Here is a 56196-nt window from a genome sequence, read left to right on the forward strand (position 1 = left end):
AGATGGAAGAGAACTGTGGGCACGATGATGGAGCACAGGACTGCGGTCGCAAAGCCGGTATAGACCACGCGCCGCGCTATCTTCGGCCCATAGAGCCGATTGGTCAGGTCCGTCACCAGAAAGGCGAACGGATAGACGAAAGCGCCGTATGTCAGGAGGTCCGCGAGATTGAGCGAGCCGACCTGGATAAACATCGGATACTGAACCGCGACATTTGCGGCGAGCACGATGAGGGTCATCGCCAGAACGGCGAGCCAATGGGTCTTCAGGAACTGCATTTTTTTAACCTGGGTGATGGAACCAGAGGATGGACGCCCAGTGGATCGAGACCACAAGGCGAAATGAAACGCCGCGTCGGATCACTCCGCCACGGCGCATGCATTCATGAAGGAAGCGAGATCGGCTTTAGGCCGCGGCTTCCGACGTCTCGGAGAGCTTCTTCGAGATCTGGCGCTTCAGAAGCTTGGCGCGCTGGGACAGCTCGTTTTCGCTCGACTTCATGAGAAAAGCGTCGAGGCCGCCGCGGTGCTCGACCGAGCGCAGCGCATGGGCCGAAACCCTGAGGCGGTAACGCTGGCCGAGAGCATCGGAAATCAGCGTGACGCTGCACAGGTTCGGCAAAAAGCGGCGGCGCGTCTTGTTGTTCGCGTGGGACACGTTGTTCCCGGACATGACGCCCTTGCCGGTGAGTTCGCAGACGCGAGACATGGGTTCACCTTCTCTATAGGTCTGAACGCCCGTCACACCCGCGCCGTCGAATTCGACGCGAACCATGCTGACGGGCATGATCGGAAAATTGGGTTTGGCTATAGTCGCCAAGGCTTGACGCGTCAAGCCGAGCGAGACGTCTTGCGAGCAAAGGCGCGAAACCATGGCCGGACCACCAGAATACGCGTCTGGATTTTCTTCGGCCAGCGATTAACATACCCGCAAGGCGAACAACCGATAAACACACGATCGCGTCATTATCCTTCGCGCGCCACCGCCACAAATTTTGGTCGCCAGAGATCGGGAGCCGTTCCAATCACCGTGACCAACAGGACATATCCGGCGCGGCAAGCGGAGAGGACCAACCGCCTGACCGTGCAAAGCGTCCGGTTCGCCTTCGTGGCACTGGGTATGGCGACGGTCACCGCTTCGACGATCCCTGCCCTCGCACAGTCCGGCCCTCAAACCGCGTCGGAAGCGCTCGCCCCCTACGATCCTCCGCCGACCGAAACCTCGACCCGATATCTCGATGCCGTCGAAAACCGGGGGCTGCAGGCTCGCATCCAATATCTTCACCCCGACAGCGAATTGGACGCGGACCTTTCGCGCTTTGACAGCGAAGACGACACCTCCGGCAATTCGTCCGAAGCGGCGCGGTACACAGCCATCGCCGTTCTGATCGCCATCCTGCTGTTCCTCGGCTTCTTCGTCTGGACCCGGCGTGGCTCATTTCTCGACCGGGCCGGTCCAAGACCGCAGACTCGCGTGAGCCCGGACCGGCAAGACGCCCCCTCCCACGACGACCCCGACATCGATCGGGACTTCATCGCCCGGCTTCGATCGGAGACCGATCCGAGGGTGGGTCTGCGCAAGGTCCTCCAGCGTTTTCTGGCGCTCGCGGCGAGCGACAACGAAATCGTCCTGAAGCGTAGTCTGACAACACGCGAGCTCCTGGAACGCCTTCCCGGCAGCTGGCACCATCGCAGCGCCCTGCAGACCCTTGCGCAACGGGTCGAGCTGGTCGTCTTCGGCGGTCGTGCGATCAGCCGGGAAGATTACGAGGAATGCCTCGATCTCGCAGCGCCATTCCTGAAAAGGACGGAACGATGAGCGCCGCGAGCGGGCCCAGCGGACACCAGGCCGATTCCTCTGGCGCAAGGTCGGGAGCAGGCGAGTCGAAGCAGCCACTCCTGATCCTCGGCGCCGTCATTCTGGTCATCGTCCTCCTCGCCTATTTCGGCAACAGCCGTCCGATCGAGCGAACGGCAATCGGCTTCGGCGGTCTCGAAATCTGGCTGAAGAGCAACGGCTTCGAAGTCGAGGACGTGCTGCAACAGGGCGAGGATGGCTCGCCGACCGTCTTCCGCATCCTCCCGCTCTACGATCCGCAGCCCGGCAATGAAGGGTATGACCTGACAGACGGCCGCGAGGGCGTGGCGGGCGAACTCGTTCCGCGTGCGATGTCCGAAACGGACCTGATCGACAAGCTCGAGGTCGGCCCTGTCCTCGCCATCATGCCCAAATGGCGCGGCGGCATCGTCGGCCGCGGGCGCGCGCACCCGGATCTGCTGGTTCCGGCCCACCTGATCGACATCTTCGATATCGGCGTGAAGCGGCTGTCCGATCTCGGTCTTGCCGATTACGCCGTAAACGGCACGAACTCAGGCCTGACCGTGAATGCGCCGGTGAGCCTTTACGCCGCTCAGGTCTTCACGCCGGGCCCGGACTTCCGCCGATTGTGCGAACCATTGCTGACGCTCGAAGATGCCGGAACGCTTCTCGCCCAGTGCTGGGGCGGCGAGGACAGCATCTACGACCATCCGATCTATGTTTTGTCCGATCCCGATCTTCTGGACAATCACGGGCTCAGGCTCGGCGAGAATGCGGCGGTGGCGCTCACTCTGATCGGGAATCTTGCGGGCGATCAACCGATCTTCATCGACAGGGACGCGGAAGAGTCCCGGGCTGAGGACGCAAGTGGCACGGACCCCCATGTGCGCTCACTTGCCGATCTCAAACGCTTCTTCGTCTATCCGTTCTCCTTCTTCTGGATCGGCGTCGTCGCTCTGACCGGCCTTGCCCTGTGGCGCGGCAGTCGCGGCTTCGGCCGTCCCGTCGACGACGATCCGGCCGAGGCGAGCGATGCGTCCAAGGTCCGAACGATCGAGGCCTCGCAGCGCATCCTGCTTCTTGCCGGGGAAAACCACGCCCTGGTGAGAACCTATGTGGAGGACCGGCTCGAAGCGCTCGCGGGCGCCCTTCTGGGGCCGCACGCGCCGCGCGATGATCAGGGCGGCGTCAAGCCTGCCCTCGACCGGTTCCTGTCGCGCCGGGCGCCAAATCTTGGCGAACGCCTGAACAGCACCTATCAGGCGCTTCGTCACACCACCGAAAACACCATTTCGACGGACCAGATGCGGCAATTGTCCGCCTTCGAAGCCGTCATCGAGGAGATCTGGAATGAATTTGGACGAGCTGCGAGCCCTTCGCGACCGAATCGCCGGTGAAGTCTGCAAGGCGGTGCAAGGGCAGGATGCGATCGTCGAACTGCTCCTCGTTTCCCTGTTTGCACGGGGCCATTGCCTTCTGGAAGGCCCTCCGGGCACGGCGAAGACCCTCTTGGCCCAGAGCCTGTCGGCGGCCGTCTCGCTCGATTTCAAACGTATCCAGTTCACGCCGGACCTGATGCCGGGCGACGTCATCGGCTCGAATATCTACGATTTCGAGGCCCGGCGCTTCGAACTCGTGCGCGGTCCGATCTTTACCGACATCCTGCTCACCGACGAACTCAACCGCGCACCGCCCAAGACGCAGGCAGCGCTCCTGCAGGTCATGACCGAGCACAAGGCGACCATCGACGGAACGGATCATGGCGTCGGCAAAATCTTCTTCGTGGTCGCGACGCAGAACCCGCTGGAACAGCAGGGAACCTATCCGCTCCCCGAAGCCCAGCTCGACCGCTTCCTCTTCAAGCTGCCGCTGGACTTCCCGAGCGAGGAAGACGAGTTCTCGATCCTTCGCCTTCATGCCGGCCAGCCCCTCGATCACGATGCCCGCAAGGCCGCGATCGAGCCTGTCGCATCGCTCGACGAAATCAGGGCTGGCCAGACGCTGATCGACGGCATCCGTCTCGATGACGAAATCCTGCGTTACGTCCTCTCCCTGTCGCGAGCGACCCGCACCGACGTCGATATCGCCTTTGGCGTCTCGACCCGCGCGGCCGACGCCTTGTGTGGCGCGGTGCGGGCGAAAGCTGCGCTCGATGGCCGGGACTATGCGATCCCTGACGATGTGAAGGAGCTTTTCCTGCCCGTCATGCGCCATCGTATCGTCCTCAGCCCCACCGCCGAGATCGAGGGCCGCAGCCCGGATGCTGTGCTTGAAGCCATTCTCGACCAGGTGGCAGTGCCGCGCTGATGCGACCCTCGCGCCGCCTGCTTCTGATCGCCAGCCTTATCGCGCTCTTCTCGCTCGGCGTGATCGCACTGCCGGCGCTGCCTGCCGACGTGATCCTTGTCACCTGGGCCGTTCTCGTCGCTGTGGTTCTGGTCGATGTCGCGATGACACCGTCTGCGAAGTGCTATCGGCTGGAAGCACCGGACAGCCGGGAGCTTTTCGTCGGCGAGACGGCGGAGCTTGGTTTCGCCCTCGCGCCGCTCACCGCAAAAGCAGAAGGGGAAACGCCGTCGGCCATGCTGCGCATCGCTTGGCCCGCAGGCCTTGCGGGGCCGCAGGATATTGTCCTGTCGCGCAGCGAGGCAGGCCTCTACTCGGGCAAGGTGACCGTCAGGGCCGCGATGCGGGGGCAGCTCGACCTCGTCGAGGTCTCCGCCCTGCGCCTCAGCCGGCTTGGCCTTCTGGAGCTTGTCGCCTTTTACCCCTGCCACACGCGAATGACCGTCGTTCCGAATGTCCGTTCGATCACATCCGGCGCGATCGACGCCGAGATCGCCGCGCAGAGCTTCGGGGAACGCGCGGCGCTCATTCGCGGCCAAGGATCGGAATTTCACCAGCTCCGCGATTTCGTCGCAGGCATGGATACGCGCACGATCGACTACAAGCGCTCCGCCCGCCACGGCGCGCTGGTTGCGCGGGAAATGCGAGCCGAGCGCAACAACAATATCGTGCTGTCGCTCGATAACGGCCATCTGATGCGCGAGGAGATCGACGGGCAGGCGAAGATCGATCACATGATCCACTCCGCGCTTGCGCTCGGCTGGGCCGGTGTTCAGGGCGGCGATCTGGTGGGGCTCTTTGCCTTCGACGCGCGCCCTCGTCTTTTTCTGCCGCCGGGTGGCGGCCGCCGGGCTTTCGCCCAGCTTCGCTCGCGCACCGCCGAGCTTCGCTATCGCAGCGTCGAGACCAACCACACCCTCGCGATGACCCATCTTGGCCAGCGCCTCAACCGGCGCAGCCTCGTCGTTGTCTTTTCCGATTTCGTGGATACCACCACGGCCGAACTTCTCGTCGAAAACGTGCAGGTTCTCGTCAAGCGCCATGTGGTCGTCTTCGTTTCGATCCGCGACCCCCTGCTTGACGCCTATGCCAGACAACTGGCCCGCGGGATCGAGGATGTCGCATCGGCGGTCGCGGCCGCCGGCATCCAGCGCGACCGGCGCATGGTTCTGGAGCGCCTCGGCCGTCTCGGTGTCTTCGTCATCGATACCGACCCGGGCAGGATCACCGCGCAGCTGATCTCCACCTATCTGTCGATCAAGGCAAGGGAACTCATATGACCGCCCGCGCCGACATCATCCGTTCGAGCCGCTTCCGGGAGGAGCGCGAGCACGACTGGCAGCGCCTCGCGGCCATCGTCGAGAAAGGCGAGAAACGCGGCCTGTCTCAGCTCGGCTATGAGGACGCACGCGATCTTGTCCTTCTTTATCGACAGGCGGCGAACTCACTTTCCGTCGCGCGCGAAATCTCGCTCGACAAGGGTGTCATCACCTATCTCGAGAGCCTGTGCGGGCGTGCCTATCTCCTGGTCTACGCACCGGGAGAGAGCCTTCGCGGCCTCGTCACACGGTTCTTCACCCGTTCAGCGCCAAACGCCATTCGCCGATCCTGGCCGATGATCGCGGTGGCCTATGCGCTGATGCTCGGCGGCGCGCTGATCGGCTATCTGCTGACGGCTGAAGACCCGAACTGGTATTACGCGCTCGTTCCGGAAGGTCTCGCGGGCGGACGCGGCCCGCGTGCCAGCGCGGAAACCCTCAAATCCATGCTCTACAGCGATCCAGGTGGCCTCAGCGATCTCGGGGCGTTCGCCACATCCCTGTTCTCGCACAATACGCAGGTCGCCCTCTTTGCCTTCGCGCTCGGCCTTCTTGCCTGCCTGCCGAGCGTTCTCCTTGTTCTCTATAACGGCGCGCTCCTCGGGGCCTTCGTTCAGGTCCATGCGGAAAAGGGGCTCGGGCTCGATGTCTTCGCCTGGCTGTCAATCCACGGCGTGACCGAGATATCCGCCATCTCCATCGCAGCGGCGGGCGGCCTTCTTCTTGGATATGCGGTCCTCTTCCCGGGCGGACGCAGCCGCTCGGCCGCCCTGCGCCAAGCCAGCCGCGATGCGGTGAAACTGGCGATCGTCGCCGCGATCATGCTGATTGCCGCCGGTCTCCTCGAAGGGTTCGGCCGCCAGCTGGTGACCGATCTGTGGGCGCGCGTCGTCATCGGCTGGGCTGTCGGGCTCTGCTGGCTCGTCTGGTTTCTGCGCGCCGGGCGCGGCGTGGACAAAAACGAGCGGTCCGACAAAGAGCGCGAGACGCGCCGATGAGCAAGAACGCCCAGTCTCGCCGCTCGTCCCCGATTCCCTCGATCAAGGCCACCCGCCCAGTTCCGAAGACGAACTCGCCGCGCAAGGTTTCGAGGCCTTCGAAGCAGAATAGGCTTTTCTTCACACCGCCAGAGGGTGTGCGGCTCAGCTTCGACATTGCAAGCATCGGCTCGCGCGCCGGCGCGCAGTTCATCGATCTCGCGATCACCACCGTCGCGACGATCATCATTCTGATCGTTGTCACCTTCGCGTTTCAAGGGAGTGGCAATGCCATCGAGGCGATCGTCGCACTGCTCTTCTTCTTCATCGGCACGCCCTATTACATCGTTTCGGAATTGACGATGAACGGGCGCACCATCGGCAAGAAGATGCTGGGACTGCGAGTGATTTCCCGCGACGGCCTGGGCCTTTCGACCCATCAGATCGTGGTGCGGAACTTGACGAAGGAGGTGGAGGTCTTCCTGCCCGTCGGCTTCCTGCTCGGCGGCGCGGCCGACAGCGTCTGGATCGTCGTTCCGATGCTCGTCTGGATCATCTTCGTTTTCGTGGTGCCCGCGCGAAACCGCTACAATCAGCGCATCGGCGACATCGCCGCCTGCACGGCCGTCATCCTCGATCCGCGCCCACTGCTTCTGCCGGATATCGCCCGCGAGGTGGGTGCGACGGCCCGCGAGCGCTTCGTTTTCACATCCGCCCAGCTCGACGCTTACGGTGCCTACGAACTTCAGGTTCTGGAGCGCCTTTTGCGCGGCGAAGAGGTTGCGAAGCATCGCAAGGAAAGCGATGCAATGGCAAAGGTCGGCGCACGGATCAGGGCCAAGATCGGCTATGACGAGGCCGTCACGCCGGACAAGGAAAGAGAATTTCTTCAAAGTTTTTACGTTGCGCAACGGAACTATCTTGAGCAGAAGAAGCTCATGGGCGATTCCCGCACCGACAAATTCCATAACGCCACCAGGAGCGATAGCGGCAAAGTCGCAAACTCCTGACACTTCCCAAGCGGCAATGAAGCCCGGCCGCGCGGCTTGAGCGGGCCGGAGACGACCGCGAAAAGGAGATTTCAATGACCATCGACTCGCCCGAACCCGCCAAGCCGAGTTTTGGTGTCGGCAACTGTATCGGAGAAACATTTTCGATCTTCAGCAGCCGCTTCGGCATTTTCGCAGGTATCGGCATCGTCTGCGGCCTGATCACGCAGATCCCGAGCCTTGTTGCCCTCGGCACCGTCTCGACCATCGAACAATCCTTCGATCCGGCGACGAGCGCGGCGGTCGGCAACATCATGATCGACTCTCCGTTGATTTACGGTCTCGTCTTCATCCTTCTTCCGATCATTCTGTATGCGCTCATGACCGGCATGCTCACCCTTGCGGCCTATGACGCGAAGACCGGCCGAGCACCCAGCATGGCGCGATACATCGCGGCAGCTATCAAACAGGCGATCTGGCTGGTCATTCTGACGATCTTCGTCACGCTCATGTTCGGCGTCGGTTTTGCCCTGTTTATCGTACCGGGCGTCTGGCTTCTCGGCGTTCTCGGCCCCTATGTCCCCGTTCTCATGATCGAGAAGCTCGGCTTTCGGACGCTCGGCCGCACGGCGCAACTGACGAAAGACTATCGCTGGCCGATCGTCGGCTTTCTCGCCCTCATCTATATCGTCGTCATCGTCGGCAGTTTTCTCGTCGGCTTCGTCGGCCTGATCCTGCCGGTTTTTGCACTCTTCCTGCTTCAGGGTGCCATCTCTGGCCTGACGACAGCGATTTTCTCGATCTCGACGGCCGTTGCCTATGCGCGCCTTCGCGAGATCAAGGAAGGCGTCGGCTTCGACGATCTGGCGGACGTGTTCGCCTAGAGCATGATGCCGAAAAGTTGCATGACTTTTCGGATTACATCATGCGGAAAAACAAAGGCTTAGAGCGGAATGCCGACCCAGACTTATCGCATTTCGATCTAAAGTTAACTGGTCAGCAGTTCGACAAGGTCGCCGCGCTCGTCGCAGAGCACGTCGATCACATCGAGATGGTGCCGGCCGGGGATTTCGAGGCCTCGCGTCCTCAATCCGAAGCCGCACCACACATTGGGAAGCAACGCATTCTGCCGGCGCAGTTCAGGCAATTCGTCCGCTCCTGCGACGCAGATCAGTTCGGCGCCAAGCCGGGGTTCGAGCAACGCCGGGCTCTCCGCCCGTGCCGTCTGAATATCAAGACCCAGCACGTCGTTCATCGCGGTGCGCATGATGGGGCGAAGATCGTGCAGCCCGCTGATCGACACCACCCGGTCGATCCGCTCCGCCGTCGATGCCGCGACCGGCGCATCCTCGCAGATCATCCGCGCCGCCAGATGCCCGCCAGCCGAATGACCGGACAGGCGGATCGGCCCGGCAACGCGCCCCGCCACGTGGTCGAGGCAGGCCCCGATTTCCCGCGTGATCTCGGGGATCGTCGCATCAGGGCAAAGCGTATATTCCGGCAGCGCCACGGCATAATCGCGCGCCAGAGATCCGCTCGCGAAATGGGAAAAGCTCTCCACATCCTGTGACTTCCAGTAGCCACCATGGATGAAGACCACGAGGCCCTTTGCTTCGCCTTCCGGGTGAAACAGGTCGTAGCGCTGGCGAGGCCGCGAGCCGCAGGATATTCCGATATCCGCCCTTTTCGCTTCAACCAGGCGATCGCGGAAGGCCGCAGCATCCGCCTGCCAGCGCGAGACGATGGCCCCGGCATCGGCAACCGCCGCACGGTTGTCGTAGGCGGCGTCGAAATCTACGACGACCTCGCCTCTCGCGATCCAGGTTTCCTCGCTCAGTCGGGCCATGTCGTTTCACTCCTCATACATGCAGGAATCGGTCCTTGATCTCCGGCGTCGCCTTCAGTTCCTCCGTCGTCCCGGTCCAGGCGATCCGGCCCTTCTCGATCACCACATGCCGGTCGGCGAAACGGGCCAGCGCATCGACATTCTTGTCGATGACGAGGATCGCATCGCCGGCATGTTTGATGGCTTCGAGGCATTGCCAGATCTCGGCCCGCACCAGAGGGGCAAGCCCCTCCGTCGCCTCGTCAAGGACGACGAGACGCGGATTGGTCATCAGCGCCCGGCCAATGGCGAGCATCTGCTGCTCTCCTCCCGAAAGCTGGCTACCCAGATTGCGGCGACGGGCCTTCAGGGATGGAAACAGGCTGTAGACGGAGGCGAGTGTCCATTTCGCGGCGCCCTTCACCCCGCGCCTCTCGGTCGCGACGAGATTCTCTTCCACGGTCAGCGTAGGAAAGATCCGGCGCCCCTCCGGCACGAGACCCAGCCCCTTCTGCGCGATGGCATGGGGCGGCTTGCCGGCGACATCCTCCCCGTCGATCAAGATGCGGCCACTGACCGGCTTCAACAGGCCGAAGATCGACTTGACGGTCGTCGTCTTGCCCATGCCGTTGCGGCCAAGAAGCGTGACCACCTCGCCCGCGCCGACAAAGAGGTCGACGCCGAACAGAATGCGGCTATCGCCATAGGAGGCGTTCAGATTCTCCACCGTGAGCATCAGGCGGCCTCTTCTTCACCGAGATAGGCGGCGCGAACGGCAAGATCGTCGCGAACCTCGGCTGGCGTCCCGCTGGCGATGATCTTGCCATAGACAAGAACGCTCACCCGGTCGGCCAGAGCGAAGACGGCTTCCATATCGTGCTCGACGAGAATGATGGTATGCGTGGTCTTCAGCTCCCGCATCAGCGTCACAAGCGAGGCCGATTCTTCATGGCTCGTACCCGCCAGCGGCTCATCGAGCAGAAGAAGCCCTGCGCCTGTCGCCAGCGCAATGGCAATCTCAAGCTGGCGCTTCTCGCCATGGGAAAGGTTCGCCGCGATCCGGTCGGCGCGATCGGTGAGGTTTACCCGCGCCAGCGCCTCCATCGCCTCGGCGTTCAATTCGGCTTCCGAAGCTGCGCGGGCAAAGAACCGAAAGCTCGATCCAGAGCGCGCCTGGACGGCGAGAGCGACATTTTCCAGAACCGAAAAGCCTTCCAGGATGGAGGTGATCTGGAAGGACCGCGCAAGACCGAGCCGCACGCGGTCAGCCATCGAGCGCGTGGTGATATCCGCGCCGTCGAGAAAAATCCGGCCGCTATCGCTTTTCAATTGGCCAGAAAGCTGATGGATCAGCGTCGTCTTGCCGGCCCCGTTCGGACCGATAACGGCGTGAAGCTCGCCCTTCGGCACAGACATCGAGACATCGTCCGTCACGCATAGCGCGCCGAACGACTTGCGGAGGCTTTCAATCCTGAGAAGCGGCTGATCGGTCATGTCTACGCGCCTTTGAACAGGCGTTTCGCCGCGCCCGCGATGCCACCACGGGTAAAGAGCGCGAGACAGACGATCAGCACGCCGAGGATGAGCTTCCAGTGCTGCCAGAGGTTTGCCAGCCATTCCTCGGCAAGTAACAAGGCAATGGCTCCCGCGATCGGCCCGACGAGCGTTCCCATGCCACCGATCACCACCATGACGATGAGTTCGCCCGAGCGCTGCCAGTTCATATAGGCGGGCGAGACGAACTCCGTCTGATTGGCAAGGAAGACGCCAGCCAGCGCGGCGATGGCGCCGGAGACGACATAGGCGGTCAGCTGGTAGGGATAGGGCGAAAAGCCGATGGCCTCAATGCGCGTGGCGTTGTCGCGCGTGCCCCGCAGCACCCGGCCAAAACGCGATGCGACCATGGCGCGGAGCACGAAAAAGACGATCACCAGCAAGGCGAGCACCACGTAGAACAGCGCAAGGTCGCTTTCCAGAAGATCGCTGCCGAAGACCATCGAGCGGTTCCACAGCGTCATGCCGTCATCGCCGCCATAGGCGGACAGCGAGATCATGAAGAAATAGGCCATCTGCCCGAAGGCAAGCGTGATCATGATGAAGTAGACGCCGCTCGTCCGCAGCGAGATGGCACCCGTCACGAAAGCGAAGAGCGATGCTGCGAGGAGAGCGACGGGTATCTGGATCAGAAGATCCTCGACACCGTGGCTCGCCAGGATCGCGACCGAATAGGCTCCGATGCCGAGAAAGGCCGCATGGCCGAAGGAGACCATCGCGCCGAAGCCAAGCACCAGATCGAGCGCGAGGGCGGCCAGCGCGAAGACCATGATCCGCGTCGCCGTCACGATGAGGAACGGGTCGTCAAGGGCGCTCGCCAGCAGCGGCAGAAGCGCCAGCACCAAGAAAATGATCGCTCCCGCGATCGCGGCTCCTTGCCGTGAGATGATACCGAAGCGGCGGCGTGTCGCGACCACCGGCCCGGCCATATCCTCGTCCTTTCGCGGTGCGCTTACAGTCATCGTGCGGAAGCCCGCGCCGGAAAGAGGCCGGACGGCCGCACGAAAAGCACCACGGCCATCAGAATGTAGATCAGCATCGGCGCGAGCGTCCGGCCCGCCTGCCCCGCGGCCGAAGCGTCCATCACCGAGCGCAGCAGGATCGGCCCAAAGGTCCGCCCGAGCGTATCGACGAGCCCGACGAGGATGGCGGCAACGAAAGCCCCACGGACCGAGCCGACGCCGCCGATTACGATGACGACGAAGGTAAGAATGAGAATGGAGTCTCCCATGCCGGGTTCGACGGAGAGGATCGGCGCGACCATGGCACCGGCAAAGCCCGCGAGCATCGCGCCAAGACCGAAGACGAGCATGAAGAGGCGCTTGATATCGACGCCGAGCGCGGACACCATCGGCCCATCGCTGGCCCCGGCTCGCAGCAGCATCCCCGTACGTGTGTGATTGACGAGAAGATAGAGGCCGAGCGCCGTCGCGAGCCCCGCGACAATGATGGCGATGCGAAAGACCGGATATTGCACGAAGCCGATCAGCGGCACCGAACCCGACAGGATCTCCGGGATCGGCACGCTCGTCGGCGCCGCGCCCCAGATCATCTTCACCCCCTCGTTGAGGATCAGGATCAGGCCGAAGGTCGCAAGGACCTGATCGAGATGATCGCGCTCGTAGAGTCTTCGGAAGATGAGGAATTCGAGCATTATGCCGAAGGCCAGCGCCGCCGGGAGCGCGATCGCAAGCCCCAGAAAGAAATCCCCGGTCATCGCGGTGAACATCGCCACGAAATAGGCGCCGACCATGTAGAGGACGCCGTGGGCGAGATTGATCAGGTCCATGATCCCGAAGATCAGCGTCAGCCCGGCGGCAACGAGAAAGAGGAGCACGCCGAACTGGATGCCGTTCAAGGCTTGCAGGAGGAAGAGGTTGAACATCAGTTGTTATACTGTTTCCGGCTGATCAGGCCGGGGACGGTATCCAAGCCCGCGCGGCGTATGTGCGTTCTTTAAATCCGTCATCGCGAAGCGATCAAACGGATTTCGTATTGTCGCGTTCTCGTCGTCATCCTGCAGTCGTAAGGGGCCGGCGGCCTGCGGTTCAGGAGGTTTTCAGGACCCCGCGGAGCGATGGCAACGCGTATTCCTTCGGTATCCTCAGAGATCGACGCTCTTTCGCCGCCTCTCTCGTCATTCCCGGCCTTTGAGGCGAGGATCCAGAAAAGCCGACGGCAAGAGCGCAGTCTTCAGGTCAAATCCTTGATAGCAACACCGCCTGGATCCTCGGGACGGATCCCGAGGATGACGGATGCGGGGATTTCAGCGTCGACAGGCGAGCCCCGGCACCGATGGTCCCATACTACCCTTAGGAAAGAGCCTCACCCCATCTTGCATTGATCGACATAGGCGTCGGAATAGTCCTCGAAGATCGTTTCCTGAATCTCGGTCTGGTACTTTCCGTCATCCCGCTTGGCGACCTTCACGAGGTAGAAGTCCTGAACCGGAAAGTGGTTCGGGCCCATCTTGAAGTCGCCGCGCAGGGAATCGAAGTCTGCCGCTTCGAGGCCGGCGCGGATCGCGTCGGTATCGCTCAAATTGCCATCGGCGGCCTTCACGGCACTGTCGATCATCTGCGCCGCGTCATAGCCCTGCATGGCATAGAGGCCGGGAACGCTGCCGTATTTCTCCTCATAAGCCTTGACGAAGGCCCTGGACTGCTCGTTGTCCATGTTCGGCGCCCAGGTCGCACCGCCGAAGAAGCCGACGGCTGCATCCTGCTGGGCCGGAAGCGTGGTCTCGTCCACCGTAAAGGCGGAAAGGAACGGGATCGTTTCGAGGCCTGCCTGCCGGTACTGCTTGACGAGATTGACGCCCATGCCACCCGGCATGAAGGTAAACACGGCATCGGGCTGCATCGCAGCGATCTGCGCGAGCTCGGCGGAGAAGTCGAGCTGCCCGAGCTGGGTGTAGATCTCGTTCGTCACCTCGCCCTTGTAGGAGCGCTTGAAGCCCGCGAGCGAATCCTTGCCGGCCTGATAGTTCGGCGCCATCAGGAAGACCCGTTCGAAACCCTGATCCTGGGCGTATTTGCCGAGGACTTCGTGCACCTGATCGTTCTGATAGGAAACGACGAAGAGGTTCTTGTTGCAGCCCTCGCCGGCAAACACCGACGGCCCGGCATTGGGACTGATCAGGAAGGCGCCGGCATCGGTCACCGGCTTGGCGATCGCCGCCATGATATTGGAGAAGATCGGACCGACCACGAACTCGGCGCCATCGCGCTCGACGAGCTCACGCGCACGGTTCGCCGCGACATCCGGCTTCAGCTCGTCGTCGACCGTGGTGATCTTCGTCTCGACGCCGCCGAGCTTTCCGCCCATTTCCTCGACAGCCAGCATGAAACCATCACGGCCCTGTTCGCCAAGAACGGCGCCGGGGCCCGAGAGCGTCAGCATGAGGCCGATGTCGAGGGTTTTGTCGGCAGCGTCCTCTGCAAGCGCGCAGGTGCTCAGCGCCGTCGCCGCCATCAGGCCGAGCGCTGCGATCTTGAACGATTTCATTGTCCCTCCCCCGGCGGCTTCCCGCTGGCGCACTGATGGCGCCATGCTTCGGTCCCGCCCTGTCATGATTGCTTTGCAGCCGGAATCGACCGCCTGAGCCGAGTTTATACAGAAAACATTCCGCCGCAACACAACCGGGCCGCCAGCGCTCAGGCCCCGAAATCGAGGCCCATCTCGCGGTAGCGCTCCGGATCGTCACTCCAGTTCTCGCGAACCTTCACGAACAGGAAGAGATGCACCTTGCAATCGGCAGCTTCCGTAATGTCGCGCCGCGCCGCCTGCCCGATCGCCTTGATCGTCTCGCCCTTGTGGCCGAGAACGATCGCCTTCTGGCTGTCGCGCTCGACATAGATCGTCTGCTCGATCCGCACCGAGCCGTCCTTGCGGGTCTCCCAGAGCTCGGTTTCGACGGTCGATGAGTAGGGCAGCTCCTGATGAAGCCGCAGGAACACCTTCTCGCGCGTGATCTCGGCGGCCAGCTGGCGCAGCGGCAGATCGGAGATCTGATCTTCCGGATAGTACCACGGGCCCTCGGGCAGCGCGCCGGCGAGCCATGTCATCAGGTCCTCGCAGCCCGATCCGTCGAGGGCGGAAATCATGAAGACCTGATCGAACGCGACCTTGTCCACGATCTGTTGGGTGAGGCCAAGCAGCTTGTCGCGCTTGATCCGGTCGATCTTGTTGAGAAGAAGAACCTTTCTCTGGCGCACGTCCTTCAGGCGCTCCAGGATCGTCTCGACCTCGGGGCTCACGCCGCGCTCGGCATCGACGATCGCAAGCAGGATGTCGGCGTCCTTCGCACCAGACCATGCGGTCTTCACCATGGCGCGGTCGAGCCGGCGGCGCGGGGTAAACACGCCGGGCGTATCAACGAAGACGATCTGGGTGCGATCCTTGATCGCAATCCCGCGCACCAATGCCCGGGTCGTCTGCACCTTGTGCGTGACGATCGAGACCTTGGTGCCGACCAGCTGATTGACGAGCGTCGACTTGCCGGCGTTCGGCGCGCCGATCAGCGCGACAAAACCCGAGTGCGTTGCCCCTTCTGGAGCGGCCGCTTCACCGCCGGTGTCACCGTTCTCGCTCACGCTTCATCCTTCCAGACTTTCTCGCGGATCAACATGGCCGTGGCCGCCGATTGCTCGGCAAGGCGTTTGGACGCCCCCTCGCCTTCCGAGGATTCGACGCCGGCAATGCTGACCTTTATCCTGAATTTCGGGTTATGGTCTGGACCGGATCGATCGACGACCTCGTATCGCGGCGGCTCCGGCCCGCGCTGATGCGCCCATTCCTGAAGGGCCGTCTTCGGGTCCCGACGGGCGGCGACGCTCTTGTTCAGGCGCTCGCCCCAATGGGTTTCGATGAAGACCCGCGCATCGTCCAATCCCGAATTGAGATAGATCGCGGCGATCAGGGACTCCATCAGGTCGGCACGGATCGACTTGGTACGCGAGGCCGCAAGCTTCTTCAGATCGCCGCCCTGGCGCACGAACTCGTAAAGCCCGATCTCGTCAGCCACCGCCGCGCAGGTTTCAGCATTGACGAGCGAATTCAGCCGCAGGCTGAGCTCGCCCTCGTCGGCGTTGGGAAACATTTCGAAGAGCTTGTCCGCGACCACGAGGCCAAGCACCCGGTCGCCAAGAAACTCCAGCCGTTCATAGGAACGGCCATCGCCCTTGGACGATCGAAAGCTCGAATGGGTCAGGGCGCGCTGCAGGCGATCATGGTCGGAAAAGCGGACACCGATCCGCTTTTCGAGCTCGGTGAGCGGCTTGGGGCGTGCGCTCATGCCCTTATCATCCGAGCCAGTCGAATATGCGCGAGACGCGAATTTCGCTTGGCCATTCCCAAATCTCCAGGGGCGAAGCACCGCCGCCGATCGAGAAGAAAATGACCTGCGCCTTGCCGACGAAGTTCTCGAACGGCACGTAACCGACATCGAAGCGACTATCGAGCGAATTGTCCCGGTTATCGCCCATCATGAAATAATGGCCTTCGGGAACGAGGAACTCGCGCGTATTGTCACCCGGCAGATCGTCGCCGAGATTGAGCGTCATATAGCTCTTGCCGTTGGGAAGCGTCTCGCGGAACTGCGCGATCTCCTCGCCATCCTCGCCGACGAAGGTGCCAGCTGGCACTCTCGGCACCGCCGTACCATTCAGATAAAGAACACCTTCGCGCATCTGCACGCGGTCGCCGGGAAGGCCGACCAGTCGCTTGATGTAGTCGGTGTCCTCTTCGCCCGGCTTGCGGAACACGACGATATCGCCGCGGGTCGGATCGCTGGCCAGGATGCGCCCTTCGAAGAGCGGCAGCGAGAGCGGCACCGAATAGCGCGAATAACCGTAGCTCCACTTGGAGACGAAGAGATAGTCGCCGATCAGGAGTGTCGGCATCATCGAGCCGGACGGAATGGAGAACGGCTGAAAGAGCAGCGTGCGAATGACGAGAGCCAGAAGCAGCGCCTGAAAGACAACCTTGATCGTCTCGCCAAAACCGCCCTTCTCGGCATCTTTCGAAGGTTTCGATGTCTTGCGCGTTGTCTTCATGGCCCCACCCTTGGCGTCACCTGCCGGATTGGCTTCACGGTTTTTCACCGCGCCATGCTCGCCTATCGTCTGACCAAGACCATCGTCGGTCGGCTTTCGGGTCGGATCGACCATCCTTGTTCAAACCTTTCGGAACGACCGAAACATGCCACGGCCACAAACGTTAAGGCGCTTTTAGCCACCATGCCTCTCAGGGGCAATGCGCGAAAACACCGAGAAAGCAAGCGCTGCGGAAAGGTGACAGGTGCTCATCCGGTGAGGGCGGATTTGGCCCGTTCGAGTTTCAGCTGGGCAAGCCGTGCCGTACGCCGGGTCTGAAACCGGCAAACACCGGAATGTATGATCCAGTAAGCCAAGCCCGCAGCGACGAGCCCAATCGGAATTCCGCCGACCAGCATGGGCTTCAACATCGGCTCCCAGATCGCCGACACGTTCATCTCGCGCAGGGCATGACCGATATGATGCGTGGAGCCCACCTCGCCCCGGCCATAAAGGATCTTCGATCCGCACTCGAAGGTCAGCGCCCAGATGAAGGGAAAGGTCAGCGGGTTGCCGACGACGGTACCGAGCGCAGCGGAGGCCATATTGCCCCCGATGACATAGGCGATGGCGAAAGCCAGCAGGAAATGAAAGCCGATGAAGGGCGTGAACGAAGCGAGCACGCCGGCGGCAAATCCCGCTGCGATCGCGTGCGGCGTCGCGTGCAGCCGCAAGACCCGCTTCTTGAAATAGAGAAAGGAGCGCTGAAACGAAACACGCGGCCAGAGCCAGAGCCTGGCTCTTTCCCAGAAGATTTCCGGCTGACGTCTTCGAAACAGCATTGTCTTCGGTTTTCATCTCCCGCCGGTCGAGGCAGGCGGCTTTCGTTCAAGGCAGGATCTAGAGCGAGCGGCTACCGGGTTTGATCGGCGTTATGGCGGCAAGTTCTGGCGGAATTTGGTCGGCCGGATAGGCCGGCACCTCATATTCGGCGAGCGCGATCAGCGGCACGCCGACATCGGCCTTGCCGGCCGAGCGATCGATGATGCAGGAGGCAGCCCGCACATCGGCTCCGATCTCCGTCAGGCAGGCGACGGTCTCGCGGATCGACAGGCCGGTCGTCACGATATCCTCGACGACGACGACACGGGCGCCTTTCGGCAGTTCGAAGCGGCGCAGCTTGAACACGCCGTTCTCCCGCTCCACCCAGACGGCGGGCACCTTCAGATGGCGGGACGTCTCATAGGCCGGGATGATCCCGCCGACAGCGGGGCCGACGACGTAATCGACGGGACCGTCGACACGCTCTGCGATCGCATCGGCCATTGCCTTGCAGAGCCGCTCGGTCAGCCCGGCATGCATGAAGACGCGTGCCTTCTGCAGAAAAACGGGACTGCGCAGACCGGATGTCAGGATGAAATGGCCTTCGAGATAGGCGCCCGCCTCGCGGAAGATAGCCAGAACCTCGTCGGTCGTCATGAAAACACCTTTCTGCAAACACGCGCGGCTGCCAGGGACAGCTGCGCACCTTTTGGCCCGGACAGACGAACAGGACTGCACAACCGCCCGTTCGACCCGTCCGAGGGAACCACGGATCCATTTCCCTTCGGTTTAAAAGCTCACGGCCCGGCTATCAACCAAAACGGCATAACATCGCCAACACGACCCCGGCAGCGTTACCGAAACGCGAAAGCGGCGCTCCGTGAAGCGAAATCGACCGTTCGCCCTGAGCCGTCAGATTCCCGAACGGTACACCCGAAACGCCGTGCTCGTTTTCGGAATCGCGCATTATCCGTTGACCCGTTCGACGGTCGACACGCATTCCTTGCTGCGGATCTGGGACAGCGTCCTGTTCAGATGGTTCACGTCCCAGACTTCGAGGTCGAACACCATCAGGGTGAAATCAGACGCCGCCGACTTCATCTCCAGCTTGTGGATATTCGCGTCGTTCTGGGCGATCGTCGCGGCGATCTCGGCAAGCGAACCCGGTTCGTTGATCGCCGAAACGGAAATGCGCGCAGGGAACCGGTGGTCGAAATTCTCGTCGATGTCCCAGCGTACATCGACCCAGCGCTCCGGATGATCTTCGAAAGCCATCAACGCCGGCGACTGGATGGGATAGATCGTGATCCCCTTGCCCTGCTCCAGAATCCCGACGATGCGGTCACCGGGGACGGCGCCGTCTTCGGAAAAGGTAACCGGCAGGTCGCCCCCGCCGACGCGGATCGGCAGGGCGGACGAACTGATCTTCGGCTGCGGCTTCGGCTTGCCCGGCACGCGAAAGATCATACCCGCCGCGCTACGCAGGTTGAACCAGCCATCCTGGGGATCCCGCTCCGTCCGGCGCGTGACGCGGGTATCCTGATAATCCGGATAGATCGCCCTCAGGACATCGAGAGAAGGCAGCTCACCCCGGCCGACGGCGGCGAACGCGTCCTCGATGTTCTGATGACCGAGCTTTCCGAGAACGGATTTCAGCATCTCGACGGAAAAGGGCTTGCTCGAACGGGTAAAGGTGCGCTCGATGATCTGCCGTCCGAGGCCGGAATACTGCTTGCGGATATTGGCGCGGGACGCCCGACGGATCGCCGACCGCGCCTTGCCGGTGACGGCGATGTTCTCCCAGGCAGCTGGCGGAACTTCGCCATCGCCGCGAATGATCTCCACCTCGTCGCCATTTTGAAGTTCGGTCACCACCGGCATGATCCGGCCGTTGATCTTCGAGCCGACGCAGGAATTGCCGATCTTGGTGTGGACCGCATAAGCGAAATCAATCGAGGTCGCGCCGCGCGGCAGCGCGATCAGCCGTCCCTTTGGCGTGAAGCAGAACACCTGATCCTGGAAGAGCTCCAGCTTGGTGTGCTCGAGAAATTCCTCGGAGTTGTCGCCATTCGCCAGAAGCTCGATGGTATGGCGCAGCCAGGCATAGGCATTCGAATCCTTCGACAGCTCGACCGAGCGGACGACCTCGCCATCTTCCGCCGTCTCGTCCTTGTAGATGGCATGGGCCGCGATGCCGTATTCGGCGATGCGATGCATTTCCTGGGTGCGGATCTGAAGCTCGACGCGCTGCCCAGCCATGCCGATCACGGTCGTGTGCAGCGAGCGATAATCGTTTTGCTTGGGCGTCGAGATGTAATCCTTGAACCGCCCCGGCACCATGCGCCAGGACCGGTGCACGATCCCGAGCGTCCGGTAGCAGTCCTCTTCACTGGCGACGACGACGCGGAAGCCGAAAATGTCCGAAAGCTGTTCGAAGGAGAGCTTCTTGCGCTGCATCTTCGAAAAGACCGAATAGGGTCGTTTCTGCCGGCCGGAGACCTTCGCGTCGATCCCCTTCGCCTTGAGACGCTCGGTGAGTTCCTCCTCGATCTTGCTGATCGTTCCGGCATAGCGCCGCTTCAGTTCGGCAAGGCGCTCCGTCAGCGTCTCGTAGGCTTCGAGATTGACATGGCGAAAGGCGAGATCTTCCAATTCCTCGCGCATGTCCTGCATGCCCATGCGGCCGGCGAGCGGCGCATAGATATCGAGCGTTTCCTGGGCGATGCGGCTTCGCTTTTCTGCGCGCATTGGCCCGAGCGTGCGCATGTTGTGGAGACGGTCCGCGAGCTTGACGAGGAGAACGCGAATATCGTCCGCGATCGCGAGCAGGAGCTTGCGCAGGTTCTCGGCCTGGGCCGCGCGCTTGGAAACCAGATCGAGGCGCTTGAGCTTGGTCAGGCCTTCAACGAGCTGCCCGATACGCGGACCGAAGAGCTGGTCGATCTCCTTTCGGGTCGCGTCCGTATCCTCGATCGTGTCATGAAGAAGCGCCGTCGCGATCGTCGCCTCGTCGAGGCGCAGGTCGGTGAGAATCGCGGCAACTTCAAGCGGATGGGAGAAATAGGGATCGCCGGTGGCGCGCTTCTGGGCGCCGTGCTTCTGCATGGCGTAGACATAGGCGCGGTTCAGCAGAGCCTCGTCCACCTCCGGGCGATAGGCCGCGACCTTCTCCACCAGTTCGTATTGGCGCATCATCGCCGCGTCGCGCTTTCATCCATGCAGTCGAGGGCGCTATCAAGAGCCCCGAAACGAAAAAAGGAGCATGCCCCGTCAGGGCACACTCCTTAACAATAGTCAGCTTTCAAGCACCGCGGTAGGCCCAGGCGGCATAAGAAACCGCTGAAAAGGCGAATTGCGGCGCGCGCTTAGTAGTCGTCGGTCTTTTCCGGGGCAACGAGGCCCTCGATGCCGGCGAGAAGCTCGTCCTCGGACATGCGATCGAAGGTGACCGCATCGTCGGACTTGTCCTGAATCGCAGCTTGCGGGGCCGCAGACTCGGAGCGTTCGGTCGGACGTGTGTCTTCCGGCTCGTCGACCTCCACATGCTTCTGCAGCGTGTGGATCAGGTCTTCCTTCAGATCTTCCGGCGACAGCGTCTCGTCGGCGATCTCGCGCAGCGCGACGACGGGATTCTTATCGTTGTCGCGATCGACGGTGATCGGGTTGCCCTGGCTGATCTGACGGGCGCGATGGCTGGCCAGGAGCACGAGCTCGAAACGGTTGTCGACCTTATCGACGCAATCTTCTACGGTGACGCGGGCCATGCCTGTCTCCTCATGCCGAATAGCGGTATGGTTGGAATCGTCGTCTCATTACCGGATAGGCGGACCCGCCACAAGGCCGTCGCCGGAAAAACAGGCCAGCGGCTTCAATAAAATCGCAAACCACCTTGATATAGACCTATTTGTCACTGTACCGGAGCCCACTCAATACCCTCCCGATTTGGCGGCCAGATGTTTATGGGAAACGACCCATCCGCCCAATAGACTAGCGAAAGTTGAATATATGTTCGATCAACGCGAGAAAATTGCACTTTTTATTGACGGCGCAAATCTCTACGCAGCCTCACGCAATCTCGGTTTCGATATCGATTACAAGAAAATGCTGACCTTCTTCGAGAAGAAAGCTTATCTTCTGCGAGCCTACTACTACACCGCGCTGATCGAAGATCAGGAGTATTCCTCCATCCGCCCGCTGATCGACTGGCTCGACTACAACGGCTACCGTGTCGTGACAAAGCCGGCAAAAGAGTTCACCGATCAGACCGGCCGCCGCAAAGTCAAAGGCAACATGGATATCGAACTTGCCATCGATGCCATGGAACTGTCGGACACGGTGGATCACTTCGTCTTGTTTTCCGGGGACGGTGACTTCCGCTCGCTGGTCGATGCCCTGCAGCGCAAGGGTCGCAAGGTCTCCGTCGTCTCGACACTGTCGACCCAGCCGCCGATGATCTCCGACGATTTGCGCCGCCAGGCCGATCATTTCATCGATCTGACGAGCCTCAAGAACGATATCGGCCGCAGCCAGGCCGAGCGAGATGCCCGCCTTGCCCGCCGCGCGAACACGGACAGCGTCGATGAGGACGAGGACGACGACTACTGATCGTCGGCCTGATCGAAGACGATGAGCGAGATCGGCCCGACCGAACCGCCCCGCGACTGTCCGCTCTGCCCGCGACTGGTGGAGTTCCGCGACGAATGGCGGGCCAAAGAGCCCGATTGGCACAATGCGCCGGTGGCGACATTTTATCCCGAAGGCGGCGCGGACGCCGTTCGCCTTCTGATCGTTGGCCTTGCACCGGGCGTTCGCGGCGCGAACCGGACAGGACGCCCGTTCACAGGCGACTATGCCGGCACGCTGCTTTACGGCACGCTGAACAAACACGGGTTTGCGAACGCCAAGTTCGATGCCGACCCGGATGACGGCCTGAAGCTTTTCGGCACGGCCGTCACCAATTCGGTTCGGTGCGTGCCGCCCCAGAACAAGCCCGTCGGAGCCGAGATCAACACCTGCCGGCAATTCCTGACGGCAACGATCGCATCGCTGAAGAACCTTCGGGCGATCGTCACGCTCGGTCGGATCGCGCACGACTCGACCGTGAGGACCCTCGGTCTCAAGCTGAAGGACCATCCCTTCAGCCATGGCGGGCAGCTGCCTGCCGGTTCTTTCACGCTGTTTCCGACCTATCACTGCTCCCGCTACAACACGAATACGGGTCGGCTGACGGACGAGATGTTCGATCAGGTCTTTGAAAACGTCGCGCGTTTTCTCGAAAAAGCTTGATTCGACCAAAGAAAAAACCGGCCCGCTTTGGACGGACCGGCTTTTCTCAAGTCTCGCGAAGACTTTATTTTACCGCATGGCGGATTAGCGGACGGTCTGGCGCACCTGCTCGTTCGCGATGGTACGGTCATAGTCCGAACCCGGAACGGTCTGCGATGCGTTCACGCTCGGAGCGCTGGTTCCAGCGCTCATTCCGCTGACCGCATTGCGGGTCTGCTGTTCTGCGATTTCGCGATCGTAGTCCGAGCCCGGAACCGTTTGGCTGTAGCCATAGACGCGGGTGGCGTCGATCGCCGTCGAACGCGAGACGTCCGAAACGCTGTTACGGGCAGCTTCCGCATCCTGGGTCTGGAAATAGTCCGAGGCGCCGAAGCCCTGCGCGCTGGCAGGTGCTGCAATTGCGGTTGCGACGAGGGTGGCGGCAATCAAAGTGGTCTTGAACATCGTGTAGTCCCTTTATCGATCAGGCCCCGTTCGGTCTTGTTTTGACCTTGTGCTCGGGGCCTCGTTGGCGGCGCTGTTTGCGTCGTCTTGTGAACCCAAGATGGTTCACACGTGATCGATCTTGAAGGTGGGTTTCGGTGAACAATCCGTCGCTTAACGCCCCAATCACAACCGCATGATCAGTGAAGCCAAATGGTTTTTTGAACAATCCCTGTTTTGGGAAGCCGAGCGAAGCAGCTCTCCCAAACGTGAACGGGTGCTCAAAGTAGGAGCGCCCGTTCAAACTTGACGTCAGATGCTGATGGGCCGGTCAGCGCATCACGGGCATGGAGAACTCCGCCCCGTCCTTGATGCCGGAGGGCCAACGACTGGTGACTGTCTTGGTCCGCGTCCAGAACTTGATCGAGTCCGGACCATGCTGGTTGAGGTCACCGAAGACCGAACGCTTCCAGCCGCCGAAGGAGTGATAGGCCATGGGCGTCGGGATCGGCACGTTGACGCCGATCATGCCCACCGGCACCTTCGAGGCGAAATCCCGGGCCGCATCGCCGTCACGGGTATAGATCGCAACGCCGTTGCCGTATTCGTGGTCCGTCGGCAGGGCGAGCGCCTCGTCGTAATCCTTGGCGCGCACCACCGAAAGAACCGGACCGAAGATCTCTTCCTTGTAGATGTCCATGTCCTTTGTGACATGGTCGAACAGGCAGGCACCGACGAAATAGCCGTCTTCATAGCCCTGCATCTTGAATTCCCGACCATCGACCGCGAGCGTGGCGCCTTCCGAAACACCCTTTTCCACCAGTGCGAGGATCTTCTCTTTCGATGCCTTGGTGACCACCGGGCCGAAATCGGCTTCGCTGTCGGTATAGGGACCGATATTCAGGGCTTCGATGCGCGGGATCAGCTTCTCGACGAGTGCGTTCGCCGTCTCCTCGCCCACTGGCACCGCCACCGAGATCGCCATGCAGCGCTCGCCGGCCGAACCATAGCCCGCCCCGATCAGCGCGTCGGCGGCCTGATCGAGATCGGCGTCCGGCATGACGATCATATGGTTCTTGGCACCACCGAAGGTCTGGGCACGCTTGCCGTATTTCGCGGCCTCCGCATAGACATAGGCGGCGATGGGCGTCGAGCCGACGAAGGAGACGGCACCGATATCCGGATGCTTCAGAATTCCGTCGACCGCACCCTTGTCTCCGTTGACGACCTGGAGAATGCCCTTCGGAAGGCCGGCCTCCATCATCAGCTCCGCAAGCCGCATTGGAACCGATGGATCGCGTTCGGAAGGCTTCAGAATGAAGGCATTGCCGCAGGCGATCGCCGGCGCGAACATCCACATGGGGATCATGGCCGGGAAGTTGAACGGCGTGATCCCGGCGCCAATGCCGACGGGCTGGCGGATCGAATACATGTCGATGCCAGGGCCCGCGCCTTCGGTGTATTCGCTCTTCTGGAGATGCGGAATGCCGATGACGAATTCTGCGACCTCCAGCCCGCGCTGGATATCGCCCTTGGAGTCCTCCACCGTCTTGCCGTGCTCGGAGGAAAGAAGCTCCGCAAGCTCCTGCATATTGTCGTTCAGAAGCTGAACGTATTTCATGAAGACGCGCGCCCGGCGCTGCGGATTGGTGGCGGCCCAGGCCGGTTGTGCCGCCTTTGCCGCATCGACCGCGCGCTGCAGGTCGTCGGCGCCCGCCAGAGCGAGGGTCTTCGTCACCTGACCCGTCGCCGGGTTGTAGACGTCCGCCGTCTGTCCGCTCGTGCCAGCGACGCGTTCGCCGTCGATGAAATGGCCGATCGTTTCCATGAAATCCTCCTCAGGTGATTGGGTCGCCCCAACCTGACGCACAATTTCGCTCAAACCAATCCCTTGAAACGCCAATCCGTTGTGCAAAAAGTGTAGTCCTCGAGGGTGGACAGGACTTACCGATGAACTGGGATGATGTGCGGATCTTTCTCGCCGTGGCTCGTGCGGGCCAAATCCTCGGCGCGGCGCGGCGCCTCGACCTCAATCACGCAACGGTCGGGCGGCGGCTGTCGGCGCTCGAAGCCGATCTCGGCGCGCAACTTCTTCATCGCCGGCCAAACGGCTGCGAGCTGACCCAGCAGGGCCGCAGCTTTCTCACCCAGGCCGAGCGGATGGAGGCGGCGAGCATCTCCGCGCGTTCGCAGATCGCCAATGCCGATGTCAGTCTCTCGGGAACCGTGCGGATCGGCACGCCGGATGGCTTCGGCACCAGCTTTCTCGCCCCGCGCCTCTGGCGTCTCGCCGAACTCCATCCGAACCTGACGATCCAGCTCGTCCCCGTCCCACGCGCCTTTTCGATCTCGCGCCGCGAGGCCGATATCGCCATCACGGTAGAACGGCCCGAACATGGACGTCTCGTCGCCGGAAAGCTCACCGATTACGCCCTCGGCTTCTATGCGGCGCGCACCTATCTCGATCGGCACGGCAGGCCGGAAAGACTGGCCGATCTTCAATCCCACCGCCTTGTCGGCGCCGTGGAAGACCTCCTCTATTCACCTCGCCTTTCCTACTTCGCCGATCTCCTTGCCGAATGGCCGTCCCGCTTCGAGGTGTCGTCCGCCATGGGCCAGCTGGAGGCGGTCGCGGCGGGCGCCGGGATCGGCATCCTCCACGGCTTTTCCGCCCACCGGCGCGGCGAACTTGTCCGCATCCTGCCCGATGAGCGGATCACGCGCAGCTATTGGCTGGTTTTTCACGAGAGCGTGCGCGATGTCGCCCGCATCGCGGCCGTCGCGGACTTCATCCGGGAGGCCGTGGAGGCGGAAAAGGCGCTCTTCGGATCCTCTGGAACGACGGCATGAACCGCCTGGTCGCCCTAGCATCGTCGGCATCTTCGCGGCAGGTGGCGTTTGGTCCGCATGGCTGGGCCTGTCCGATCTCATCGCCTGGCACCACGATATCGCAAACTGCGCGCCGGTGCTTGCGCTCGACAATTCGAGCTTTTGGCTCACCGGGTTCTGCGCGCCCGCCCTCTTTGTCTTTCTCGGAGTCTCCTCCGAGAAAGTTCATGCGGCAGTTCTGGCGTCTGCGGTCATAGTCTTTCTCGCCCTGCCGGCTCTTGGATATTTGATCCTCTCGTCGGACGCGGCCGAGCAAGGTTATGAATGACGGGACGCGCCGACGCTCTTTTCGCTGCAAGCCTACGAAGTCCCACGACTGGGATCATGCGAGCGGACCCTGTCCGACCCGCCCGCATGAAATGAAGGTCAGGCCTGCGTGGCGAACGCCTTGTCCATCGCCTTGCGCTTCAGGTCAGGCGGCATCGCCTCGGCGGCAAGCGTCTGAACCGCTTCCTCTAGCCCCATGGCCGTCTGGTCCTTCGAACCGAGACGGCGGATGTTGACCGCACGCTCCTCGGCCTCGCGTTTGCCGCAGACGATGATGACCGGCACCTTTGCCAAGGAATGCTCGCGGACCTTGTAGTTGATCTTCTCGTTGCGAAGATCGGTCTCCACCTTGAGGCCGGCGGCCCGCAGGATTTCGGTCACCTCACGGGCATAATCGTCGGCGTCCGAGGTAATCGTCGCAACGACAGCCTGCTGGGGTGCGAACCAGAGCGGCATGTGACCGGCATAGTTTTCGAGGAGAATGCCGAGGAAGCGCTCCATGGAGCCGCAGATGGCGCGGTGGATCATCACAGGCCGCTTCTTCTCGGAGTTCTCGTCGATATAGAAGGCGCCGAAGCGCTCCGGCAGGTTGAAGTCCACCTGCGTCGTGCCGCACTGCCATTCGCGGCCGATCGCATCGCGCAGGGTGTATTCGAACTTCGGTCCGTAAAACGCGCCCTCGCCTTCGAGAATTCCCGTCTTGATCTTGCCGCCGGACTTCGCTTCGATCTCCTTCAGGACATCGCCCATGATCTTTTCGGCGTGATCCCAGTTCTCGTCCGAGCCGACGCGCTTTTCAGGTCGGGTCGACAGCTTCACCACGATCTCCTCGAAGCCGAAATCGGCATAGATCGAGAGGATGAGATCGTTGATCCGCATGCATTCGGCGGCCAGCTGCTCTTCGGTACAGAAGACATGCGCGTCGTCCTGCGTGAAACCGCGCACGCGCATCAGCCCATGCAGCGCGCCGGACGGCTCGTAACGATGGACATTGCCGAACTCCGCATACCGGATCGGAAGCTCGCGATAGCTTTTCAGGCCATGCTTGAAGATCTGCACATGGCCCGGACAGTTCATCGGCTTGATGGCGAACACCCGGTGATCGGCGTCCTCGTCGTCCGGATGGGTGAAGGCATGGGCCGACTTCACCGCGAACATGTTCTCCTGATACCAGCCCCAGTGGCCGGAGGTCTCCCACAACGACTTGTCGAGGATCTGCGGCGCGTTCACCTCGTCATAGGTGCCTTCGAGCCGCCGTCGCATATAGGACACCAGCGACTGGAACATGCGCCAGCCCTTGGAGTGCCAAAAGACGACGCCCGGCCCCTCTTCCTGGAAGTGGAAGAGATCCATCTCGCGGCCAAGCTTGCGGTGGTCGCGCTTTTCGGCCTCTTCGAGCATGGTGAGGTAGTTTTTCAGCTGCTCCTTGGAGGCCCAGGCCGTGCCATAGATGCGGCTGAGCATCGGCCGCGTGGAGTCCCCGCGCCAGTATGCGCCGGCCGTCTTCATCAGCTTGAAGGCGTCGCCGATCTGGCCGGTCGACGCCATATGCGGCCCGCGGCAGAGATCGAACCAGTCACCCTGCCTGTAGATCTTCAGGTCCTGATCCTCGGGGATCGCATCGACCAGCTCGACCTTGAAGCCCTCGCCCTTCTTGGCGAAGACGTCGCTGGCCTGGGCGCGCGACCAGACCTCCTTGGTGAAGGGCTTGTTGCGCTGGATGATCTCGCTCATCTTCTTTTCGATGACCGGCAGATCTTCCGGCGTGAACGGCGTTTCGCGGGCAAAATCGTAGTAAAAGCCGTTCTCGATGACCGGGCCGATGGTCACTTGCGTGCCCGGCCAGAGCTCCTGCACGGCCTCGGCCAGCACATGGGCGCAGTCGTGCCGGATAAGTTCGAGGGCGCGCGGATCGTCCCGCGTCAGGATTTCGAGCGCGCCGTTCCGGCCGACGGGATCGGCCAGATCGCGCACCTCGCCGTCGAGCGCATAGGCGACGGCCTTCTTGCCGAGAGATTTCGAGATGCCCGTTGCGATCTCAGCGCCGCTCGTCTCAGGCGCGTATTCCTTGATCGAGCCATCGGGAAAGGTAAGGGAAACGGCTTCCGCCATCGGTCTGCTCCTGGTGGTCCAGTCCCGCCAACGAGCGCGGGTGGGGTGATAAATGAGCGCCCACATGCTCTCGGACGCCGGGCCGATATATGCTGAAGCCGCGACCGGCTCAAGCGAAAGGTAACCGAGCACAGCCGCGCATTTGGAGAAGTTGTTCCGCAAGGAAAGAAATTACTTGACGTAGCGTTTATATAGGGAATATTATTGATTTCGTAGCGCTATGTTTTAAAAGCCAACAGTCACTCCTAGCCGAGGATGTTGTCGCAATGCGAAATTTGGCATGCATTTTGATCTTCAGCATGAGCATGATTGCCTCAAGCGCTTATTCGCATCCAAAATGCAAGATAAAACTACCGTTCAACGGATGGATGGAAGGTTGTCCGCATATACATAGATCTTCGAATTCCGGTAGCTCAACAATGCCATCGCTTACACCGAGTGAAATCTATATCGTAAATAGATCAGGACAGCCTCTTAATTATAATATAAGACCGAAAGGTGGGGTTTGGAGTAGCAACACGCTTGAATCTGGGTCTGGGGCAACAATTCTGTGCGACAACTGTAATACAGAGGCATTTGAATTCGAGATGTGGACCAATCAAGTCAAGGTTCATTATGATTTAGATAATCAAGAGAGATATTCTTTAGAATGGAACCAAAGCAAAAATGCGTTTGACATATATCAACTGACCGATTGAAATATGATGACATACTCGAAGCGTTTCGCATTCCTTCTCGGCCTTATTATAGCGGCTTTTTTATTTCTTAATATTTCATACTCGCAGTCCATACCCGAAGAAACTCCCACAACACAAGAGGCAACGCCATCTCCCGAATCTAAGTCGCGCAACTCTCCAACCTCACAGGGTATTAAGAGGGCAGGCGCGGCAAGCCTGATGACAAACAGAGAATTTTGGCTATCAATAGTAATCTTGATATTTGGAACGTTTATTTTGACCATAGAATACTTTCTTCTTCGTAATGTTGTAAAAGAAAAAACTGATCATATCGCCAAGATTTACACGGTAACCTTGATTATCATAGGCACATTGGTCCTAATAAGTAGCGGCTTCACAAATGAACAAATCGCACCTGCGCTTGGTCTATTCGGAACTATAGCAGGATACCTACTCGGCCGATCCGATTCCCTCCGCGAGGCGCAGAGAGAAAATGAGAAAGGCAGCAATTCAACCGAGTAGTTTACAGATGCCATTGCGCTGCTCAACAAAAAATACAATTTTATTTATTTCTATATTTACAGAAAAGATTTAATTTTATCGATTTATTAATTGAAGAGTGAATATCTCTTAGCGTGAAGCGACCGCATAACATACACCAATTTCGCTGAATTTTAGCTTCTTTACTACGAAGCACTTAGACCAAAATGCTTCTATTTTGCTGTCTCTCTCCTATCCTTGATCACGCGAGATAGGCGAGTATTATCAGATTTCCAGGCTGGCTATAAGAACCGAAGGTCATAAAGGGGACGCGACGTCGAATTGTCTCTGATCGCATAAGCCCGTATTTTTTTAGCCAGGGACGTGTGAAGGAGTTGCTTCGATGAACATCGAGTTGCTGCAGCCAAAGCCCTTCGATCTCGTTTCGAATACCATCCTCCTTGCCGGAAATGCGGTCGCTTTCGAAGGCACCTTGAGCGTCTCCGTCAGCGAAGGCCATGACGAGATCATCAGCTTCGTCCAGGTGGGATCGACCTCGATCCGTCAATTCCAGGGCGAGATCGACATCCCGAGCGATGTGGCGTTCAAGCTGAGCCGGTTGTTCGTCACCGTGTCCGACGATACCGCCGGCGGCGGAGAAGCGCCGCCCCCGATGGTGACGGTGCCGGTGTTCTACGGCCCGATGATCCTCGAGGGCTATGTCGGCTTCCGCAACTATACCGTCCAACGCGGTGACAGTCTCTCGGCGATCGCCCAGCGCTTCTATGACGATCGGGGCCAGTTCCGGGTGATCCAGCGGGCGAACGCCCACATCATCGAAGACCCCAACGTGATCTTCCCCGGCCAGGTGCTGCGCATTCCGGTTGCGGACTAACGGCGAAAGCTAGTCCGGCACGTTGTCGATGCCGCCCCTGCCGAACGGACCGCATCGCCCGACGCGTTTGGCCGTCAGCCAGCCGCCGCGCAACAGCCCGTGGCGGGCGATCGCCTCATATCCGTATTCGGAGCAGGTTGGCAGATGCCGGCAATGGCCGCCGATCAGCGGCGAAAAGGTGAGCTGATAGGCGCGGATAAGGCCCGTGCCGATCAGGCGGCCGGGCGTCTTGCGCCATGCACCATCGTAGTTACGGGACATCGTCGCCTACCGCAGGATGTGAGAGATCAAGAGACCGGTGCTCGCCAGCACCTTCAAGAATTCGCTCAGACGAACGAAGCGAGATAGCACCCTGCGCCATCTCCCAACGAATGTCCCAGGCTTCGGACGGCGTCGCAATCAGCGTCATCGCTTCGAGACGACCATAGCCGCCTTCGTCAGGCCGCAGCGGTTTCCTTGGCCGAACCGGCCTCGATCTGGTCGAGGGCTGAGACGACGGCATCGAAGGTCAGCAAGGTGGACGCGTGGCGCGCTTTATACTCACGCACCGGTTCGAGATATTTGAGATCCGCAAAGCGACCTTCGGGTACAGGACCGTTTTCCTTCAGCATGGCGCGCATTTCTTGACGTACCGCGCGAAGCTCGTCCGGCGTCGCGCCGATGATGTTGCGGGCCATGACCGATGAAGACGCCTGCCCCAGTGCGCAGGCCTTCACCTCATGCGCGAAATCGGACACGGCCCCGTCTTCGAGCTTCAGATCGATCGTCACGGTCGAACCGCAGAGCTTCGAATGGGTCGTGGCGCTCGCATCCGGACTTTCGAGCCGGCCCGTTCGCGGGATGTTGCCGGCCAGTTCGAGGATGCGCGTGTTGTAGACGTCGTCGATCATAATGCGAACCTGCTATTTATCTCCCCTTGCGGATCGCAAAGGCGATTCCGCCAGGATATCCCGCGTTTCTTGTCTATCATTCGTCGCTTGACGCCATTATATAGGCCCGACAACGAGAGGCCGAAAGGTCCAGGCTCTTGTCAACTGCGCAGCCGGGGCACCTTGCCGCGGCAAGCGATTTGATCGTACGGCGAAACTGGAGACGTCGTGACCAAGGATACCAAGACGACCCTGCCGGTCCCGACCCAGGAAGCCCCCGATGTCCACTCCGTGTGGGTGGCAGCGCGTATCCCGCATCTGAGGGAGAAATTTGCCATGGAAGCTGTCGTGAAGCAATTTCCGGATCGCTCTCAGATCGAGGATAGCGAACGGCCAGACCGCGCCGAAGCCGAGGAAGCCGTCCGCACGCTTCTGCGCTGGATGGGCGAGGATCCTACCCGCGAAGGCCTGCTCGAAACCCCGGCTCGCGTCGTCAAAGCCTATGACGAGCTGTTCGGTGGCTACAAGCAGGATGCTGCCGATGTGCTCGGCCGCACCTTCGAGGACGTCTCGGGCTACGAGGACATGGTTCTCGTCAAGGACATCGACTTCCATTCCCATTGCGAGCATCACATGGTGCCGATCATCGGCAAGGCCCATGTCGCCTATGTGCCGAATGGACGGGTTCTTGGCCTCTCCAAGATCGCCCGCCTCGTCGACATCTACGGCCGCCGGCTGCAGACCCAGGAATCGATGACGGCGCAGATCGCCGACGCCATGCAGCGGCTGCTTCAGCCCTCGGGCGTCGCGGTCATGATCGAAGCCGAGCATCTCTGCATGTCGATGCGCGGTATCCGCTCCAAGGATGCGACCACGATCACGACGGCCTTCAACGGCGAATTCAAGACCGACAAGGAATTGAGCCGCCGCTTCATGAAGCTCGTCGGCCAGTCAGCCTGATCGCGCGTCGATGTCGGCCAATTTCGCAGAACCTGCCGAGGCCCGCGAACAGGAGGAGGGTTCGACCCTTCGCCCGCGCTTCGATGCCAACGGCCTCGTGACGGCCGTCGTGACCGACTACGAAACGGGCCGGCCGGTGATGGTTGCCCACATGAATGCCGAGGCGCTCGAACGCACGATCGAGACCGGCATCGCCCATTACTGGTCGCGCTCGCGCCAGACCCTCTGGAAGAAGGGCGAAACCTCGGGTGCTCTCCAGACTGTCCACGCAATCCACGTCGACTGCGATCAGGACGCCGTGTGGCTTTCCGTCACCTCCGCCAAGCCGGAAGACACCTGTCACACCGGGCGCAGCAGCTGCTTCTACCGCCAGATCGATTTAAAGAACCGAAATCTTATTCCTTCAATTTCGTGAAAGTTCGCACCTGTAGACTGGGGATCTCGCCGATCTGGAGGAGACGAACAGGAGATCGAAGGTGCGAAGATGCTGCAACGAGTACTTCATTGGCGCGAACATGCCGAGCCTGTTCTTGTGAAGGACGATAACGGCCCCTCCAATTTCGACAGGGATCAATCATCGGAGCCGCAACGGCGGCGCAAGGAAGATCGTGAGGGCATAGCCTTGGCGCTCGGAGGCGGCGCGGCAAAAGGCTGGGCGCATATCGGCGTGATCCGCGCCCTCGAAGAAGCGGAAATTCCGATCTCGATGATCGCCGGAACCTCCATCGGCGCGCTGGTGGGAGGATGCTATCTCGCCGGCAAACTGGACGAGCTGGAAGCATTCGCGCGCTCGCTGACCCGGCGCGGCATGTTCCGCTTTCTCGATTTTCATCTCGGCGGCTCCGGTCTCATCCGGGGCATGCGCCTGTCCGACCGGCTCACGGACTCCCTCCATGGCATCGCCATCGAGGACCTGACACGACCGTTCGTCGCCGTTGCGACCGATTCCCGCTCGGGCCACGAGGTCTGGATCGACAGCGGTTCGCTGGTGCTCGCGATGCGCGCCTCCTATGCCCTGCCCGGCGTGTTCGGACCGGTGGACTGTGCCGGACGGCGTCTCCTCGACGGCGCACTGGTCAATCCTGTGCCCGCCAATGTCTGCCGCACCATGGAAGAGCGAATGGTGGTCGCCGTCAATCTCAGCCAGGATCTCTACGGCCGGGCAGCGGTTGTGCGGCTCAAAGCCTGCGATACGGATGCCTCGACCAGCGGCATTGGCCATGAGCGCCGCCATACGGATGCAAGCCGCGCCAGGCACGAACGGTTCGGCATCCTGCGCTCCATGGTCGACGCCTTCAACATCATCCAGGACCGCATTTCGCGCGCGCGCCTGGCCGGCGACCCGCCGGACCTTTCCATCATCCCGCGCGTGCGCGAGATCGGCATGTCGGAATTCAACCGCGCCGGGGAAGCGATCGATCTCGGCTATGAGGCAGCGAGATCCCGGATATCGGAAATCAGGAAGATCGCCATGGAGGCCGCCCGGATCAACGAGTGATCCCGGCGACCTTTCAAGACCATCGGTTTCATGCCGATTTTCGGCAGCCCGGAAGAATTGACGCAGTTCGTCGGCCGAGCACTCACCGATGGGCGAATATCCTTGTCAGCTGCTCGGCTGCAGCTTGCAACGGGTTCAGTCGTTTCGCGGATATCCGAATTCCGCGTCCCGCCAGGCGAAGTGTCAGCTGGTATGGATATAGTCCCGCATCATCGAAGCCTCGGCCTCGGCTTCGGAGATCTTGCGCTTCACGACATCGCCAATTGAAACGAAACCGACGAGCGCCTCGTTTTCATCGACGACAGGCAGGTGGCGGAAACGTTTTTCCGTCATCAGCTGCAACGCCGCATCGATCGTCATGTCCTCGCGCACCGTGATGACCTTCGGCGTCATCGCCTCCTTGACCGGATGCTTGAGAATGTCGGGTCCGCTTGCCGCGATCACGCGCACGATGTCACGCTCCGAGACGATGCCCGCCAATCGCCCGTCGTCCTCGACGAGAATAATCGCGCCGATCCGCTTTTGCGAAAGAACCGACGCAACCTCCGCCAGAGTCACATTCGGCGTCAGGGTCGTCACGTCGCGCCCTTTATCTTCCAGAATTCGCCTGATCGTCATGCCATTTCACTCCCGATTTACGGCACCCTTTGACCATATCGTGCGACGGAGTGTCCTTTCCCGCAAGTGGGCTTTTTGCACGAAGTCAGGCGATGCGGGTCGGCGGGCTGCGTCGATCGAACAGCGAAAAGCCCAGGAACCCGAACGCAAAGCCGCCCAGATGAGCCTCCCAGGCGACATTGCCCTCACCCAATGCGCCGCCGAGACCGGTCGAAAACAGGAAGTTCGTGCCGAAAAACGCAGCGACGAATACGAGAACCGTCCGATTGGTGAGGCATGTCGCGATCGGCTCCAGCGGGAGCCGCATATCGCTGCGCATGAGACTGATTCGCCCGCCGCGCGGGAGTGCGAAACGGCTTGCTCCCCCCATCATGGCAGAGACGGCACCCGACGCCCCGATGACGGGCGCAAGCAGATCGGGATTGAGCAGGAAGAACAGCGCCGCGCCCGCGACGGACCCGGCAACGGAGAAGGCGAGAAAGCGCTGGGCGCCAAGGCGACGGGCGACCGGGGTTCCGAAAACCAGGAGCCACAAGCTGTTCAGGCCGATATGCATGCCATCGCCATGCAGCAGCATGTAGGTGACCGGCGTCCAGTAATCGGCGCCGGCAAGTCGGTCCGAGCAGTCGATCGCCAGATCCCCGTAGCAGCCGGGTATGAAGGCAAGGTTCAGGATCATGGAGCGATCCAGTTCCGGCCCCGCCACATAGACACGGAAGAGATGGACGGCCACCAGAACCGCGATGCAGACAAGGATGATCCCCGGTGCGTTGAAGGCCGGCGGCGGCCGGCGGCGGATCGGTTGATAAGGGTCGGGCTGTGGTGTCACGTCGTATCCGGTGCGGCTTGTCTCAGGTCGAATGGCAAGCGGGTTGAGCGAATTGGACGTTCAAGCCCCGCTTGCGACGAGTCTCGGTTCACATGTCAAACTCGAAAGCTCCACTCAAAACAAGATTGAGGGTCCTCGTTCTTTGATTCCGGCCTACGTGTCAAAGCTGCGGCTTATACCGGCGGACCTTTGAAACCATCGGTTTCATGGGTCGTCGGCAGCCCAAGCGGCGTTTGAGCCGTTTGCCGGGCGTGGATTGACCCAACGGGTCAATTCATTCATCCGGCGCTATGACAGGGCGCGCATGCCGGGATCAGACCACAAAAATAATAGGGCCGAAAAGTTTCATGCGTCTTCAGATCACACGGATGCGCAATCAAAAAACTGGTGCCTGTCTTGACCTGTTTGATTGCGATTTCGCCTCTTAAGATTGTGCGTAAAAAAATGGGCCGCCCTCGCGACCGACGCGCGCTGACGACCCTTCAAAATCCTGCAAGGTGTGAGGTCAGACACCCCCGACAGTGTATTCCGTGCTGCAGATGAGGAACCAGAAATGTCCTGATCCCACTGATAACGCAACTTTTTCAAGCCCGCAAAGCTTAGCTCAACTCATCGTTAACGCGTCCATGCAGGCTGCGTGACGACTGGGGGCAGCGTGCTTGATGTCGGCGAAACCGAGGCGATCCGCGCAAATTCACGCCGGACGAAAGCCATTCGCCCGGCGGAGTTCTCCTATCCTGGTCCTATTCCGCGGGTTGGCCGCGATCTCCCAGAAGCTGGGGCGGACCCTTGAGCAATTTCTCGTCAACGAAGGGGCTCGGATTTGCAGCCTCGGCCTCCGCATCGTTCCGGTAGAACTGCTCGTTCCTGTAGAGCTGAAGCTTGTCGCGACCGAGGGCCCGAAGAAGTCCCCACATCAACAACAGCAAGACGAACGCAAACGGGAAACCGGCGATAACGGCCGCGGCCTGAAGAGCGTTCAATCCGCCCGCAGCGAGCAGGATCGCCGCAATCGCGCCCTCGGTCGAGGCCCAGAAAAGGCGCTGGATCTTGGGTGGATCGTCATGGCCGCCGGCGGTCAGCATATCGATCACGAAGCTGCCCGAGTCCGACGAGGTCACGAACCAAACCGCGATCATGACGAGAATCAGGGTCTGTACGATAGGCGTGAGGGGATAGGATTCCATCAGCACGAAGATCGTGTTGCCATAGCTTTCCTTCGTGGCCTCGATCAGTCCCGGATCGCCGTTGAGGCTCATCTCGACCGCAACGCCGCCGAAAGCCGTGAACCAGAAGAACAGGATCGCGGACGGAATGAACAGAACGCCCAGAATGAATTCCCGAATCGTGCGCCCACGCGAGATGCGGGCAATGAAGATGCCGACGAATGGCGACCAGGAAATCCACCACGCCCAGTAGAAGATCGTCCAGTTCACCTGCCAGTCGGTGCCCGAATAGGCTTCGGCCCAGGAGCCGAAGGTGATTATCTCGGAGAGGTAGTTGCCGGTGTTTTCGAGAAAGCTGTCGAAGATAAAGAGCGTCGGCCCGAAACTCACCGCAAAGACGAGAAGCACAACGGTCAGCCAGATATTGAAAGCCGACAGACGGCGGATACCGTCGTCGAGCCCCATCATCACGGACGTCGCCGCCAAGGCGGTCACGCCTGCGATGAGGATGATCTGGACGAAGACATTGTTGGGAACGCCGAAGATCGTTTCCAGACCGTCATTGAGCTGGATCACACCGAGACCGAGCGTGGTCACGATACCGAACATGGTGCCGAACACCGCGAGTATGTCGACGATGTGGCCTATAGGGCCGTAGATTTTCTTGCCGATAAGCGGAAACAGGGCCGAGCGGATGGACAGCGGCAATCCGTGACGAAAATGGAAATAGGCAAGCGACAGTCCCACCATCGCGTAAATCGCCCACGCATGAAGTCCCCAATGGAGAAACGACAGAACCATCGCCTCCTTGGCGGCGGCGGCTGTCTCCGGCTCCTCCAGCGGAGGCGAGAAATAGTGAAAGAGCGGCTCTGCGACGCCCCAATAGACGAGGCCGACACCGATGCCGGCCGAAAACAGCATCGCGATCCAGTTGAACAGGCTGTATTCAGGTTGTTCGGTCTGCGCGCCAAGACGTATATCGCCGAACCGGCTAAGCGCCAGGTAGAAGCTCAAGACGAGCGCGACATTCACGATGATGATGAACAGCCAGCCAAACTTATTCACGATCTCCTTTTGAAGCCAGGGAAAGAGCTCCGAGGCCAATTCCGTGAAAAAGGCGCCGAAGACGATGAAGCCAAGAATCAGGATGGCCGAGACGATAAACACGGGCACACTGACATGGGGAAAGGGGCCCAGAGCCCTCGTTTTGACTTCTCCGCCAGACTCGGTTTCGGCCATGCCTTCTCCATTTCTCAAAATTATTGATCATCCCTTTCGTAACATGAAACCCCCGGGCTGTCGTCAAGTCCGTGATTTCAAGAAACGAACCGCCAAGTGTCCGCACGTATTGCGTGCAGATCCGTCGATGCAACTCTTCCCACGCGGCCGCATTATTCTGGCATCTGACAGTTTAATGACGCACAGAAACGGGAGTTGAGCGATGATCCGCAGTATTCTGAAAGCCATCTTCGTGGGCTGGGTCGCCCGGAAGTTTACGGGTCGCGGCAGCCGCCGCGCGCCGCGGCGGTATTGAGCGAATACCGATCAAACGAAATCCGGTGGCATCTGGTGCTGCCGGGATCAGGTCGATACGAAAAGGGCCGGCTCGACGCCGGCCCTTTTTCATATTGCGCTCATGCATCGATATCGATTTCGCTGCGTGAGCGAGGCTCATGGATCGGGCATCCGTTGAGCTTGGATCTCAACTTGCTGCTTTCCTCATAGGATTGCTTTCGCACACGATTGACACCGCCAAGCGGCTGATGGGCGGCAAGCCCGGTCCAGGGCGAAAAGCGAAGCTCGTCGTCGAGTTGTCGATTGCGGTCTTCCTCGTAGGCCGGCTGCGCTTCGACATGGATCGTTGCGACCGGCACGAAGGGGCTTTCCTCTTCGCTCCATTCGACGGTTGGATCCTCGACGGGCATCGCCTCCAGATCCCGGCAGAGCTGAACCCGCAGTTCGAAACTCGCACCACCACCCCGGGTCGTCGCGTTCATCTCCTCCCGAATGGCGTCGGGTCGGCCATTTATCTTCAGGTTGTCGCCTTCGACCTTCTTTGCCTGGCCGCCTGCCGGAGCAACCTGGAATTTCGCGATATAATCCCCGTATCGGTAGGCTGTCTGGCTGAAGAACGTCTGGCCGAGAGGATGTGTGTCGGGGGCGCCGCCAAGCGTCTGGATCGTCGGCGACCCGCCAAGACCCGTCTTCTCCAACCCCTTGTTGACCACCTGCAGGAAAGCCGAGGCGACCTTCTTCGCACCTTCCATCCGATCGGTCGTCTTTGCGAGCAACCCGAGCGTCTTTGAGAAATCCGCAGCCGAGGCTGCCGAGAACACCGGGCCGTTGATAAGGACGAAGTCCTGTGTCGTCGCCTTTTCGGAGCCCGGAAGGCGATCGCCCTCGACATTCAGGACCTTCACCGCAAGACCGCGTGGCACCGACACGGAATCGTCCAGGATGTCTCCAGGGTTCGTGGAGAACCGCATGATGACCGGATGCTCTTTCGCGCTTTCGAAAAGCCCCTGGCGATATTCGGGCGGCAGGTCTGGCTTGACCGTCATCGTGCCGAACAGTTCGCCATGGTTTTTGGCGTGGACACCGCGAACCGCGCGGCCATAATCCTCCTTCGTCGTCTCGACGATGTGGTCGAAAGAGTCTTTCAGATCGGCGAGCGTTTCACCTTCCTTTTCCTCCATGGTTTCGACGCCCGGGTGAAAGCGAACCGGCTCCTGATACGTGTTCGACATGCAATATCCCTTCCGATTTGACCGCGCTGACGGAATTCTCCGGCGACAAACGTGTTCGGAGCGACGGTGAGCGGTGTGTTGAAGGTCAAATGCTTCAGACGTGAATGAGTTCGCGGATTTTTAGCCGGCGAAAGCAATGAAGCGCTCGGCAAATGTCCCACCGCAGAAGTTCCGGGCAGGATGCTACGACTTGCAAAGGGGAGTTGGCAAAGAGGAGCCGGTCGAGCGAAATGCCGCATCGTGATCGCACTCGCACCTTGCAGTCCCATCTTAAACCCTATGCGCCGATTCATCTTTTCCTGTCTCGCAATCATCACCGGGCTCGCCATGATGACCTTATCCGCATCAGCCGGTCCGCTGTCGGCGTATCGATGGGAAGCGCGACCCGTCCTCGTCTTCGCGCCATCTCTTGGAGAGGCTCAACTCACGCGCCAGGTCGATCTCTTCAGGCAATCGAGCGATATGATCGACGAGAGAGATGTGGTGATCCTTCTCGTCGCCGGTGATACCGGCGATCCCTTCGTGCGATTCGGGCCGCAGGGTCTCAAACTCCTGCCTCCGTCGAGCAGGCCGCTCAACCGGACGCTGCGCGAAACCTATTGCGTTCCGATAGAGGCCTTTACCGTCATCCTTATCGGCAAGGATGGCGGTGAGAAGAAGCGGTGGCGCGAGGTGGTCGATCCGCGCGCAATCTTCAGCGCAATCGATTCCATGCCCATGCGCCAGCGCGAAATGCGCGAGGGCAAGTGACGGCCAGCGTCCTGAGCCGTTTTCCCAGGATCACGTGGCGGCTGCCCGTGCAGACGTTTTCGCGCCGCTCTTGGCACCCGGCCTGAACTGGCCTATTCCTCGACATCGATGGTTCCGCCGAGCGAACGCGAAGCGGATGAAAAGGGAACACGGTGCGGCTTACCCATCAGGGGCCAAGACCGTGGCTGCCCCCGCAACTGTATGCGCCGAGCAATGCCCGAGACACCACTGGCTTTTTCAAAGCCGGGAAGGTGGGCAAAGCGACGACCCGCAAGCCAGGAGACCTGCCATCGTCAACGCGCCGAGCATGGCGCATGTCGTAACAACCTTCGCGCGGCGGGCGCGGAAAGGACTTTATCATGCATATCGAACCCGGCGTCGTCGACGGCGCCAAGATTGCACTCAGCTATGCGACGGGCGTCGCCTCCCTCGGCCTCATGGGCAAGATGGCGCTAGACACGATCCGGCACGACGGCGGCCTGACCGCGCTCGCAACCCGGTCCATGGCAGCGACCGGCCTCGTCTTCGCCTTCTTTCAGATCCTCCCCCACTATCCGGTGGGCGTTTCCGAAGTTCACTTCATCCTCGGCTCGACGCTCTTCCTGCTCTTCGGCGGCGGCGCGGCCTCCATCGGTCTCGCGCTTGGGCTTCTCTTCCAGGGCCTGTTCTTCGCCCCCTTCGACCTGCCCCAATACGGCATGAACCTGACGACGCTCATCGTGCCGCTCTTTGCCATCAGCCATCTGGCGCGCCGCATCATCGCGCCTCAGACGGCCTATGTGGACCTGAGTTACATGCAGGCCTTCAAGCTCTCGACGGCCTTCCAGGGCGGAATTGTCGCCTGGGTCGGCTTCTGGGCATTCTATGGTCAAGGCTTCGGCGCCGAAAACCTTGCCTCGGTCGCATCCTTCGGCGCGGCCTACATGCTGGTCGTGATTATCGAGCCGATCGCCGATCTCGCAGTGCTCGCCGGCGCAAAGGCGCTCGACCGTTCCAAGACCTCGCCGTTCCTCAACGCCCGCCTGCACCACGCGGCCGCCTGATACGGCTTTCGATCTCTGAGAACCGAAAGGCGGTGCCGTTTGGCGCCGCCTTTTTCATGTTCGGCTCTCGCTACTTCCCGGTCCATTCCGGTTTGCGCTTTTCCAGGAACGCGCCGATGCCCTCCTCGGCGTCCTTGGCCATCATGTTGTCGACCATGGTGCGGGCCGCATAGTCGTAGGCCTCCGACAGGGGCATCTCCAGCTGGCGGTAGAAGGCTTCCTTGCCGGTTTTCACCGTGAGCGGCGACTTGGATGCGATGGTGGTCGCGTATTTGCCGATGATCGTGCCGAGATATTCCGGCGGCACGACCCGGTTGATGAGGCCGAACTCGCGGGCGGAGCGCGCATCGATCCGCTCGCCGGTGAGGAGCATTTCCATCGCATGCTTGGGAGCGACGTTGCGCGAGAGGGCCACCATGGGCGTCGAGCAGAACAGGCCGATATGGACGCCCGGCGTCTGGAACTGGGCTTCCTCGGACGCGATGGCCAGATCGCAGGACGCGACCAGCTGGCAGCCGGCGGCGGTGGCGAACCCGCCGACCTCGGCGATGACCGGCTGCGGCAGGCGGACGATAGTCTGCATCAGGTCCGAGCAGAGCCGCATGGTCTTTTCATAGAAAGCGCGGCCGCCGTCCTCGTCGGTGCGGTGGGCGGTGAGCTCCTTCAGGTCGTGGCCGGCGCAAAAGGTCTCGCCCCTGGCCGCGAGGATGACGACGCGGCAATCGGCATTTTTCCCGCAGCGCTCGAACTCGGCCTTCAGGGTCTCCATCATCGCGATGGACAACACGTTCGCCGGCGGGTTGTCGAGGACGATCCGGGTAATGCCCGGCCCCTCCTCCACCGTGATCAGGGCATCGCTTTTTGCTTCGGGCGACAATTCGACGATATCGGCCAAGATGGGTCTCTTCAGATCGTGAGCTTGAGGGCGGTGGCGGCGACAAAAGTCGCCGGAATGGTTCGGTTCGATTTCGGGCCTGCCATTGGCAGAGCGACCCGCCTCGTATAGCCAACCCGTCATCAGCGAGGTTGAAAGACAAGCAGATTCAGGACTGCTTTCGCGGCTCAGGATAGGGCGACGGGGCAGCGGGAAGCAAGGCGGGAGGGCCGACACATGCAGGCGATCGATAGCGTGGACGCGATGAACGCGTTTCTCACCGAGCACTTTCCCGAACTCTCCGAAGCCATGCCGGGCCTCAGCGTCGCCGAGGTGAGCCCACGCCGGGCGACACTGAAGCTCGAGACGGAAAAGCGGCACTTGAGGCCTGGCGGCACGGTGTCCGGCCCGACGCTGTTTGCCATTGCGGACGTTGCCGGCTGGCTGTCGATCCTCACCGAAGTCGGGCCAAAGGCGCTGACGGTGACGACCAATCTCAACATCAATTTCCTGAAGAAGCCCCAGCCCGGCGCGATCCTCGGCAAGGGACAGGTGCTGAAGCTCGGCAGCCGGCTGGCGGTGACGGAGGTCTCGATCGTCAACGAAAGCGACGGCGATCTCGTCGCCCATGCGACGGCCACCTATTCCATTCCGCCGCGCTAATGCATTGGGCCGCCATTGGTTTCGTCATTTATGTCACAGGTGGAACACGACTGTTTGAGCGGTCACGTTAACGCTTCATTTAGCCTGTGCCCTGACCCTGTTGGCATCTGAAACAGCGAAGAGGGGAATTCGCGATGAAGGCAACAAGACACTCGCCGAGCCTCGGTATCGCCGCGGCATTCATGCTGGTGGGCCTTCCGGTCGCGCTGATGATGATCGGCGGCTGACCAGACCAGTTCTGAGGGGAACCCGAGCCGTTCCGGCATAAGCCGGGGCGGCTTTTTTATGCATCCTGCCCCGAATTCTCTCGCCCATGCCTGCCGGCGCGCACCGCATCGCGGCCGGGTTGATCGGTCTTCCTCTCGTCGGCGTCGGAGACGCCGGTTTTCCGCCGCGCCTCGATCAGGGCGGCGATGCGCCGGAGGCAAGCCCTCCGAATTTTTGTTTATTACGGCTCGCCTCCAGCGCACCGCGCGGGGTTTGTCGAACTCGCTTCGCCCGAACCTTCGGCCCCTGCCCTGCCCGAACCGATCCATGCCAGCCTCGCGCCGCGCCTTTCGGGCCGGTGAAGGGGGGATGGAGCGGCCCGGCCAAGGCCAGACCCCAAGATTCGAGCGGCTGTTGGCGTTTCACCCGCCCGAGGGCAGGTTCAAGTGGGCCAATCCACACCCGTGCCGTATTACACGAGGAGCCAACGGAGCCGCGAGCCGTCCGGGACATGAGTCCCTCCGGAAGAGACCATGCCGCAGACCCGCACCATCCGCCCGAAAGCGATCCCGGCGATCACCCGTGCCCTTTGGGCGAATGGTGATGGAAGTATGGGGGTGTGGTGTGGGATGGGGATAAGATTGTTACCGTTGAAGAACCACAAAACCGCGAGTGCACGTAATAGTCGCGGAAACAAAACCCTTCGAATGTCTCACCCGCATCGCCTTATCCAGATTGGTATCTAAAACGCTGTTTCGATATATTTCGGAACAAATCTCGCGATGCGTTCATATTCTTCGAGAGTGCCGCGCTCGATACCCAACTGTTGCAACCTTCTTGAATAGCCGTCCTGCTTAGTCATATCACTCTTGTGCAATAAAATTCTCTCCAGCTCTGTAAAATTAAACTGCGGAATTCTATAAAACTCCCTCTCCTTCCCTTTGTATATCGGGGACATTTTCGCGCGCACTGCACGCCCCAACTTGGCTGCGCTGCCGGATTTTCTTTTACCGAATACACCGCCTATCGTACACATATTGGCGCTATCCGCATAAATAATCTTAAGATGAATATTGAATATTCCATCCTGCCTTCGTGTTGCAAAACTGTTCCTCAGCATCTTAGACAGAAGAATCCCACTGACCGTCGGAAAGTTCTTGTCATTGAAATTGTTCGCTGGCAAGCTGGCAATAAGGCTCTTCATTGCAGGAAATTTTGACCGAATCACATCTTTTCGCTGTCGATCGCTTTTCCTGCCCGTTCCTGCTGGTGGCTCAGCACAAATTGTAAAGAAGACCACATCACCCGCCTTAGCATTCTCAGCGAGCGAATTTGTCAATTCCGCGACTGACGGAGATATTGTGGACTCAAGATCAACCCAAAATACTGTGTTTCTTGTCGTCTCATCCACCAATAAAAAATCCGAAAACTCCCCCTCGTGCATCCTAATTCCATGAAATGGCTTGTTGAACTTGCACCGATTGAATATATCATGGTCCCGTTCTACACTTACATAGTCAGAGAAACCTATGTATCTCTCCATCATTTGGAAATCAATAAATTTAGTTCCGCCAAAACCCACATAACGGTAGTCAGAGATTGTAAAACCGGACTGACGAGCCAAGCCGAGATATTCAACTATGGCTCGCCTCTCGATTTGCTTCTCCGGCCGAACATCATAAGCGATGAACGAAGCGGTCGACTTAGCCATCAATCAATCTCGTTTTCGCGGAAATAGTCGTAGGTATATCTTCCGACGTCGCTATTGGACATAGATCTGTTTCCGATAGCCTCCTTCACGGCTACCAACTCTTTTTTGTCTACTCTGTATTGTATCGACGTAGTGGGACTGGATTTTCTGACTGGAGCTTTGAAAGTCGTAGCCGCACCAGATGGAGAAAGGCGCACAGCAGAAGACTCGCCGATCGCATCAGATAGCTCATCTGTTGTTATCGTTGTGCCATCCTCTTGATATCGACTATCAAGGAACCGTGTAACCTGCCTTCCGACGTCGGCCATACGTTTAAGAGTGCGCTGCCATATAAGATTATCGGTATTCACGCCCAATTTTGTTGTTGTCCATGGAAGAGCCTCTGGTTGGTCTGATGCGAAAAATACAAGCCCGACAAAAGGCCGATGTTTAGGCTGAAAAGATGGAAGGTAACCATCTATACCCCACCCGGTTAATGCATTTTTATCGTAAGAAATGACAGCCCGACCGTTGCAGTAAACATTCCAACCGGCGCGGTCTGCAACGTATCGCTTATCCAACGGAGTTCCTAGCCCAGCCATAATAGTGACCGACACGTTATCAACCGTAAAGGAGTCAGTCGCCTTATTTGTACTAATTGTAGCCTGCCTTGATGGAACCTTCTCTTTGTTTATATATACATTTACAATCTTCGCGGTGAAAAAAGAATAGGCAACGGAAACGCGCCGTTTTAGTTCTTCGATGAACGCGGTATCTTCCAACCTAGAGGCCACTGCCGTATAGATACCAGAGATGGTGATTTTAGTCGTCCCTTTCTCTGAAGGCAATCTAGGGGCGATAGGAAATGTCCAAGGCTGCTCAGTATCTTTTTCCCATTTCATCACGTCTAGGTTCATTGAGAAGCCTCCCGACGGATGCTCGGAAATGATCTCTACATGTCGGCCTAATTTAAATAACGCACGCTTTAGTCCAATACCATAAACACTTAACGAGTCTTCGTGATGGGAGTCTTCATCACGAGCGCCAAAAATAAATACTTCGTTTTGAGCGTGATCCAGAGCGATGCCGCCGCAGTCGTCATTTATCTCTATTGCATTGGGAAGAATTTTGATGTTGACCGAGAATTGCGGTACAATATTGCTCTCCAGAACAGCAATGTACGCCGAAGCCTTTTTGTCATCAACCGCTTTGGCTTTGAGTGCAGCGTTTATTGAATTATCAATCAGATCAAGAAACGCATCCGCTAGACTAATGTCCCGCGTCAAAAGCGAGATGAAGAGTCGCTTTTCAGCATGCGCCTTAGCTTTCATAGCTTTATCTCCTCTTCAACGATAAATGGATCCCTGGCGACCGTCGAACGAGGATTGGGCTCGTAGATTGGCTTTTCGAGCGGCCGGAAACCTAATTTGCCTTCCTCCCACTGCCGAAAGCGACGTTCCGCAGTTTGGCAAAAAGCGCCACTGAGTTCTGCTCCGATAAATCTTCGCCCCTCAATCACCGCCGCGAGGCCCGCACTTCCCGACCCGCTAAACGGATCGAAGATTACTCCAGCAGCTGGCGAAAGGGCACGAATTAATCTTTGAGCCAAGGCGATGGGAAACTGGCATGGGTGGTCTGTTTTCTCCACATGATTTGCCTTCACGTTTGGAATTTCCCAAACATCTCCCGGATTCTTCCCCAAAGGATTACTGCTCCACTGACCCTTATTGGGGCCTTTATAGTACTTCTTACCGCGGTATTTTTGCGGCACCCGAACAGCATCTAAGTCGAAGAAATATCTTTCGCTTTGAGTAAACCACAAAACACTTTCATGACGCCCACTAAAACGGCGGGCCGAGTGCACCCCATGGCCAAAACTCCATATTATTCGATTTCTTAATTTTATTCCTGGTACTTGATTGAAAGCACTGTAAGCTAGAAAGTCAAGCGGAACGCAGACGCCGCCCTTTACATGATGCCCGACCTGCCAGGCAATACTTCCATCAATCTTTGTCACCCGAGCGATTTCAGGCGCAATTCGCGAGTGATCTTTTACAAAATCATCTACCTTATAGGATGTATCATAGGATTTGCCCATAAAATAGGGTGGCGAGGTAAGGGTTAGATCGAGATAATGGTCATCCATCGCCTCAATCAAATCGAGGCAACTGCCATTGAATAAGACGAATGGCGCTCCTTCTCTCGAGGCAAGAAGGGCCTTATCGGCGTTTTTAGTTATCATATTTCATGCCATGATTCGCTTACGCCGACAGTACAATCTCAAGCTGTCTCTATCTAGAGTCGTTTTAGGGGTAAAGCACCTACAATCTCGTTCCTCAATGGTTCGAGTTTACGCCACTAGATAAATTTACCGCCCCGGACGCCCCGTCTTCGTCGGCCTGCGCTTCCGCCGCTTCTCGTCGCCCTCGTCCTCGTAGCTCCCGCGGCCGATGCGTTCGCGGCGGATGGGGGCGGCGGCGTTTTCGGGGGTGGGGCGCTTGGGGGCTTCCGGCTTCTTCGGCTTGGCCTTGTCCACCGGCTTTTCCGTGCGGCCGACGGTCATCTCGTCGAGAGAGTTCTTGCGGAACAGGGAGCGGCCGCTCGTCGGCTCCTCCGAGGACGATTCCTCGCCCTTGATCCGCGAGGCAATGGGTTCGCCGCCGGGCCCGAAGACCGGATTGCGGCGGTTGGAGGCCGGGGTCGCGGTGTCCGTGCCGGGGCCCATGTCGTCGAGAGACGGCTTGCGGAACAGGGAGGCCGGGGCTTCGACCTCACCCGAGCCACGGGGTTTCAGCGGTTCGCCGCGCGGGCCGAAGCGTTCGCCGCCGGCGGGTGAGCGGTCGCGCTTGGCTTGTCTGCCGTATTTCGACTTGCCGGAGGCCGGCGACATCGCCTCCTCTTCCATTTCGATGGCGGCGGACAGGGGGTCGGCTTCCTCGACGGCGTTCTTGCCACCGCTCTTCCGGCCTTTTCCGCCACCCTTGGAAGGTGATGGCGATCCGGCGTCGGGGCCGTATTCCAGCTCCTTCGCCTGCAGCTTCTTGATCTCGTCGCGGAGTTTCGCGGCCTTTTCGAAGTCGAGATCGGCGGCAGCGCCACGCATCTCCTTTTCCAGATGCTCGATATGGGCGCGCAGATTGTTGCCGACGAAGGCGCCGGAATCCTCAGAAACCCCGCCGGTATCCACCCGGACGTGATCCTTCTCGTAATAGCTGTCGAGAATATCGGCGATCTTGGCCTTCACGCTAGCCGGCGTGATGCCGTGCTCGGTGTTGTAGGCGAGCTGCTTTTCCCGCCGCCGGTCGGTTTCCGCAATGGCGCGCTCCATGGAGCCGGTCTTGTTGTCGGCGTAGAGGATCACCTTGCCGTCGACGTTACGCGCCGCGCGGCCGATGGTCTGAATGAGGGAGGTTTCCGAGCGCAGAAACCCCTCCTTGTCGGCATCGAGAATGGCGACGAGGCCGCATTCGGGAATGTCCAGCCCCTCGCGCAACAGGTTGATGCCGACGAGGCAATCGAACGCGCCGAGGCGGAGATCGCGGATGATCTCGATGCGCTCCAGCGTGTCGATGTCCGAATGCATGTAGCGCACGCGGATGCCCTGCTCGTGGAGATATTCCGTCAGATCCTCCGCCATGCGCTTGGTGAGGACCGTGCAGAGGACGCGGTAGCCCTTCTCGACGGTTTCGCGGATCTCGCCGAGAAGATCGTCCACCTGGGTGCGGGCCGGGCGGATCTCGACCGGGGGATCGGTGAGGCCGGTGGGGCGGATGACCTGCTCGGCGAAGACGCCGCCGGCCTGCTCCATCTCCCAGGTGGAGGGGGTGGCCGAGACCGCGACGGTCTGCGGGCGCATGGCGTCCCACTCCTCGAAGCGAAGCGGGCGGTTGTCCATGCAGGACGGCAGGCGGAAGCCGTATTCGGCGAGCGTCGCCTTGCGGCGGAAGTCGCCGCGATACATGGCGCCGATCTGGGGCACGGTGACGTGAGACTCGTCGATGAAGACGAGGGCGTTGTCGGGCAGATATTCGAAGAGGGTCGGCGGCGGATGGCCGGGCTGGCGGCCCGTGAGATAGCGCGAATAGTTCTCGATGCCGGGGCATGAGCCGGTGGCCTCGATCATCTCGATGTCGAAGCGGGTGCGCTGTTCCAGCCGCTGGGCTTCCAAGAGGCGGCCGGCCTTTTCGAGCTCGGCGAGGCGGTGCTTCAGCTCTTCCTTGATGTGCTTGATCGCCTGATTGAGCGTCGGGCGCGGCGTGACATAGTGGGAGTTGGCGTAGATCTTCACCGACTTCAGATCGTCGGTCTTCCTGCCCGTCAGCGGATCGAATTCCTGAATGCTCTCGATTTCGTCGCCGAACATGGAGATGCGCCAGGCGGCATCCTCAAGGTGGGCCGGGAAGATCTCGATGGTATCGCCGCGCACGCGAAACGAGCCGCGCTGAAAATCCATATCGCGGCGCTTGTATTGCTGGGAGACGAGATCGGCGAGGAGCTGGCGCTGGTCCAGCCGGTCGCCGACCGACATCTGGAAGGTCATGGCGGTGTAGGTTTCGACCGAGCCGATACCGTAGATGCAGGAGACCGAGGCGACGATGATGCAGTCGTCCCGCTCCAGAAGCGCACGGGTGGCGGCGTGGCGCATCCGGTCGATCTGCTCGTTGATCGAGGATTCCTTCTCGATATAGGTGTCCGAGCGCGGGACGTAGGCCTCCGGCTGGTAGTAGTCGTAATAGGAAACGAAGTATTCGACCGCATTGTCCGGGAAGAAGGACTTGAACTCGCCATAGAGCTGGGCGGCGAGCGTCTTGTTGGGCGCAAGGATCAGCGCCGGGCGCTGGGTGCGCTCGATGACATTGGCGACGGTGAAGGTCTTGCCCGAGCCGGTGACGCCGAGAAGCACCTGCGTCTTGTCCTCGTCGGCGATGCCGGAGACGAGATCCTCGATCGCCGTCGGCTGGTCGCCCATGGGCGTGTAGTCCGAGGCGATGCGGAATTTCACGCCGCCTTCGGACTTGTCGGGCCGCGCCGGGCGATGGGGCAGCCAGACCTCGCCGTTCTTGATCAGCGGGTTGCCCTCGGAGATCAGCTTGGTGAGCGCCTCGACAGTCGCGGTGACGGCGCCTTCCGGCAGGCTCTTGGCGTCTTCAAGCGAGACATCCATGCCGGCGACGGGATTGAGGCCGGCGGCAGCGCGCTTTTTGGGGTCGGTCGTGCCCCCCATGGAGGTGCCGCGCGCCGATCTCATCGGCTTCTGCTTCTGGTTCGCGCTATCGGCGGGCTTGGATTTCTTCGGCTTGGCATCGCGCGCGGACGTCTTCGGCTTGGCGTCGGCATCCTTAGGCGAGGCCTCCGGATCGTCGGCCGTACGCTCTGCGCGCGTTTCGGCGGTCTTCGCGATTTCCTCCGCCCAGGAGCCGATCGGGCCGGAAAAGGCTTCCGAGGCGTCGAATTCAGCCTGCGGCGCTTCGCCGAAACCATCGGGCGAACCACGGCGCGCCGGGCGCGTGGGATCGAACGCCGCCTCCTCGTCGAACCCCTCAGGTTCGGAGGAGCGGGACGCGGGCTTGCGCGACGGGGAGGTGCGGGATCGGGAGGCCATGGCGGAACATATAGAGACCGAACGGCCGCTATGGAAGGCGGGAAACCGGTCTACGCCATGCGGCGCAAGCGCACCGCCGCATGGCGCGCGTCAATCGCGGGCGGTGAGCAGCCAGGCCGCCTCGTCGACCTCGGCGTGGCGCTTCAGGCCGCCGGGAATGCGGCCCTGTTCGAGAAGCTCCGTCTGGTAGCGCGCGCCGTAGCAGCGCTCGATCTCCGCCGCATCCACGGAAAAGGGCGGACCATCGAACAGGCGCTGGTCGTAGTCGAAGGACAGGAGCAGTTGTCGTGTCGCGCCGGTGATGTCCGCGAGATGGGCGGCGTAGCGGCTGCGCATCTCGGCAGGCAAGGCCACGAGGGCGGCGCGGTCATAGATCGCGTCGACGGGCCCAAGCTGCTCCGCCGTCAGGGCGAAGACGTCGCCGACGAAGATTTCGATTTTCGGTGCGCTGTAGCGGGTCAGCTCACCGTCCTGCCCGATGGTCGGCTCGATCCCGAGATCGGCGAAGAGCTGGCCGATGGCGACCGCGCTCAAGTCGATCCCGACAAGGTGGAAGCCCCGGTCGAGCAGCCAGTGGATGTCGATCGTCTTGCCGCAGAGCGGCAGGAAGACGCGCGCGCCCTCGCCGAGGCGGAGCGCTTCGACATGCTTGGTGAGGAGCCGGTTGGGCCGGCCCTCATGAAACGCGGTTTCGCCCTTGTCCCAGCGCTCGTGCCAAAAATCCGCTTCCATGTCCGGCCTCCCTCGCGCGCCTGTTCAGAGCGCGTCGACCAGCGCCCCGACGATATGGTCCTGCACCTCTTCGGAGAGATAGGGATGCATCGGCAGGCTGATCACCTCACGGGACAGCCCGTCGGTTTCCTCCAGCACGCCGCCGGCCACCGGGAAATGCTCATAGGCGGTCTGGCGATGGAGCGGGATCGGGTAATAGACGGCCGTCGGCACGCCCGCCTCGCGTAAGCCCGTCTGAATGGCCTCGCGTTTCTCCGGCTCGGGCAGGCGTATGGTGTACTGCGCCCAGGTCGAGATCGCGCCGTCGGCGAGCTTCTGCGGAATGACGTGGCCGTCCAGCTTCGCATGGTAGCGCGCGGCGATCGCCGTGCGGGCCTCGATCTCCTCCGGGAAGATCGCGAGCTTTTCGAGAAGGATCGCGGCCTGGAGGGTATCCATGCGTCCGTTCATGCCGATGCGAACGCAGTCGTACTTGTCCTTGCCCTGACCATGGACGCGCATGGAGCGCATGATCGCGGCCAGTTCGTCGTCATTGGTCTGGATGGCCCCGCCATCGCCGTAGCAGCCGAGGGGCTTTGCCGGAAAGAAGCTGGTCGCGACGACATCGGCCCATTCGATCGAGAGCTTGCCGTCGGTGGTGGCGCCATAGCCTTGCGCGGCGTCGGAGATCAGCTTCAGGCCGTGCGCATCGCAGACCGCACGGATGGCTGCATAATCGGCGGCCTGTCCGAACAGATCGACGGCGATGACGACGCGCGGGGTGAGCTTGCCCTCGCGCTTTACCGCCTCGATGGCAAGATCGAGCTTGGCGGCATCCATGTTCATCGTGTCGCGCTCGACATCGACGAACACCGGGGACGCGCCGAGCCAGGCAACGACCTCAGCGGTCGCGGCGAAGGTGAAGCTCGGACAGAACACGGCATCGCCCGTGCGAAGACCCCAGGCCATCAGCGGCAGGGCGAGCGCGTCCGTGCCGGAAGAGCAGGACAGGGTATGCTTGGCCCGCCCGAAGGAATCAAGCGCCGCCTCGAGCTCAGCTATCTCCGGTCCCATGATGAAGGCGCCGTGATCGAGCACCGTCGCCATACGGCGGTCGACCTTGCCGCGAATGCGGTCGCGCTGGGTCGCGAGGTCGATGAAGGGAATGGCCTGGGGCGGAGGTGTCCGGTTCATGGAATGGCTTGTCTCGTTGGGATCGACTGCAGTGCAGCACGTGACGCAGATCGGCGCGTCGTGCCAGTCAAAAAAGATAACGGTCGTTTATCAAGCCGGCGTTCGGCATGAGCGAAGCGCATGCGCGACATCGCAAAAGAGCTTGTCGCGCCCGATTATGGCTGTATCGAGCCGTTTCCGGATGACCGCCCCTCGCCTTTTTCGAAGCTTGTGCGAGACTTGCCGTGCCGTTCAGGCTGTTTTCTTTTCGGCGAGAATCCCGAGGACATACATCGCCACGGTGGCGCCGGCGATAGCCGTCACATCGGCATGGTCATAGGCCGGAGCGACCTCCACGACATCCGCGCCGATCCATTCGAGATTTTTCAGATGGTGGAGGACGGCGAGCATCTTGGCGGATGACGGCCCGCCCGCGACCGGCGTTCCCGTGCCCGGCGCGAAGGCCGGATCGAGGCAGTCGATATCGAAGGTGAGATAGGCGTTGGATCCCTTCGTCCGTTCGTAGATGCGCTCGGCGATGGCCTTCGCGCTCATTTCCTCGACATCGTAGCCATAAAGGATGTCGATGCCGCAGGTCTCCGGCGCATGGGTGCGGATGCCGATCTGGATGGAGGTCTCGGGATCGACCAGTCCGGCGTCGACAGCGGCCTTCACGAAGGAGCCGTGATCGACGCGCGGAGACCCGTCGTCATCGCTTGCGACCGGCCAGGTGTCCTGATGGGCGTCGAACTGCACCAGCGAGATCGGCTCGTGCCATTCGCGGCAGGCCTGAAGCAGCGGAAAGGTGACCGAATGGTCGCCGCCAAGCGAAAGCAGGAACTGGGTCTGTTCGAGAAGGTTTGCCGCTTCGTCGCGAATCCGGTCGTGTGCCGTCTCGGGCCGGCGATAATCGAGCGCGCAATCGCCGTAATCGGCGACGGACAAGGTCTCGAACAGGTCTCGATGGAAGGGATATTGCGGATCGTTGTCGAAGATCGCAGAAGCGCGGCGGATGGCCTGAGGACCCAACCGCGCGCCCGGCCGGTTCGAAACCGCACCGTCATAGGGAATGCCCCAGACCGTGACGTCCGTGCCGGCAACATCCTTTGTGAAGCGTCGCCGCATGAAGGACAGAGCGCCCGCATAGGTGGGATCGCTGGCGGCGCCGAGCGTTCCGGTGGCAGTGAAGGCGTGGTCGGGTGAGGAATCGGCCATTGGCGATCAAGATCCAGCTGGTTCGCGTCGGACCGCCTATATGGCGCGCGGATCGCCGGCTTCGATTCCCCCGACGGTGCTTATATGCCGCCGGGCTCAGCCGGCACGCAAACCAGCCAGAGCCTTGCACCCATGGGGTGAAACCCGCTCGATCCGCGCCGCGAAAGCGGATTTCGAAACTGTATACGCACCTCAAGCGCTTCAACACCGTGTCCGATCTCATCAGCCGGACACGGTATCGAGCGGTTTACCCCTGCCTCTTTCCGATCGCCATGATGGATTTGTTGAAGCCTGCGACCTTCTCCATCTTGATCTCGGCATCCCCGAACAGGTCCGCCATCATCCGCTTCGTCAAGAGGCGAATATCGGCGACATTCTGATAGGCTTCCTCCGCGGTTCGGGCACGCGGATAGAAGCCAAGATTGAAACGCCTCATCAGGGCCGCGCGGACAGCGAGCGGAAGCCATTGGAATCCCGGTACGCGGAAATGCGGCTCGAGCGGGAACCAGAAGTTCGGCGTCTGGACATAGTAGCTCTTGCCGAGCCGCCGGACATTGTCCGCAAATGCCTTCATGCGCCCATAGTCGCCCACATGCTCGATCACGGAATTGGAGTGAACGATATCGAAGGTCCGCCCTTCGAACAGCTTCGGGTCACAGGCATTGCCGAAAAGGCTGGTGAACTGCGCCCCCCTTACCGCCGGAGCTTCTTCATTGTTAACCAGCGTAATCGAAACCCGGTCTCCGAGCTCGCGAAGATAGTCCTCGCCGATCACCCAATATTGTTCGGTTCCACCGACATCGAGGATGTCGGCACGCCCGTTCTCAGCAATCGATGCGTCGATCAGTGTGCGCACCTCAGCAAAGCGACGGGTGCGAAAGCCACGTTCGAGGCTTTTGGGATTGCTCATCGGATCCGGCTTGGACCAGCGCGACGATGTCAGCGAGAGCGTTTGCATAAGAGGGCCTCAAAATCCGTGTGTAAAATCGGCAACTTACCTATCAATGAAGCGCTTCGGCTGAAGAATTCAAGACACAAAATTCTTTTACTCTCTCTTACTCAAGCACGAAGATGTCATATTCAATCTTAATACAGTATAGTTCAATTTTTATATTTTTGGAATGGGCGTTTCGGTGCCTCACTCGATCTTCTGCTGCTTGGAAGCGGTGCTCTGCGCTGGCGCTGGCCAAGCTGAGCTGGAGCAATGGGCCGGAGCCTGGACACAAAAAAAACCGCCGGGCGAGCCCGGCGGCTTGAAGGCATTCGAGACAGGTGCTCCGAAACCGAAGCCCGTTCGATCAGCGCTTGGAGAACTGGAACGAACGACGGGCCTTTGCGCGGCCGTACTTCTTACGCTCGACGACGCGGCTGTCGCGGGTCAAGAAGCCGCCCTTCTTGAGGACGGGACGCAGGCCCGGCTCGTAGAAGGTGAGAGCGCGAGAGATGCCGTGGCGAACCGCACCGGCCTGACCGGACAGACCACCGCCGGCGACCGTCGCGATGATGTCGAACTGGCCGTCGCGATCAGCGGCGACGATCGGCTGACGGAGCACCATCTGCAGGACCGGACGGGCGAAATACTCCGCGAAGTCCTTGTCGTTGATGATGATCTTGCCGGAGCCGGGCTTCACCCAGACGCGAGCGACGGCATCCTTACGCTTGCCGGTGGCATAGGCGCGGCCGTACTGATCGAGCTTTTGAACATGGACCGGAGCCTCGGGCTGAACGCCCGTATCGGCCTGGCCGAGATCTTCGAGGGAGGAAAGCTGGGACATGGAAATTATGCGGCCTTCGCGTTCTTGGAATTCATGGCGCGGATGTCGAGCATCTCCGGCTGCTGCGCGGCGTGCGGATGTTCGCTGCCGGCATAGACGCGCAGGTTCTTGAGCTGCTGGCGACCGAGCGGACCGCGCGGGAGCATGCGCTCGACGGCCTTTTCGAGAACGCGCTCAGGAAAGCGGCCTTCCAGGATGTCGCGCGCCTTGCGCTGCTTGATGCCACCCGGATAACCGGTGTGCCAGAAATAGGTCTTGTTCCAGAACTTCTTGCCCGTGAACACGGCCTTGTCGGCATTGATGATGATGACATTGTCACCATCGTCCACGTGCGGGGTGAAGGTGGCCTTGTGCTTGCCGCGCAGGCGGAGCGCGACGAGCGAGGCGAGACGGCCGACGATCAGTCCTTCGGCGTCGATCAGAACCCACTTCTTCTCGATCGTCTCGACCTTCTGAATGAAAGTCTTCATGGGGTTGGTCCCGGTGTTGGTAATTTCGGTCGGCGCCGGCGATGTCGCGCGCCACATAAAAAAGGGCGGGCCACCAAGGACCCGCGCTTCATGAGGGCGATCTACGGGCAGATGCGCGCCATGTCAAGCAACAAATGGAAAAACCGACACGCCGGAAAAGCCGGGTTTTCAGAGCCTCTGCCCAGATTGGTATTATAATACCGCAATGCCAGACGATCTGGCAAGTTCGCTTTTCCAGACGCGAAGCCTAGCTCTGAAGCGGGACGCCGGAACGAAAGCGTGGTGACTGCGTGGCGGATGAACAGATCGACGACGTCGTCGGTATTCTCGACAAGCTGAAAGAACTCGCAGAAAGCGACAAGGCCGTTTCCGTCGACGACGTGACGAATGCGTTCGGCCGACGCGGTTACGGGCCGCTGCTGGCGGTGCCGGCGCTTGTCGGCGCCTCGCCCGTCGGCGGCATTCCGACCGTGCCGACGATTCTGGCGATCGTCATCGTCATCATCGCCGTCCAGATGGTCTTTGGCGCACGCAGTTTCTGGATGCCGGGCTTCCTGTCCGACCGGGCCGTCTCCTCGAAAAAACTCGGCAGCGCGGTCGATCGGATGCGCCCATGGGGCAA

52 protein-coding genes, 1 pseudogene and 1 riboswitch (2 of these 54 only partly in view) are annotated in these 56196 nt (G+C 60.5%); of the genes and pseudogenes, 18 read left to right on the forward strand and 35 right to left on the reverse strand.

Features of this window, described 5'->3' with window-relative positions:
• Positions 1 to 278: the 5' end (the start) of a queuosine precursor transporter gene (locus ABDX79_RS13470; RefSeq protein WP_346220821.1), read on the reverse strand. 406 nt of this gene lie to the left of the window's left edge; only the first 278 of its 684 coding nucleotides appear in the window; the start codon lies at positions 276 to 278; its stop codon lies beyond the left edge, outside the window.
• A gap of 127 nt (positions 279 to 405) precedes the next feature.
• On the reverse strand, positions 406 to 708 hold the full coding sequence (rpmB, locus tag ABDX79_RS13475) for a 50S ribosomal protein L28 (RefSeq protein WP_346220909.1): 303 nt from the start codon (positions 706 to 708) through the stop codon (positions 406 to 408).
• Positions 709 to 1029: 321 nt separating this feature from the next.
• Between rpmB and ABDX79_RS13480 the strand changes: the two genes are divergently transcribed.
• From ABDX79_RS13480 to ABDX79_RS13510, 7 genes are all read left to right on the forward strand, one after another.
• Positions 1030 to 1818: a DUF4129 domain-containing protein gene (locus tag ABDX79_RS13480; protein WP_346220822.1), complete on the forward strand. Its 789-nt coding sequence runs from the start codon at positions 1030 to 1032 to the stop codon at positions 1816 to 1818.
• Positions 1815 to 3215: a hypothetical protein gene (locus ABDX79_RS13485; protein WP_346220823.1), complete on the forward strand. Its 1401-nt coding sequence runs from the start codon at positions 1815 to 1817 to the stop codon at positions 3213 to 3215. The genes ABDX79_RS13480 and ABDX79_RS13485 overlap by 4 nt, the downstream gene beginning before the upstream one ends.
• The gene (locus ABDX79_RS13490) at positions 3169 to 4125 is read left to right on the forward strand and encodes an AAA family ATPase (protein WP_346220824.1); all 957 of its coding nucleotides are present in this window, start codon (positions 3169 to 3171) and stop codon (positions 4123 to 4125) included. Before ABDX79_RS13485 ends, ABDX79_RS13490 begins: the two co-directional genes overlap by 47 nt.
• Positions 4125 to 5444, forward strand: coding sequence for a DUF58 domain-containing protein (locus ABDX79_RS13495; protein WP_346220825.1), 1320 nt, complete (start codon positions 4125 to 4127; stop codon positions 5442 to 5444). The genes ABDX79_RS13490 and ABDX79_RS13495 overlap by 1 nt, the downstream gene beginning before the upstream one ends.
• Positions 5441 to 6481 (forward strand): stage II sporulation protein M, encoded by a 1041-nt coding sequence (locus ABDX79_RS13500; RefSeq protein ID WP_346220826.1) that lies wholly within the window; start codon positions 5441 to 5443, stop codon positions 6479 to 6481. Before ABDX79_RS13495 ends, ABDX79_RS13500 begins: the two co-directional genes overlap by 4 nt.
• Positions 6478 to 7470 (forward strand): RDD family protein, encoded by a 993-nt coding sequence (locus tag ABDX79_RS13505; protein WP_346220827.1) that lies wholly within the window; start codon positions 6478 to 6480, stop codon positions 7468 to 7470. Before ABDX79_RS13500 ends, ABDX79_RS13505 begins: the two co-directional genes overlap by 4 nt.
• A 74-nt stretch (positions 7471 to 7544) precedes the next feature.
• Positions 7545 to 8333, forward strand: coding sequence for a hypothetical protein (locus tag ABDX79_RS13510; protein ID WP_346220828.1), 789 nt, complete (start codon positions 7545 to 7547; stop codon positions 8331 to 8333).
• Positions 8334 to 8437: 104 nt separating this feature from the next.
• Here ABDX79_RS13510 and ABDX79_RS13515 read toward each other — a convergent pair whose 3' ends face one another.
• The 13 genes from ABDX79_RS13515 to rpoZ form a co-directional block, all read right to left on the reverse strand.
• Entirely contained in the window at positions 8438 to 9295 is an 858-nt protein-coding gene (locus ABDX79_RS13515; protein ID WP_346220829.1) for an alpha/beta hydrolase, read from the reverse strand.
• Between the two features lie 13 nt (positions 9296 to 9308).
• Positions 9309 to 10010: an ABC transporter ATP-binding protein gene (locus ABDX79_RS13520; RefSeq protein WP_346220830.1), complete on the reverse strand. Its 702-nt coding sequence runs from the start codon at positions 10008 to 10010 to the stop codon at positions 9309 to 9311.
• Positions 10010 to 10768 (reverse strand): ABC transporter ATP-binding protein, encoded by a 759-nt coding sequence (locus ABDX79_RS13525; protein ID WP_346220831.1) that lies wholly within the window; start codon positions 10766 to 10768, stop codon positions 10010 to 10012. The genes ABDX79_RS13520 and ABDX79_RS13525 overlap by 1 nt, the downstream gene beginning before the upstream one ends.
• A 2-nt stretch (positions 10769 to 10770) precedes the next feature.
• Positions 10771 to 11790: a branched-chain amino acid ABC transporter permease gene (locus ABDX79_RS13530; protein WP_346220832.1), complete on the reverse strand. Its 1020-nt coding sequence runs from the start codon at positions 11788 to 11790 to the stop codon at positions 10771 to 10773.
• Positions 11787 to 12713 carry a branched-chain amino acid ABC transporter permease gene (locus tag ABDX79_RS13535; RefSeq protein WP_346220833.1) on the reverse strand — a complete coding sequence of 309 codons (927 nt, stop codon included), beginning with the start codon at positions 12711 to 12713 and terminating at the stop codon, positions 11787 to 11789. The genes ABDX79_RS13530 and ABDX79_RS13535 overlap by 4 nt, the downstream gene beginning before the upstream one ends.
• A gap of 440 nt (positions 12714 to 13153) precedes the next feature.
• A complete protein-coding gene (locus tag ABDX79_RS13540) occupies positions 13154 to 14335 on the reverse strand; it encodes an ABC transporter substrate-binding protein (RefSeq protein ID WP_346220834.1) in 1182 nt (393 codons plus the stop codon).
• Positions 14336 to 14484: 149 nt separating this feature from the next.
• On the reverse strand, positions 14485 to 15423 hold the full coding sequence (gene era / locus ABDX79_RS13545) for a GTPase Era (RefSeq protein WP_346220835.1): 939 nt from the start codon (positions 15421 to 15423) through the stop codon (positions 14485 to 14487).
• Positions 15420 to 16124 (reverse strand): ribonuclease III, encoded by a 705-nt coding sequence (rnc, locus tag ABDX79_RS13550; protein ID WP_346220836.1) that lies wholly within the window; start codon positions 16122 to 16124, stop codon positions 15420 to 15422. Before rnc ends, era begins: the two co-directional genes overlap by 4 nt.
• Positions 16125 to 16131: 7 nt before the next feature.
• On the reverse strand, positions 16132 to 16884 hold the full coding sequence (gene lepB, locus ABDX79_RS13555; RefSeq protein WP_346220910.1) for a signal peptidase I: 753 nt from the start codon (positions 16882 to 16884) through the stop codon (positions 16132 to 16134).
• A 248-nt stretch (positions 16885 to 17132) separates the two neighbouring features.
• A complete protein-coding gene (locus ABDX79_RS13560; protein WP_346220837.1) occupies positions 17133 to 17705 on the reverse strand; it encodes a DUF2062 domain-containing protein in 573 nt (190 codons plus the stop codon).
• 58 nt (positions 17706 to 17763) lie between these two features.
• Positions 17764 to 18342 carry an orotate phosphoribosyltransferase gene (gene pyrE / locus ABDX79_RS13565; protein WP_346220838.1) on the reverse strand — a complete coding sequence of 193 codons (579 nt, stop codon included), beginning with the start codon at positions 18340 to 18342 and terminating at the stop codon, positions 17764 to 17766.
• Positions 18343 to 18651: 309 nt separating this feature from the next.
• On the reverse strand, positions 18652 to 20880 hold the full coding sequence (locus ABDX79_RS13570; protein ID WP_346220839.1) for a RelA/SpoT family protein: 2229 nt from the start codon (positions 20878 to 20880) through the stop codon (positions 18652 to 18654).
• Positions 20881 to 21050: 170 nt separating this feature from the next.
• A complete protein-coding gene (rpoZ, locus tag ABDX79_RS13575; RefSeq protein ID WP_346220840.1) occupies positions 21051 to 21449 on the reverse strand; it encodes a DNA-directed RNA polymerase subunit omega in 399 nt (132 codons plus the stop codon).
• Between the two features lie 241 nt (positions 21450 to 21690).
• Here rpoZ and ABDX79_RS13580 point away from each other — a divergent pair, with 241 nt between their 5' ends.
• Together ABDX79_RS13580 and ABDX79_RS13585 are read left to right on the forward strand one after the other, a co-directional pair.
• On the forward strand, positions 21691 to 22290 hold the full coding sequence (locus ABDX79_RS13580; protein WP_346220911.1) for a LabA-like NYN domain-containing protein: 600 nt from the start codon (positions 21691 to 21693) through the stop codon (positions 22288 to 22290).
• 21 nt (positions 22291 to 22311) lie between these two features.
• A complete protein-coding gene (locus ABDX79_RS13585) occupies positions 22312 to 22971 on the forward strand; it encodes a uracil-DNA glycosylase (protein ID WP_346220841.1) in 660 nt (219 codons plus the stop codon).
• An 84-nt stretch (positions 22972 to 23055) separates the two neighbouring features.
• On the opposite strand, the gene ABDX79_RS13590 is transcribed toward ABDX79_RS13585, so the two are convergent.
• Both ABDX79_RS13590 and ABDX79_RS13595 read right to left on the reverse strand, forming a co-directional pair.
• Positions 23056 to 23415: a hypothetical protein gene (locus tag ABDX79_RS13590; protein ID WP_346220842.1), complete on the reverse strand. Its 360-nt coding sequence runs from the start codon at positions 23413 to 23415 to the stop codon at positions 23056 to 23058.
• A 310-nt stretch (positions 23416 to 23725) separates the two neighbouring features.
• Complete coding sequence (locus ABDX79_RS13595) at positions 23726 to 25222, reverse strand: CoA-acylating methylmalonate-semialdehyde dehydrogenase (RefSeq protein WP_346220843.1); 1497 nt, start codon at positions 25220 to 25222, stop codon at positions 23726 to 23728.
• Between the two features lie 122 nt (positions 25223 to 25344).
• Here ABDX79_RS13595 and ABDX79_RS13600 point away from each other — a divergent pair, with 122 nt between their 5' ends.
• Entirely contained in the window at positions 25345 to 26244 is a 900-nt protein-coding gene (locus ABDX79_RS13600) for a LysR family transcriptional regulator (protein ID WP_346220844.1), read from the forward strand.
• Between the two features lie 405 nt (positions 26245 to 26649).
• Here ABDX79_RS13600 and thrS read toward each other — a convergent pair whose 3' ends face one another.
• On the reverse strand, positions 26650 to 28662 hold the full coding sequence (gene thrS, locus ABDX79_RS13605; protein WP_346220845.1) for a threonine--tRNA ligase: 2013 nt from the start codon (positions 28660 to 28662) through the stop codon (positions 26650 to 26652).
• Positions 28663 to 30222: 1560 nt separating this feature from the next.
• Here thrS and ABDX79_RS13610 point away from each other — a divergent pair.
• Positions 30223 to 30714, forward strand: a complete 492-nt coding sequence (locus ABDX79_RS13610) for a LysM peptidoglycan-binding domain-containing protein (RefSeq protein WP_346220846.1) — start codon at positions 30223 to 30225, stop codon at positions 30712 to 30714.
• A gap of 12 nt (positions 30715 to 30726) precedes the next feature.
• On the opposite strand, the pseudogene yidD reads toward ABDX79_RS13610, so the two are convergent.
• Together yidD and ABDX79_RS13620 are read right to left on the reverse strand one after the other, a co-directional pair.
• Positions 30727 to 30975 (reverse strand): annotated as a pseudogene (gene yidD / locus ABDX79_RS13615) (membrane protein insertion efficiency factor YidD); the annotation flags it as partial.
• Between the two features lie 176 nt (positions 30976 to 31151).
• Entirely contained in the window at positions 31152 to 31604 is a 453-nt protein-coding gene (locus ABDX79_RS13620) for an iron-sulfur cluster assembly scaffold protein (protein WP_346220848.1), read from the reverse strand.
• A gap of 315 nt (positions 31605 to 31919) precedes the next feature.
• On the opposite strand from ABDX79_RS13620, the gene folE reads away from it, so the two are divergent.
• The 3 genes from folE to ABDX79_RS13635 all read left to right on the forward strand — a co-directional run bounded on the left by folE (position 31920) and on the right by ABDX79_RS13635 (position 34041).
• Positions 31920 to 32543 (forward strand): GTP cyclohydrolase I FolE, encoded by a 624-nt coding sequence (gene folE / locus ABDX79_RS13625; protein ID WP_346220912.1) that lies wholly within the window; start codon positions 31920 to 31922, stop codon positions 32541 to 32543.
• 10 nt (positions 32544 to 32553) lie between these two features.
• Positions 32554 to 32958: a phosphoribosyl-AMP cyclohydrolase gene (hisI, locus tag ABDX79_RS13630; protein ID WP_346220849.1), complete on the forward strand. Its 405-nt coding sequence runs from the start codon at positions 32554 to 32556 to the stop codon at positions 32956 to 32958.
• 69 nt (positions 32959 to 33027) lie between these two features.
• A complete protein-coding gene (locus ABDX79_RS13635) occupies positions 33028 to 34041 on the forward strand; it encodes a patatin-like phospholipase family protein (RefSeq protein ID WP_346220850.1) in 1014 nt (337 codons plus the stop codon).
• Positions 34042 to 34224: 183 nt separating this feature from the next.
• Here ABDX79_RS13635 and ABDX79_RS13640 read toward each other — a convergent pair whose 3' ends face one another.
• The 4 genes from ABDX79_RS13640 to ABDX79_RS13655 all read right to left on the reverse strand — a co-directional run bounded on the left by ABDX79_RS13640 (position 34225) and on the right by ABDX79_RS13655 (position 39401).
• A complete protein-coding gene (locus tag ABDX79_RS13640) occupies positions 34225 to 34659 on the reverse strand; it encodes a CBS domain-containing protein (protein WP_346220851.1) in 435 nt (144 codons plus the stop codon).
• An 85-nt stretch (positions 34660 to 34744) separates the two neighbouring features.
• Positions 34745 to 35488 (reverse strand): rhomboid family intramembrane serine protease, encoded by a 744-nt coding sequence (locus ABDX79_RS13645; RefSeq protein WP_346220852.1) that lies wholly within the window; start codon positions 35486 to 35488, stop codon positions 34745 to 34747.
• 743 nt (positions 35489 to 36231) lie between these two features.
• Positions 36232 to 37893, reverse strand: coding sequence for a BCCT family transporter (locus ABDX79_RS13650; protein ID WP_346220853.1), 1662 nt, complete (start codon positions 37891 to 37893; stop codon positions 36232 to 36234).
• A gap of 395 nt (positions 37894 to 38288) precedes the next feature.
• A complete protein-coding gene (locus ABDX79_RS13655) occupies positions 38289 to 39401 on the reverse strand; it encodes a catalase family protein (protein WP_346220854.1) in 1113 nt (370 codons plus the stop codon).
• A 279-nt stretch (positions 39402 to 39680) separates the two neighbouring features.
• Between ABDX79_RS13655 and ABDX79_RS13660 the strand changes: the two genes are divergently transcribed.
• Together ABDX79_RS13660 and ABDX79_RS13665 are read left to right on the forward strand one after the other, a co-directional pair.
• The gene (locus tag ABDX79_RS13660; RefSeq protein WP_346220855.1) at positions 39681 to 40151 is read left to right on the forward strand and encodes a DUF4174 domain-containing protein; all 471 of its coding nucleotides are present in this window, start codon (positions 39681 to 39683) and stop codon (positions 40149 to 40151) included.
• 92 nt (positions 40152 to 40243) lie between these two features.
• Positions 40244 to 40457: riboswitch (cobalamin riboswitch) on the forward strand.
• 53 nt (positions 40458 to 40510) lie between these two features.
• Complete coding sequence (locus ABDX79_RS13665) at positions 40511 to 41194, forward strand: energy-coupling factor ABC transporter permease (RefSeq protein WP_346220856.1); 684 nt, start codon at positions 40511 to 40513, stop codon at positions 41192 to 41194.
• Positions 41195 to 41264: 70 nt separating this feature from the next.
• On the opposite strand, the gene ABDX79_RS13670 is transcribed toward ABDX79_RS13665, so the two are convergent.
• A complete protein-coding gene (locus tag ABDX79_RS13670; RefSeq protein WP_463671174.1) occupies positions 41265 to 42089 on the reverse strand; it encodes an enoyl-CoA hydratase in 825 nt (274 codons plus the stop codon).
• A gap of 216 nt (positions 42090 to 42305) precedes the next feature.
• On the opposite strand from ABDX79_RS13670, the gene ABDX79_RS13675 reads away from it, so the two are divergent.
• Entirely contained in the window at positions 42306 to 42731 is a 426-nt protein-coding gene (locus ABDX79_RS13675; protein WP_346220857.1) for a PaaI family thioesterase, read from the forward strand.
• 949 nt (positions 42732 to 43680) lie between these two features.
• Here ABDX79_RS13675 and ABDX79_RS13680 read toward each other — a convergent pair.
• The 10 genes from ABDX79_RS13680 to rplM form a co-directional block, all read right to left on the reverse strand.
• Entirely contained in the window at positions 43681 to 44649 is a 969-nt protein-coding gene (locus ABDX79_RS13680; protein WP_346220858.1) for an O-methyltransferase, read from the reverse strand.
• The gene (locus ABDX79_RS13685) at positions 44649 to 45959 is read right to left on the reverse strand and encodes an ATP-binding protein (protein WP_346220859.1); all 1311 of its coding nucleotides are present in this window, start codon (positions 45957 to 45959) and stop codon (positions 44649 to 44651) included. The genes ABDX79_RS13680 and ABDX79_RS13685 overlap by 1 nt, the downstream gene beginning before the upstream one ends.
• Positions 45956 to 46870 carry a DNA-methyltransferase gene (locus ABDX79_RS13690; protein ID WP_346220860.1) on the reverse strand — a complete coding sequence of 305 codons (915 nt, stop codon included), beginning with the start codon at positions 46868 to 46870 and terminating at the stop codon, positions 45956 to 45958. The genes ABDX79_RS13685 and ABDX79_RS13690 overlap by 4 nt, the downstream gene beginning before the upstream one ends.
• Positions 46871 to 46996: 126 nt before the next feature.
• On the reverse strand, positions 46997 to 50230 hold the full coding sequence (gene uvrB, locus ABDX79_RS13695) for an excinuclease ABC subunit UvrB (protein ID WP_346220861.1): 3234 nt from the start codon (positions 50228 to 50230) through the stop codon (positions 46997 to 46999).
• Between the two features lie 90 nt (positions 50231 to 50320).
• Positions 50321 to 50962: a thiopurine S-methyltransferase gene (gene tmpT / locus ABDX79_RS13700; RefSeq protein WP_346220862.1), complete on the reverse strand. Its 642-nt coding sequence runs from the start codon at positions 50960 to 50962 to the stop codon at positions 50321 to 50323.
• A gap of 24 nt (positions 50963 to 50986) precedes the next feature.
• Entirely contained in the window at positions 50987 to 52135 is a 1149-nt protein-coding gene (locus tag ABDX79_RS13705; RefSeq protein WP_346220863.1) for a DegT/DnrJ/EryC1/StrS family aminotransferase, read from the reverse strand.
• A gap of 231 nt (positions 52136 to 52366) precedes the next feature.
• Complete coding sequence (speB, locus tag ABDX79_RS13710; protein WP_346220864.1) at positions 52367 to 53329, reverse strand: agmatinase; 963 nt, start codon at positions 53327 to 53329, stop codon at positions 52367 to 52369.
• Positions 53330 to 53576: 247 nt separating this feature from the next.
• Entirely contained in the window at positions 53577 to 54239 is a 663-nt protein-coding gene (locus ABDX79_RS13715) for a class I SAM-dependent methyltransferase (RefSeq protein WP_346220865.1), read from the reverse strand.
• A 388-nt stretch (positions 54240 to 54627) separates the two neighbouring features.
• Complete coding sequence (gene rpsI / locus ABDX79_RS13720; RefSeq protein ID WP_346220866.1) at positions 54628 to 55104, reverse strand: 30S ribosomal protein S9; 477 nt, start codon at positions 55102 to 55104, stop codon at positions 54628 to 54630.
• Between the two features lie 5 nt (positions 55105 to 55109).
• Complete coding sequence (rplM, locus tag ABDX79_RS13725; protein WP_346220867.1) at positions 55110 to 55574, reverse strand: 50S ribosomal protein L13; 465 nt, start codon at positions 55572 to 55574, stop codon at positions 55110 to 55112.
• Between the two features lie 290 nt (positions 55575 to 55864).
• Here rplM and ABDX79_RS13730 point away from each other — a divergent pair, with 290 nt between their 5' ends.
• Positions 55865 to 56196 carry the 5' portion of an exopolysaccharide biosynthesis protein gene (locus tag ABDX79_RS13730; RefSeq protein ID WP_346220868.1) on the forward strand. Its footprint extends 283 nt past the window's final position, so only the first 332 of its 615 coding nucleotides appear in the window; it begins with the start codon at positions 55865 to 55867; its stop codon lies beyond the right edge, outside the window.

It is taken from the genome of Fulvimarina fulva (genome assembly GCF_039652615.1).
Lineage (GTDB): Bacteria > Pseudomonadota > Alphaproteobacteria > Rhizobiales > Rhizobiaceae > Fulvimarina.

What these genes read in the sequence shown, in the direction of transcription:
- ABDX79_RS13650 (WP_346220853.1), bottom strand. Translation starts at nt 37,893, where the DNA reads ATGGCCGAAACCGAGTCTGGCGGAGAAGTCAAAACGAGGGCTCTGGGC.
- rpsI (WP_346220866.1), bottom strand. Translation starts at nt 55,104, where the DNA reads ATGTCCCAGCTTTCCTCCCTCGAAGATCTCGGCCAGGCCGATACGGGC.
- hisI (WP_346220849.1), top strand. Translation starts at nt 32,554, where the DNA reads ATGTCGGCCAATTTCGCAGAACCTGCCGAGGCCCGCGAACAGGAGGAG.
- folE (WP_346220912.1), top strand. Translation starts at nt 31,920, where the DNA reads ATGGAAGCTGTCGTGAAGCAATTTCCGGATCGCTCTCAGATCGAGGAT.
- thrS (WP_346220845.1), bottom strand. Translation starts at nt 28,662, where the DNA reads ATGGCGGAAGCCGTTTCCCTTACCTTTCCCGATGGCTCGATCAAGGAA.
- ABDX79_RS13525 (WP_346220831.1), bottom strand. Translation starts at nt 10,768, where the DNA reads ATGACCGATCAGCCGCTTCTCAGGATTGAAAGCCTCCGCAAGTCGTTC.
- ABDX79_RS13665 (WP_346220856.1), top strand. Translation starts at nt 40,511, where the DNA reads ATGCATATCGAACCCGGCGTCGTCGACGGCGCCAAGATTGCACTCAGC.
- ABDX79_RS13640 (WP_346220851.1), bottom strand. Translation starts at nt 34,659, where the DNA reads ATGACGATCAGGCGAATTCTGGAAGATAAAGGGCGCGACGTGACGACC.
- ABDX79_RS13535 (WP_346220833.1), bottom strand. Translation starts at nt 12,713, where the DNA reads ATGTTCAACCTCTTCCTCCTGCAAGCCTTGAACGGCATCCAGTTCGGC.
- ABDX79_RS13675 (WP_346220857.1), top strand. Translation starts at nt 42,306, where the DNA reads ATGCAGGCGATCGATAGCGTGGACGCGATGAACGCGTTTCTCACCGAG.
- ABDX79_RS13485 (WP_346220823.1), top strand. Translation starts at nt 1,815, where the DNA reads ATGAGCGCCGCGAGCGGGCCCAGCGGACACCAGGCCGATTCCTCTGGC.
- ABDX79_RS13540 (WP_346220834.1), bottom strand. Translation starts at nt 14,335, where the DNA reads ATGAAATCGTTCAAGATCGCAGCGCTCGGCCTGATGGCGGCGACGGCG.
- pyrE (WP_346220838.1), bottom strand. Translation starts at nt 18,342, where the DNA reads ATGACGACCGACGAGGTTCTGGCTATCTTCCGCGAGGCGGGCGCCTAT.
- ABDX79_RS13500 (WP_346220826.1), top strand. Translation starts at nt 5,441, where the DNA reads ATGACCGCCCGCGCCGACATCATCCGTTCGAGCCGCTTCCGGGAGGAG.
- speB (WP_346220864.1), bottom strand. Translation starts at nt 53,329, where the DNA reads ATGGCCGATTCCTCACCCGACCACGCCTTCACTGCCACCGGAACGCTC.
- ABDX79_RS13715 (WP_346220865.1), bottom strand. Translation starts at nt 54,239, where the DNA reads ATGAGCAATCCCAAAAGCCTCGAACGTGGCTTTCGCACCCGTCGCTTT.
- ABDX79_RS13560 (WP_346220837.1), bottom strand. Translation starts at nt 17,705, where the DNA reads ATGCTGTTTCGAAGACGTCAGCCGGAAATCTTCTGGGAAAGAGCCAGG.
- ABDX79_RS13705 (WP_346220863.1), bottom strand. Translation starts at nt 52,135, where the DNA reads ATGAACCGGACACCTCCGCCCCAGGCCATTCCCTTCATCGACCTCGCG.
- ABDX79_RS13505 (WP_346220827.1), top strand. Translation starts at nt 6,478, where the DNA reads ATGAGCAAGAACGCCCAGTCTCGCCGCTCGTCCCCGATTCCCTCGATC.
- ABDX79_RS13510 (WP_346220828.1), top strand. Translation starts at nt 7,545, where the DNA reads ATGACCATCGACTCGCCCGAACCCGCCAAGCCGAGTTTTGGTGTCGGC.
- rpoZ (WP_346220840.1), bottom strand. Translation starts at nt 21,449, where the DNA reads ATGGCCCGCGTCACCGTAGAAGATTGCGTCGATAAGGTCGACAACCGT.
- ABDX79_RS13660 (WP_346220855.1), top strand. Translation starts at nt 39,681, where the DNA reads ATGCGCCGATTCATCTTTTCCTGTCTCGCAATCATCACCGGGCTCGCC.
- ABDX79_RS13600 (WP_346220844.1), top strand. Translation starts at nt 25,345, where the DNA reads ATGAACTGGGATGATGTGCGGATCTTTCTCGCCGTGGCTCGTGCGGGC.
- ABDX79_RS13590 (WP_346220842.1), bottom strand. Translation starts at nt 23,415, where the DNA reads ATGTTCAAGACCACTTTGATTGCCGCCACCCTCGTCGCAACCGCAATT.
- rpmB (WP_346220909.1), bottom strand. Translation starts at nt 708, where the DNA reads ATGTCTCGCGTCTGCGAACTCACCGGCAAGGGCGTCATGTCCGGGAAC.
- ABDX79_RS13680 (WP_346220858.1), bottom strand. Translation starts at nt 44,649, where the DNA reads ATGGCTAAGTCGACCGCTTCGTTCATCGCTTATGATGTTCGGCCGGAG.
- ABDX79_RS13610 (WP_346220846.1), top strand. Translation starts at nt 30,223, where the DNA reads ATGAACATCGAGTTGCTGCAGCCAAAGCCCTTCGATCTCGTTTCGAAT.
- ABDX79_RS13515 (WP_346220829.1), bottom strand. Translation starts at nt 9,295, where the DNA reads ATGGCCCGACTGAGCGAGGAAACCTGGATCGCGAGAGGCGAGGTCGTC.
- rnc (WP_346220836.1), bottom strand. Translation starts at nt 16,124, where the DNA reads ATGAGCGCACGCCCCAAGCCGCTCACCGAGCTCGAAAAGCGGATCGGT.
- ABDX79_RS13520 (WP_346220830.1), bottom strand. Translation starts at nt 10,010, where the DNA reads ATGCTCACGGTGGAGAATCTGAACGCCTCCTATGGCGATAGCCGCATT.
- ABDX79_RS13685 (WP_346220859.1), bottom strand. Translation starts at nt 45,959, where the DNA reads ATGAAAGCTAAGGCGCATGCTGAAAAGCGACTCTTCATCTCGCTTTTG.
- ABDX79_RS13655 (WP_346220854.1), bottom strand. Translation starts at nt 39,401, where the DNA reads ATGTCGAACACGTATCAGGAGCCGGTTCGCTTTCACCCGGGCGTCGAA.
- ABDX79_RS13580 (WP_346220911.1), top strand. Translation starts at nt 21,691, where the DNA reads ATGTTCGATCAACGCGAGAAAATTGCACTTTTTATTGACGGCGCAAAT.
- ABDX79_RS13635 (WP_346220850.1), top strand. Translation starts at nt 33,028, where the DNA reads ATGCTGCAACGAGTACTTCATTGGCGCGAACATGCCGAGCCTGTTCTT.
- lepB (WP_346220910.1), bottom strand. Translation starts at nt 16,884, where the DNA reads ATGAAGACAACGCGCAAGACATCGAAACCTTCGAAAGATGCCGAGAAG.
- uvrB (WP_346220861.1), bottom strand. Translation starts at nt 50,230, where the DNA reads ATGGCCTCCCGATCCCGCACCTCCCCGTCGCGCAAGCCCGCGTCCCGC.
- ABDX79_RS13530 (WP_346220832.1), bottom strand. Translation starts at nt 11,790, where the DNA reads ATGACTGTAAGCGCACCGCGAAAGGACGAGGATATGGCCGGGCCGGTG.
- ABDX79_RS13690 (WP_346220860.1), bottom strand. Translation starts at nt 46,870, where the DNA reads ATGATAACTAAAAACGCCGATAAGGCCCTTCTTGCCTCGAGAGAAGGA.
- ABDX79_RS13570 (WP_346220839.1), bottom strand. Translation starts at nt 20,880, where the DNA reads ATGATGCGCCAATACGAACTGGTGGAGAAGGTCGCGGCCTATCGCCCG.
- tmpT (WP_346220862.1), bottom strand. Translation starts at nt 50,962, where the DNA reads ATGGAAGCGGATTTTTGGCACGAGCGCTGGGACAAGGGCGAAACCGCG.
- ABDX79_RS13595 (WP_346220843.1), bottom strand. Translation starts at nt 25,222, where the DNA reads ATGGAAACGATCGGCCATTTCATCGACGGCGAACGCGTCGCTGGCACG.
- ABDX79_RS13495 (WP_346220825.1), top strand. Translation starts at nt 4,125, where the DNA reads ATGCGACCCTCGCGCCGCCTGCTTCTGATCGCCAGCCTTATCGCGCTC.
- ABDX79_RS13490 (WP_346220824.1), top strand. Translation starts at nt 3,169, where the DNA reads ATGAATTTGGACGAGCTGCGAGCCCTTCGCGACCGAATCGCCGGTGAA.
- ABDX79_RS13585 (WP_346220841.1), top strand. Translation starts at nt 22,312, where the DNA reads ATGAGCGAGATCGGCCCGACCGAACCGCCCCGCGACTGTCCGCTCTGC.
- ABDX79_RS13620 (WP_346220848.1), bottom strand. Translation starts at nt 31,604, where the DNA reads ATGATCGACGACGTCTACAACACGCGCATCCTCGAACTGGCCGGCAAC.
- rplM (WP_346220867.1), bottom strand. Translation starts at nt 55,574, where the DNA reads ATGAAGACTTTCATTCAGAAGGTCGAGACGATCGAGAAGAAGTGGGTT.